Source organism: Aeromicrobium sp. HA (assembly GCF_027171405.1).
GTDB lineage: Bacteria > Actinomycetota > Actinomycetes > Propionibacteriales > Nocardioidaceae > Aeromicrobium > Aeromicrobium tamlense.
On sequence record NZ_CP114372.1, the window covers coordinates 57,672 to 115,342 of the forward strand.

The 57,671-nt window shown below is 72.1% G+C and carries 48 protein-coding genes (2 of these 48 cut by a window edge); 32 read left to right on the forward strand and 16 right to left on the reverse strand.

Going from position 1 to position 57,671, the window contains the following annotated elements; all coding sequences use genetic code 11:
• Positions 1 to 1,113: the 3' portion of a lipopolysaccharide biosynthesis protein gene (locus O3S82_RS00235; protein WP_269304597.1), read on the forward strand. The gene continues 75 nt to the left of window position 1, outside the view; the window shows 1,113 of its 1,188 coding nt (coding positions 76-1,188); its start codon lies off the left edge, out of view; it ends in the stop codon at positions 1,111 to 1,113.
• 1 nt (position 1,114) lies between these two features.
• On the opposite strand, the gene O3S82_RS00240 is transcribed toward O3S82_RS00235, so the two are convergent.
• The 5 genes from O3S82_RS00240 to O3S82_RS00260 all read right to left on the reverse strand — a co-directional run bounded on the left by O3S82_RS00240 (position 1,115) and on the right by O3S82_RS00260 (position 6,190).
• Positions 1,115 to 2,188: a glycosyltransferase gene (locus tag O3S82_RS00240; RefSeq protein ID WP_269304599.1), complete on the reverse strand. Its 1,074-nt coding sequence runs from the start codon at positions 2,186 to 2,188 to the stop codon at positions 1,115 to 1,117.
• Entirely contained in the window at positions 2,185 to 3,558 is a 1,374-nt protein-coding gene (locus O3S82_RS00245) for an O-antigen ligase family protein (RefSeq protein ID WP_269304602.1), read from the reverse strand. Before O3S82_RS00245 ends, O3S82_RS00240 begins: the two co-directional genes overlap by 4 nt.
• Before the next feature lie 2 nt (positions 3,559 to 3,560).
• Positions 3,561 to 4,388: a LicD family protein gene (locus O3S82_RS00250; RefSeq protein ID WP_269304604.1), complete on the reverse strand. Its 828-nt coding sequence runs from the start codon at positions 4,386 to 4,388 to the stop codon at positions 3,561 to 3,563.
• Positions 4,385 to 5,392 carry a polysaccharide pyruvyl transferase family protein gene (locus O3S82_RS00255; protein WP_269304606.1) on the reverse strand — a complete coding sequence of 336 codons (1,008 nt, stop codon included), beginning with the start codon at positions 5,390 to 5,392 and terminating at the stop codon, positions 4,385 to 4,387. The genes O3S82_RS00250 and O3S82_RS00255 overlap by 4 nt, the downstream gene beginning before the upstream one ends.
• 84 nt (positions 5,393 to 5,476) lie before the next feature.
• Positions 5,477 to 6,190: a MerR family transcriptional regulator gene (locus O3S82_RS00260; RefSeq protein ID WP_269304608.1), complete on the reverse strand. Its 714-nt coding sequence runs from the start codon at positions 6,188 to 6,190 to the stop codon at positions 5,477 to 5,479.
• Positions 6,191 to 6,240: 50 nt separating this feature from the next.
• Between O3S82_RS00260 and O3S82_RS00265 the strand changes: the two genes are divergently transcribed.
• The 3 genes from O3S82_RS00265 (at position 6,241) to O3S82_RS00275 (ending at position 10,311) form a co-directional block, all read left to right on the forward strand.
• Positions 6,241 to 6,753, forward strand: a complete 513-nt coding sequence (locus O3S82_RS00265) for a VanZ family protein (RefSeq protein ID WP_269304610.1) — start codon at positions 6,241 to 6,243, stop codon at positions 6,751 to 6,753.
• Between the two features lie 118 nt (positions 6,754 to 6,871).
• Positions 6,872 to 8,086: an acetyl-CoA C-acetyltransferase gene (locus O3S82_RS00270; protein ID WP_179427161.1), complete on the forward strand. Its 1,215-nt coding sequence runs from the start codon at positions 6,872 to 6,874 to the stop codon at positions 8,084 to 8,086.
• 32 nt (positions 8,087 to 8,118) lie between these two features.
• Entirely contained in the window at positions 8,119 to 10,311 is a 2,193-nt protein-coding gene (locus O3S82_RS00275) for a 3-hydroxyacyl-CoA dehydrogenase NAD-binding domain-containing protein (protein WP_269304613.1), read from the forward strand.
• Between the two features lie 60 nt (positions 10,312 to 10,371).
• Here the strand turns inward: O3S82_RS00275 and O3S82_RS00280 are convergent, their stop codons facing one another.
• Entirely contained in the window at positions 10,372 to 11,844 is a 1,473-nt protein-coding gene (locus O3S82_RS00280; protein WP_269304614.1) for a sugar transferase, read from the reverse strand.
• Between the two features lie 205 nt (positions 11,845 to 12,049).
• Here O3S82_RS00280 and O3S82_RS00285 point away from each other — a divergent pair, with 205 nt between their 5' ends.
• Positions 12,050 to 12,640: an LPXTG cell wall anchor domain-containing protein gene (locus tag O3S82_RS00285; RefSeq protein WP_269304616.1), complete on the forward strand. Its 591-nt coding sequence runs from the start codon at positions 12,050 to 12,052 to the stop codon at positions 12,638 to 12,640.
• Between the two features lie 58 nt (positions 12,641 to 12,698).
• Complete coding sequence (locus O3S82_RS00290) at positions 12,699 to 14,486, forward strand: DUF4012 domain-containing protein (RefSeq protein WP_269304618.1); 1,788 nt, start codon at positions 12,699 to 12,701, stop codon at positions 14,484 to 14,486.
• On the opposite strand, the gene O3S82_RS00295 is transcribed toward O3S82_RS00290, so the two are convergent.
• On the reverse strand, positions 14,483 to 15,007 hold the full coding sequence (locus tag O3S82_RS00295; RefSeq protein WP_269304620.1) for an arsenate reductase/protein-tyrosine-phosphatase family protein: 525 nt from the start codon (positions 15,005 to 15,007) through the stop codon (positions 14,483 to 14,485). The genes O3S82_RS00290 and O3S82_RS00295 overlap by 4 nt on opposite strands.
• Before the next feature lie 44 nt (positions 15,008 to 15,051).
• On the opposite strand from O3S82_RS00295, the gene O3S82_RS00300 reads away from it, so the two are divergent.
• Together O3S82_RS00300 and O3S82_RS00305 are read left to right on the forward strand one after the other, a co-directional pair.
• Positions 15,052 to 16,491 carry a polysaccharide biosynthesis tyrosine autokinase gene (locus O3S82_RS00300; RefSeq protein ID WP_269304622.1) on the forward strand — a complete coding sequence of 480 codons (1,440 nt, stop codon included), beginning with the start codon at positions 15,052 to 15,054 and terminating at the stop codon, positions 16,489 to 16,491.
• 68 nt (positions 16,492 to 16,559) lie between these two features.
• Positions 16,560 to 17,423 carry an aldose 1-epimerase family protein gene (locus O3S82_RS00305; RefSeq protein WP_269304624.1) on the forward strand — a complete coding sequence of 288 codons (864 nt, stop codon included), beginning with the start codon at positions 16,560 to 16,562 and terminating at the stop codon, positions 17,421 to 17,423.
• A gap of 4 nt (positions 17,424 to 17,427) precedes the next feature.
• Here the strand turns inward: O3S82_RS00305 and O3S82_RS00310 are convergent, their stop codons facing one another.
• Positions 17,428 to 18,891 carry an amino acid permease gene (locus O3S82_RS00310; protein ID WP_179427126.1) on the reverse strand — a complete coding sequence of 488 codons (1,464 nt, stop codon included), beginning with the start codon at positions 18,889 to 18,891 and terminating at the stop codon, positions 17,428 to 17,430.
• A gap of 103 nt (positions 18,892 to 18,994) precedes the next feature.
• Positions 18,995 to 20,416, reverse strand: a complete 1,422-nt coding sequence (locus tag O3S82_RS00315; RefSeq protein WP_269304627.1) for an FAD-binding oxidoreductase — start codon at positions 20,414 to 20,416, stop codon at positions 18,995 to 18,997.
• Positions 20,417 to 20,565: 149 nt separating this feature from the next.
• Here O3S82_RS00315 and O3S82_RS00320 point away from each other — a divergent pair, with 149 nt between their 5' ends.
• The gene (locus O3S82_RS00320) at positions 20,566 to 23,838 is read left to right on the forward strand and encodes a BTAD domain-containing putative transcriptional regulator (RefSeq protein WP_269304629.1); all 3,273 of its coding nucleotides are present in this window, start codon (positions 20,566 to 20,568) and stop codon (positions 23,836 to 23,838) included.
• Positions 23,839 to 23,842: 4 nt separating this feature from the next.
• On the opposite strand, the gene O3S82_RS00325 is transcribed toward O3S82_RS00320, so the two are convergent.
• The 3 genes from O3S82_RS00325 to O3S82_RS00335 form a co-directional block, all read right to left on the reverse strand.
• On the reverse strand, positions 23,843 to 25,942 hold the full coding sequence (locus O3S82_RS00325; RefSeq protein ID WP_269304630.1) for an MMPL family transporter: 2,100 nt from the start codon (positions 25,940 to 25,942) through the stop codon (positions 23,843 to 23,845).
• Between the two features lie 168 nt (positions 25,943 to 26,110).
• A complete protein-coding gene (locus O3S82_RS00330; protein WP_269304632.1) occupies positions 26,111 to 27,571 on the reverse strand; it encodes an SDR family oxidoreductase in 1,461 nt (486 codons plus the stop codon).
• A 152-nt stretch (positions 27,572 to 27,723) separates the two neighbouring features.
• Positions 27,724 to 29,373: a phosphoenolpyruvate--protein phosphotransferase gene (locus tag O3S82_RS00335; RefSeq protein WP_269304634.1), complete on the reverse strand. Its 1,650-nt coding sequence runs from the start codon at positions 29,371 to 29,373 to the stop codon at positions 27,724 to 27,726.
• Positions 29,374 to 29,537: 164 nt separating this feature from the next.
• Between O3S82_RS00335 and O3S82_RS00340 the strand changes: the two genes are divergently transcribed.
• The 7 genes from O3S82_RS00340 (at position 29,538) to O3S82_RS00370 (ending at position 35,843) form a co-directional block, all read left to right on the forward strand.
• Positions 29,538 to 30,479, forward strand: coding sequence for a 1-phosphofructokinase family hexose kinase (locus tag O3S82_RS00340; protein WP_269304637.1), 942 nt, complete (start codon positions 29,538 to 29,540; stop codon positions 30,477 to 30,479).
• 11 nt (positions 30,480 to 30,490) lie between these two features.
• On the forward strand, positions 30,491 to 32,563 hold the full coding sequence (locus O3S82_RS00345) for a PTS fructose transporter subunit IIABC (protein ID WP_269304639.1): 2,073 nt from the start codon (positions 30,491 to 30,493) through the stop codon (positions 32,561 to 32,563).
• Between the two features lie 11 nt (positions 32,564 to 32,574).
• Positions 32,575 to 32,832: an HPr family phosphocarrier protein gene (locus tag O3S82_RS00350; RefSeq protein WP_179427112.1), complete on the forward strand. Its 258-nt coding sequence runs from the start codon at positions 32,575 to 32,577 to the stop codon at positions 32,830 to 32,832.
• A gap of 95 nt (positions 32,833 to 32,927) precedes the next feature.
• Positions 32,928 to 33,371, forward strand: coding sequence for an OsmC family protein (locus O3S82_RS00355; RefSeq protein ID WP_179427110.1), 444 nt, complete (start codon positions 32,928 to 32,930; stop codon positions 33,369 to 33,371).
• A gap of 191 nt (positions 33,372 to 33,562) precedes the next feature.
• Positions 33,563 to 34,234: a nitroreductase gene (locus tag O3S82_RS00360; protein ID WP_179427108.1), complete on the forward strand. Its 672-nt coding sequence runs from the start codon at positions 33,563 to 33,565 to the stop codon at positions 34,232 to 34,234.
• On the forward strand, positions 34,231 to 35,097 hold the full coding sequence (locus O3S82_RS00365; protein WP_269304643.1) for an alpha/beta fold hydrolase: 867 nt from the start codon (positions 34,231 to 34,233) through the stop codon (positions 35,095 to 35,097). The genes O3S82_RS00360 and O3S82_RS00365 overlap by 4 nt, the downstream gene beginning before the upstream one ends.
• Complete coding sequence (locus O3S82_RS00370) at positions 35,094 to 35,843, forward strand: enoyl-CoA hydratase-related protein (RefSeq protein WP_179427104.1); 750 nt, start codon at positions 35,094 to 35,096, stop codon at positions 35,841 to 35,843. The genes O3S82_RS00365 and O3S82_RS00370 overlap by 4 nt, the downstream gene beginning before the upstream one ends.
• Here O3S82_RS00370 and O3S82_RS00375 read toward each other — a convergent pair.
• Entirely contained in the window at positions 35,830 to 37,644 is a 1,815-nt protein-coding gene (locus O3S82_RS00375) for an endonuclease/exonuclease/phosphatase family protein (RefSeq protein ID WP_269304645.1), read from the reverse strand. The genes O3S82_RS00370 and O3S82_RS00375 overlap by 14 nt on opposite strands.
• A gap of 89 nt (positions 37,645 to 37,733) precedes the next feature.
• Entirely contained in the window at positions 37,734 to 39,134 is a 1,401-nt protein-coding gene (locus O3S82_RS00380; protein ID WP_269304647.1) for a hypothetical protein, read from the reverse strand.
• A gap of 70 nt (positions 39,135 to 39,204) precedes the next feature.
• Between O3S82_RS00380 and O3S82_RS00385 the strand changes: the two genes are divergently transcribed.
• From O3S82_RS00385 to O3S82_RS00450, 14 genes are all read left to right on the forward strand, one after another.
• The gene (locus tag O3S82_RS00385) at positions 39,205 to 40,176 is read left to right on the forward strand and encodes an NADPH:quinone oxidoreductase family protein (RefSeq protein ID WP_179427098.1); all 972 of its coding nucleotides are present in this window, start codon (positions 39,205 to 39,207) and stop codon (positions 40,174 to 40,176) included.
• 4 nt (positions 40,177 to 40,180) lie between these two features.
• Positions 40,181 to 40,849 (forward strand): histidine phosphatase family protein, encoded by a 669-nt coding sequence (locus tag O3S82_RS00390; protein WP_269304649.1) that lies wholly within the window; start codon positions 40,181 to 40,183, stop codon positions 40,847 to 40,849.
• Between the two features lie 16 nt (positions 40,850 to 40,865).
• Entirely contained in the window at positions 40,866 to 41,624 is a 759-nt protein-coding gene (locus tag O3S82_RS00395) for an SDR family oxidoreductase (protein WP_179427094.1), read from the forward strand.
• Between the two features lie 169 nt (positions 41,625 to 41,793).
• A complete protein-coding gene (locus O3S82_RS00400) occupies positions 41,794 to 42,768 on the forward strand; it encodes a sugar ABC transporter substrate-binding protein (RefSeq protein WP_269304652.1) in 975 nt (324 codons plus the stop codon).
• Between the two features lie 229 nt (positions 42,769 to 42,997).
• Complete coding sequence (locus O3S82_RS00405) at positions 42,998 to 44,506, forward strand: AMP-binding protein (protein ID WP_179427090.1); 1,509 nt, start codon at positions 42,998 to 43,000, stop codon at positions 44,504 to 44,506.
• A complete protein-coding gene (locus O3S82_RS00410; protein WP_269304654.1) occupies positions 44,503 to 45,312 on the forward strand; it encodes an SDR family oxidoreductase in 810 nt (269 codons plus the stop codon). Before O3S82_RS00405 ends, O3S82_RS00410 begins: the two co-directional genes overlap by 4 nt.
• 184 nt (positions 45,313 to 45,496) lie before the next feature.
• The gene (locus O3S82_RS00415) at positions 45,497 to 46,462 is read left to right on the forward strand and encodes a sugar ABC transporter substrate-binding protein (protein WP_179427086.1); all 966 of its coding nucleotides are present in this window, start codon (positions 45,497 to 45,499) and stop codon (positions 46,460 to 46,462) included.
• A 13-nt stretch (positions 46,463 to 46,475) separates the two neighbouring features.
• Positions 46,476 to 48,116 (forward strand): sugar ABC transporter ATP-binding protein, encoded by a 1,641-nt coding sequence (locus tag O3S82_RS00420; protein WP_179427084.1) that lies wholly within the window; start codon positions 46,476 to 46,478, stop codon positions 48,114 to 48,116.
• Positions 48,113 to 49,111 carry an ABC transporter permease gene (locus O3S82_RS00425; protein WP_179427082.1) on the forward strand — a complete coding sequence of 333 codons (999 nt, stop codon included), beginning with the start codon at positions 48,113 to 48,115 and terminating at the stop codon, positions 49,109 to 49,111. Before O3S82_RS00420 ends, O3S82_RS00425 begins: the two co-directional genes overlap by 4 nt.
• 78 nt (positions 49,112 to 49,189) lie before the next feature.
• Positions 49,190 to 50,419: an acyl-CoA dehydrogenase family protein gene (locus O3S82_RS00430; protein WP_269304659.1), complete on the forward strand. Its 1,230-nt coding sequence runs from the start codon at positions 49,190 to 49,192 to the stop codon at positions 50,417 to 50,419.
• A complete protein-coding gene (locus tag O3S82_RS00435) occupies positions 50,419 to 51,168 on the forward strand; it encodes an SDR family oxidoreductase (protein ID WP_218845948.1) in 750 nt (249 codons plus the stop codon). Before O3S82_RS00430 ends, O3S82_RS00435 begins: the two co-directional genes overlap by 1 nt.
• Positions 51,165 to 52,223, forward strand: coding sequence for a phosphotransferase family protein (locus O3S82_RS00440; RefSeq protein WP_269304662.1), 1,059 nt, complete (start codon positions 51,165 to 51,167; stop codon positions 52,221 to 52,223). The genes O3S82_RS00435 and O3S82_RS00440 overlap by 4 nt, the downstream gene beginning before the upstream one ends.
• Positions 52,220 to 53,200 (forward strand): cyclase family protein, encoded by a 981-nt coding sequence (locus O3S82_RS00445; RefSeq protein ID WP_179427078.1) that lies wholly within the window; start codon positions 52,220 to 52,222, stop codon positions 53,198 to 53,200. Before O3S82_RS00440 ends, O3S82_RS00445 begins: the two co-directional genes overlap by 4 nt.
• A gap of 43 nt (positions 53,201 to 53,243) precedes the next feature.
• Positions 53,244 to 53,933 (forward strand): TetR/AcrR family transcriptional regulator, encoded by a 690-nt coding sequence (locus tag O3S82_RS00450; protein ID WP_179427076.1) that lies wholly within the window; start codon positions 53,244 to 53,246, stop codon positions 53,931 to 53,933.
• A 20-nt stretch (positions 53,934 to 53,953) separates the two neighbouring features.
• On the opposite strand, the gene O3S82_RS00455 is transcribed toward O3S82_RS00450, so the two are convergent.
• Positions 53,954 to 54,706, reverse strand: a complete 753-nt coding sequence (locus O3S82_RS00455; protein ID WP_269304665.1) for a nitroreductase — start codon at positions 54,704 to 54,706, stop codon at positions 53,954 to 53,956.
• A 75-nt stretch (positions 54,707 to 54,781) separates the two neighbouring features.
• On the opposite strand from O3S82_RS00455, the gene O3S82_RS00460 reads away from it, so the two are divergent.
• A complete protein-coding gene (locus O3S82_RS00460; protein WP_179427074.1) occupies positions 54,782 to 55,591 on the forward strand; it encodes an alpha/beta fold hydrolase in 810 nt (269 codons plus the stop codon).
• 53 nt (positions 55,592 to 55,644) lie between these two features.
• On the opposite strand, the gene O3S82_RS00465 is transcribed toward O3S82_RS00460, so the two are convergent.
• Positions 55,645 to 56,646, reverse strand: a complete 1,002-nt coding sequence (locus O3S82_RS00465; RefSeq protein WP_269304667.1) for an NADP-dependent oxidoreductase — start codon at positions 56,644 to 56,646, stop codon at positions 55,645 to 55,647.
• A gap of 101 nt (positions 56,647 to 56,747) precedes the next feature.
• Here O3S82_RS00465 and O3S82_RS00470 point away from each other — a divergent pair, with 101 nt between their 5' ends.
• Positions 56,748 to 57,671, forward strand: partial view of a phosphotriesterase family protein gene (locus tag O3S82_RS00470; protein ID WP_179427072.1) — the 5' portion only. The gene runs 36 nt beyond the window's last position; the window shows 924 of its 960 coding nt (coding positions 1-924); it begins with the start codon at positions 56,748 to 56,750; its stop codon lies off the right edge, out of view.

Genomic DNA, 57,671 nt, shown 5'->3' on the forward strand with positions numbered 1-57,671 from the left:
GCGCGGCTCAGCGGCGCCGAGGGCGCGGGCGAGTTCGCCTACGCGATGGCCGTCACCTTCCCCGTCTTCATCCTGGCCGAGCTGGGCCTGCGCAACGTCCTGCAGACCCTGCGCGGCGGGCCGCCGTTCCGGGCCTACCTGGCGCTGCGGATCGCCGCGGTCGCGCTGGCCGTCGCGGGCATCGGCCTCGCGGCCCTGTGGATCGACTCGTTCCCGCCCGCCGCCGTGCTGGTGCCGCTGCTCGGCCTGCGAGCCGCCGACTCGCTGCTCGACATCTGCCACGGCTGCCTCCAGGCCGCCGGGCGCATCGGCGCCGTCGCGCGCTGGATGTGGACGAACACGCTGCTCACGGTCGTCGCGGTGGCCGTGCCGCTGGCGTTCGAGCTTCCGGCCGAGGCCGCGATCTGGGGGTCGTTCGTGGCCTCCGTCGTCGTGCTCGTGCCGGTGGCCACGTGGTGCCTGCGGACGATCGACCCGGCTCCGTGGCGGGCGAACCGCGCGGACGTGCGACGCATCCTCGGTGCCGGGACGAGCCTCGGGGTGTCGCAGGGGCTCGCCTCGGCGATGACCTACCTGCCCACGATCTACCTGGCGGCGTCGGCCTCCGCGGCCGTCGTCGGCGTCTTCGCGGTCACCCAGTACGTGGTCACGTTCGCGAACCTCTTCCTCAGCTCGATCCAGCAGACGCAGCTGCGCGCGCTGCGGGCGGGCCTCGAGTCCGGCGGGGTCGCGCGGCTGCGGGCGCTCTCCCTGGGCGTGGGCCTGCGGCAGGTCGGCGTGGGGCTCGGCGTCGCGCTGCTGGCGCTGCTCGCGTTCCCGCCAGTGCTGCCGCTCGTGTTCGGCGAGGAGTTCACGCTCACGCGCTGGGAGTTCCTGCCGATCGCGCTGGCCGTCGTGGCGCTCAGCGTCGACTACGCGACCACCGCGCCGCAGCTCGTCCTCAACCGCTACCGCTCGCGCGTGGGCGTCGCGGTCGTCGGCCTCGCGGCGGCCCTCGTGCTCGCCGCCCTCACGTACGGGGACGCGACCCTGCTCTCGGCCGGGTACGTCGTGCTGGCCGGCGTCGCCGCGCGGGCCGTCGCCGGGGCGGTCCTGCTGCGGCGCGCGCTCTGAGTCAGGACCAGAGGGCGCGGTACTGCTCGGCCATCCGCTCGCGGCCGTAGCGCTCCTCGGCGCGGGTGCGGGCCCGACACCCCAGCTCGACCCGGCGCTCCGGCGACGCGAGCAGGTCGCGCATCGCCTTCGCGAGCGTCTCGACGAACGCGTCCTCCTCGGTGAGCGGGACGACCACGCCGGCGTCGGCCAGCGCGTCCACCCCGGCGGCCGAGCTGGCCACGACCGGAGCGCCGCACGCCATCGCCTCCAGCAGGACGAGCGGCAGGCCCTCCCAGCGAGACGGGACGACCACGAGGTCGGCCTCCTGCAGGTGACGGACGGGGTCGTCCGCGCCGACGAGCTCCACCCGCTCGGCGATGCCGAGCTCGCGGGCGAGGGTCTCGAGGCCTTCGCGCTCCGCGGGATCGCCCGGGCCGACCAGCCGCACCGAGACGTCGAGGCCGCCCTGCGCGACGGCGCGGACCAGCAGGTCCTGACCCTTCTGCCGGGTGAGCCGCCCGACGCACACGACGGTGCGCCCGTCGGTGGGCCGCGGGACCTCCGGCGGGCGGAAGCGCTCGAGGTCGACGGAGTTCTCGATCACCTCCAGGGCGGGACGTCGGCCGAGGACCTGGCGTCCCTCCGCGAGCTCGTCGCGGCCCACCACCACGGTGACGTGGGCACGCCGGGCCAGCAGCCGCTCGACCGTGCGGTAGGCCCCGGCGAGCCGGCCGCCGACGAGCCACGACCAGCCGTGCGGCACGAACACGAGGCGGGTCCCGCGCGGCCGCACCAGCCGGGCCAGGGCCCCGGTCTTGCTGGAGTGCGCGAACACCGCGTCGGCGTGGCGCATCGCCGCGCGGGTGCGGCGCAGGGCGGCCACGTCGGACGGCCCGGGCGCGCGCCGGAGCTCGATCGGGAGCCATTCGGCGCCGAGGGCCCTGGCCCGCTCGGCGAGGTAGCCGTCGGCCGGACAGCCGACCACGACGCGGCGGCCGTCGGCCACGCCGATCTCGACCAGCTGCAGGACGACCTCGGCGACCCCACCCGTGGTGGGCTGGGCGAGATGCACGATGGGGCGCTCGACCGTCATCGCCCGGCCTCGGCGCGAGCGTCGTCGGGCACGGTATCGCGCGTCACCGCGGCGGCCACGGCGAAGGCGAGGAACGCCCAGACGTAGCGCAGGTTCTGCAGGTTCAGGGTCAGCATCATCACCACGATCACGACGACGCCGAGCAGCAGCGCGGCCCGCTGCATCCGGGTGAGAGGGGCCGCCCGGCGCACCTGCAGCGCGGTCGCGCCGATCACCGCGCACAGGGTGAGCAGGCCAAGGACCCCGCCCTCGGCCGCGAAGCTGAGGAAGGTGTTGTGGGCGACCTGGCCCTCGGTCCAGTTCCGGAACGGCGTCAGGCCGGCGGAGTACTCGGGGTACTGGCCGATGCCGACTCCGAGCAGCGGGTGGTCGGTCCACAGCTCCCACGCCCGGTTCCACAGCCGCCAGCGAGGGTCGGTGTCGGCGGCCTCCGACGACGTCAGCAGCCGCTCGACGCCGGGCAGCAGCGAGCGCGACAGGATGTCGGGCACGAACAGCAGCACGGCGAGGCCCGCCACGCCGCCGGCCATGAGCAGGGTGCCGATCCGGCTGGACAGCAGCGCGACGACCGCGAGCCCGAGCAGCGCGGCCATCGCGACCAGTCCTCCGCGCGAGCCCGTCGCCAGCACGCCGGCCAGCAGGATCAGCAGGAGCACCGGCCAGGCCGCGAGCCGGTCGCGGGCCACGAGGTAGAACGCCACCGCGACCGAGGTCAGCAGGTACCCGGCGTAGAGGTTCGGGTCCTGGAACCAGCCGAGCGCGCGGGTGCCGTCGGACGGCGCGAGTCCCGCGAGCGAGGCCGCCGCCTGGGCCACGGCGCACCAGACCCACAGCCGCGCGACCCGCAGCAGCCGTCGCTCGGACAGCATCAGGAACGCCGCGAGAAGCGTCAGGAAGTACACGAGGACGACGACGAGCTTCATCGTGTCGAGCACGGCGTCGCGCGCGTCGAAGACCGGCAGCGTCAGCGCGGCCACCAGGCCCGAGAGGACCATGACGAACAGCAGGACGGCGGAGAGCCCGGTGAACCGGCGCAGGACGCCGTGACGGAACGGGTCGAGCGCGTCGCGCACGCGGGGCCACGTGACGACCACGAGCACCGGCATCAGGAAGTCCGCCACCGACACGTTCAGCAGGAAGCCGATCGGCGGGAAGAACATGAACGGCATCGTGACGACGACGAGCTCGACGGTGCTGAGCCGCAGCAGCCGCACCGCGAGGAGCGCCGCCAGCGCGAGGGCGAGCGCGAGGCCGAGCCGGGGGAGCGCCGCCGCCAGCACCCCGCAGCCGATCGCGCCGGCCACGGCGGTGGCGACGAGGCCGGGCGGCGGGCCGGAGCGCGGCGGTCGGAGCTGGGTGAGGGTGGGCACGGCTACCGGTCCAGGACCCCGGCGGTGCGCAGCGGCTTTACGTAGTGCTCGCGGGCGAACGCGACCTCGTGCGCGATCCGGTCGTCGGGCGGCGGGGTGAGGAAGTCGCCGTAGACGTGCCGCAGGTACTCGTCGACCGGACTGGGCGCCGGCAGGGCGAGGCCGCCGAGGTCGAGCGCGGTCCCGCCCACGAACCAGCGGGCCGGCACGTACTCCCGCGCGCCGTACGAACCGCAGGAGTTCACCCACAGCGCGCCGCTGCCGAGCCGGCCTGCCCTCGCGACGAGACCGCGATGGGCGCCGGCGATCGCACGGGCCGGCACGAGCGAGAGCACCGCGCGCGCCAGCCGCGCGACCGTCGCCTTGCGCCGGTCGTAGTGCCGCCGCTCGGCCAGGTCCATGACCCGGAGCATGTGCAGCTGCGCCGTGAGCTTGAGCAGCGGTGTCAGCACCCGGCGCGCGCCCGAGGAGTCGGGCGCGACGTCGAGCGGGAACAGGTCGACCCGGATCAGCGTGTGGTGCACCCCGCGCAGCACGACGCGGGGGAAGAGGTACTCGTAGCCCGGGTCGCCGGGCGCCTCCACCGCGAAGTCCGTGCCGGCCAGGCCCGACCGCAGCGCCTCGACCGCGCGTGGCTGGTCCGCTGACGGGACGTAGAGGTCGGCGTCGACGTCCCACGGGACGAGGTCGCCGTGCCGCCGGGCGCCGAGGGCCGTGCCGTAGGCGAGGAAGTACCGGCAGCCCGACGGCGCCAGCACGCGGTCGACCTCGGCCAGCGCCCGTCGCAGCAGCACCTGGATCTGCGCGATGCCCGGATCGGAGACGGTCATGCGGGGATGCGCTCCAGGAAGGGGCAGGCGTCCAGCAGGGCGGCGTGGTCGAAGGCGATCGGCTCGTCCGCGAAGGCCAGCCGGTCGAGCAGCCACCCGGCCTCGATCGGCTCGTCGCCCAGCGTGAGCGACTGCGCGTGGCGCAGCTTGTCCACCGACGCCATGTAGTCGTAGAACTTGAACTCCCCGCCGGCCGGGCGGCTGCCGCCGGCACCGTCGTCGGAGTCCAGCCACGCGTTCGGGATGCCGTACGCGTCGGCCAGGATCAGGCCGTGCAGCGAGGACGACACGATGCGCCGGCACGAGACGAGGTCCCGCAGGGTGCCGGTCACGTCGCTGCTGCCGAGGTCGATGATCCGCACGCCCTCGCCGGCCCGCGCCCGCGCCCACTGGCTCTCGGACCAGCGCACGACGATGCCGACCTCGGTGTCCGGCTCGACGTCGGGCCAGTGGACGAGAGGGCTGAGCAGCGCCGGGTCGCCGTAGACACGCGGCACGGGCAGGCCGATGTTGCGCAGCCGGCTGCGGGTGAGCGGACCGCGCACGGCGCGGTACTCCGCGGCGGGCGTGATGCCCCACTTGCCCTCGGAGCCGAACGCGCCCGAGCCCCACACGACCGAGTCCTTGCGGGCCTCGCCGACGATCGAGCCGACCGCGAGGTACGAGGGCCCGTCCGCCGGGGCGTACGTCACGGGGTGCGAGGTCAGCAGCCCCGCGAGCCAGGGCGAGAGCAGGTCGCCGAAGTTGGGGGTGTGGCTCCACCACACGAGCGGCACGTGGCCGTCGACGAGGGGAGCCTCCGCGGCGAGCCGGTACCGCTGCGCCAGCTCGCGCAGCTCGGCCGGACCGGCGTGGGGCACGCGCGCCCGGGGGTCGGTGCTGAGGGAGGTGCCCAGCGCGCGGACCGCGGCGACGCGCTCGCGGCGAGCGGGATCGGTGTAGAGGTCCCAGCGCCGGCGGACGGCCCGGCGGACGGCCTGTCCCTTGGTGAACGACGCTGACACGGTCCCCCCGACCTGAGCTGTGGGCTGGCGGCCAGCATAGTGCGAGTCACTCCCGCCCCATAAGCCCCGCCCGCCACGCGTGGATCAGCTCCGGCGACGCACCGTCTCGCGCTTCTGCTCGTCCACGGCCTGCTCGTACGCCGTGACCAGCGCCTGGATCGTGAGCGGCTTGAAGCGCTCGATCATCGAGGTGATGATCTCGGGCGGCTGGCCCGACGAGGTGAGGTGCGGCCACACCTGCGTGCGGAACAGGGCGGTCAGCTCGTCGGCCAGGGCGGTGCCGTGGGCGAGGATCAGCTTGCGCGCCGCGTGCGCCGCCTCGATCGGCAGCTGGGCCTCGAGGAACCCGATGCCGACGGCCAGGTGCGCGGGCGCCAGCTTGAAGACGTCCTCGTCGGGGGTGGGCTCGATGACGCCGAGGGCGATGAGCAGCTCGAGCGCGTCGTCGGTCAGCTCGCGACCGGCCCGGCGCTCCAGCTCGGCCCGCTGGAGGGTCTCGGGCAGCTCGGGCATCCACGGCGCGAGCAGCGTGCGGTGCAGCGCCACCTGGCCGGGCGTCGCGTCGCCCGGGATCTTGTCGAGGTAGCCCTCGATGGCCTGCAGGGTGAAGCCGTGGGCCTGCAGCTCGCGGACGAGCTCGAGGCGGACGATGTGGTCGGCGCCGTAGTAGCCGTTGCGGCCCTCGCGGCGCGGCGGCGGGATCAGGCCGCGGCCGGCGTAGAAGCGCACGGTGCGCACGGACATGCCGACGCGCTCGGCCAGCTGCTCGATGCCGATCGACTCGGGGGCGTCGTTCACGTGGTCGAGAGTAGTCCCGCTCGCCCTCGCGCTGCCCTACGCTCGGGCAGGTGCAGCAGCGCCGCAGGCCGACGCGCGCCGTGATCGTGCTCGCGGCGCTCTACGTCCTGCTGCTGGCGGCCATCGGGCTGTGGCCGCGCCACGTCGACTCCGGGCTCGCCGTCCAGGACTGGCGAGTGACCTCCGCGATCGCCGACGCCCTCTCGATCTCGACCGACCGGGTCGTCGACGCGGCCGAGGTGCTGGCCAACGTCGTGTTCTTCGTTCCGGTGGGCGTCCTGGTCGCGTGGGCGCTCCCGCGCGCCTCGATCCTGGTGGCCGCCCTGCTCGGTGGCGCGGTCGCCCTCGTCATCGAGATCGCGCAATGGCAGGGACCGATCGACCGCACCGCCTCGGTGCTCGACGTGGCCGCCGACGTGGTGGGCGCGGTGCTCGGCTTCGCCGCGATGCGCGCGGCCGCGGGCGGCTCGCGACTGGCCCGGACGGGCTCCTGGGCGCTCGCGGTGGTCACCGTGGGGGTCCTCGCGGTGCTCCTGACCGGGCTCGTCGTGTCCGGATCCTGACCGGCAAGTCAGGCATGGATCGATCTTCGCCCGGGTGGAATACTGGGGGTATGTGGCGACTCTGACAGTAATGGTGTCAGAATCATCGCCAACGCTTCCACCGGCTGTGAGGACATCCATGACCGAGGCATTCATCTACGACGCCATCCGTACCCCGCGCGGGCGCGGCAAGAAGAACGGGTCGCTCCACGAGGTCAAGCCGATCTCGCTGGTCACCGGCCTGCTCGACGAGATCAAGGTGCGCAACCCCGACCTCGACCCGAACCAGGTCGACGACGTCGTCCTCGGCGTCGTGTCGCCCGTCGGCGACCAGGGTGCCGACATCGCCCGCACCGCCGTGCTGGCCGCCGGCTTCGGCCAGCAGGTCGCCGGCGTGCAGCTCAACCGCTTCTGCGCCTCGGGCCTGGAGTCGGTCAACCAGGCCGCCTCGCGCGTCAAGTCCGGCTGGGAGGACCTCATCATCGCCGGCGGCGTCGAGTCGATGAGCCGCGTGCCCATGGGCTCCGACGGCGGCGCCTGGGCGATGGACCCCAAGACCTCGCTCGACACCGGCTTCGCGCCCCAGGGCATCGGCGCCGACCTGATCGCCACCATCGAGGGCTACAGCCGCGAGGACGTCGACACGTTCGCCGCCGAGTCGCAGGCGCGTGCCGCGAAGGCGATCGCCAACGGGTACTTCGACAAGTCGATCGTGCCGGTCCGCGACCTCAACGGCCTGACCGTCCTCGACCACGACGAGTTCGTCCGCGAGGGCACCACCGTCGAGTCGCTCTCGGGCCTCAAGCCCTCGTTCGCCGACATCGGCGACCTGGGCGGCTTCGACGCCGTCGCGCTTCAGCGCTACGTCGACGTCGACCAGATCAACCACGTCCACCACGCCGGCAACAGCTCGGGCATCGTCGACGGCGCCTCGCTGGTCCTGATCGGCAACGAGAACGCCGGCGCCCGCCACGGCCTCACGCCGCGCGCCCGCATCGTCTCGACCGCCGTCATCGGCTCCGAGCCCACGATCATGCTGACGGGCCCCGGCCCCGCCTGCCGCAAGGCGCTGGACAAGGCCGGCCTGTCGATCGAGGACATCGACCTGCTCGAGATCAACGAGGCGTTCGCCGCCGTCGCGCTCAAGCTCATGCGCGACCTCGACGACTTCCCGCACGACCGCACCAACGTCAACGGCGGCTCGATCGCGATGGGCCACCCGCTGGGTGCCACCGGCGCGATGATCCTGGGCACCCTCGTCGACGAGCTCGAGCGTCGCGAGAAGCGCTACGGCCTGGCCACGCTGTGCATCGGCGGCGGCATGGGCATCGCGACCATCGTCGAGCGCATCTGACCTCCCGACCCGAGACCCGAGAAGGAATACGTATGACTGCAACCGACGCGGTGCGCTACGAGGTCGAGAACGGCATCGTCACCCTGACGATCGACGACCCGAGCCAGAGCGCCAACACGATGAACGAGACCTACCGCGCTTCCATGGAGGCCGCGGTGAACCGTCTCGCCGACGAGATCGCCCAGGACGCCGACGCCATCAAGGGCGTCGTCGTCACCAGCGCGAAGAAGACCTTCTTCGCCGGCGGCGACCTCAAGCTGATGACCCAGGCCACCCCGGCCGACGCGCAGGCGCTGTTCGACAACGTCGAGTCGATCAAGGCCACGCTGCGCAAGCTCGAGACGCTGGGCAAGCCGGTCGTCGCGGCGATCAACGGCGCTGCCCTCGGCGGCGGCCTGGAGATCGCCCTGGCCTGCCACCACCGCATCGCGGCCGAGGGCCGCTACGAGATCGGCCTGCCCGAGGTCACCCTCGGCCTGCTGCCCGGCGGTGGCGGCGTCACCCGCACCACCCGGATGTTCGGCATCCAGGACGCGCTCATGAACGTCCTGCTGCAGGGCCAGCGCAACAAGCCCGAGAAGGCGCTCAAGATCGGCCTGATCGACGAGATCGTGCCGGCCGACGAGCTGATCTCGAAGGCCCGCGCCTGGGTCGAGGCGAACGCCGGCGACGAGGACGCGGCCAAGCAGCCGTGGGACCGCCCCGGTCACAAGATCCCCGGCGGCACGCCCAGCAACCCGAAGCTGGCGGCCTTCCTGCCCAGCTTCCCGGCGAACCTGAAGAAGCAGCTCAAGGGTGCGCCGTACATCGCGCCGCGCCACATCATGAGCGCCGTCGTCGAGGGCGCCCAGGTCGACTTCGACACGGCCAGCCGGATCGAGTCGCGTTACCTGGTCAACCTGCTCATCGGCCAGCAGTTCAAGAACATGACGCAGGCATTCTTCTTCGACCTCGGCGCCATCAACGCCGGTGGCTCGCGCCCCGACGGCATCGCCGAGCGCAAGGCCGAGAAGCTGGCCATCCTGGGCGCCGGCATGATGGGCGCGGGCATCGCCTACGAGGCGGCGCGCGCGGGCATCGAGGTCGTCCTGAAGGACGTCAGCGTCGAGGCCGCCGAGAAGGGCAAGGGCTACTCCGAGGGCCTGCTGGCCAAGCAGGTCCAGCGCGGTCGCCTCACCGAGGAGAAGAAGGCCGAGATCCTCGGCCGGATCCACCCGACCGCCGACTACGCCGATCTCGCCGGCTGCGACTTCGTCGTCGAGGCCGTCTTCGAGTCGGTCGAGCTCAAGCACAGCGTGTTCGGCGAGCTCGAGCCGATCGTCAACGGCGACGCGCTCCTGGGCTCGAACACCTCCACGCTGCCCATCACGACCCTCGCCGAGGGCGTGCAGCGGCCGGAGGACTTCATCGGCATCCACTTCTTCAGCCCCGTGGACAAGATGCAGCTCGTCGAGATCATCGTGGGCGAGAAGACCTCCGACGAGGCCCTCGCACGCGCGATCGACTTCACGAAGCAGATCCGCAAGATCCCGATCGTCGTCAACGACAGTCGCGGCTTCTTCACCTCGCGCGTGTTCGGCACGCTCGTGATGGAGGGCGTCGAGATGCTGGCCGAGGGCGTCGACCCGGTCGTCATCGAGCGTGCCGCGCAGCTCGCGGGCTTCCCGGGCCAGCCGCTCGCGATGTCCGACGAGGTCTCGCTCACGCTGCAGCAGAAGATCGAGGGCGAGGCCCGCAAGGCCGCCGCGGCCGAGGGCAAGGAGCTGCCCGTCACGCCCGCGTCCGAGGTCGTCAACCAGCTCGTCGAGCTCGGTCGCCCGGGCAAGGCCGGCGGTGCCGGCTTCTACGAGTACCCGGAGGGCGGCAAGAAGTACCTGTGGCCCGAGCTGTGGAACCTGTTCGTCAAGGACGACGTCGACGTGCCGCTCGAGGACATCGAGGAGCGCCTGACGTTCATCATGGCGATCGAGACGGTCCGCTGCTTCGAGGAGGGCGTCATCCGCCAGGTGGCCGACGCCAACATCGGCTCCATCTTCGGGATCGGCTTCCCGCCGGTCCACGGTGGCGCGCTGCAGTACGTCAACGGCTACGTGGCCGCGAACGGTGAGATCGGCATCAAGGCCTTCACCGAGCGCGCGCAGGAGCTGGCCGAGAAGTACGGCGAGCGCTTCAGCCCGCCGGCCCTGCTGCTGGAGAAGGCCGAGAAGGGCGAGAAGTTCGCCTGATCGACGCTTCTGCCGCACGACGCCCCGGTCCGCTCGGACCGGGGCGTCGTCGCGGAGGGGTCAGACCGCGCCGTCCTTGGCCAGCACCGCGCGGACGGTGCGGGTGAGGATCTGCAGGTCGCCCATGAGGGTCCAGTTCTCGACGTAGTGCATGTCCAGCGCGATGGCCTCGTCCCACGAGAGGTTCGAGCGGCCCGAGACCTGCCACAGTCCGGTCATGCCGGGGCGCACGCGCAGGCGGCGCAGGGCGGCACGGTCGTAGAGGGCCACCTCGCCCTCGCGCTGGGGCCGCGGGCCCACGAGGCTCATGTCGCCGCGGATCACGTTGAGCAGCTGGGGCAGCTCGTCGATGGAGTAGCGACGGATGAAGCGCCCGACCCGGGTGGTCCGGGGATCGTCCTCGACCTTGAACAGCGGCCGGTCGGCGGTGCCCTGCTCCTCGAGCAGCCGGGCCAGCTCGGCGTCGGCGCCCACCCGCATCGAGCGGAACTTGATCATCTGGAAGGGCGCGCCGTCGCGGCCCACGCGCTCCTGGCGGTAGAAGACGGGTCCGGGGCTCGACAGCCTGATCGCCAGCGCGGTCACCACGAAGAGCGGTGAGGTCGCGATCAGCAGTGCCGCCGCGCCGCACCAGTCGAAGACGAGCTTGGGCCAGTTGCCGGCCTCGGCGTACTGCGGCTCCTTCACGGCGACGAGTGGCATCCCCGCCACCTCGCGCATGCTGATGCGCGAGCCGGCCACGGCCAGCAGGTTGGGGGACAGCAGCATCTCGATGCCTGCGGCCTCGAGGTCCCACGTGAGGTCGCGGAGGCCGTGGTGCCCGAGCTCGTCGGTGGCCGACACGATCACCGCGTCGGCGCCGGACAGGTGGACGGCCGACTGCAGTGAGCGCGCCCGTCCCATGACCGGGATGAACTGTTGGCCCACGCGCAGCCACTGGCTCTCGGTGGCGTCGGCGGGTCGCCACACGCCGGTCACCCGCAGGCCCTCGGCGGGGTGCTGCGAGAACCAGCCGGCGATCTCGCGGGCGTTGTCGGGCAGTCCGACCACGAGGACGTTCTCGACGAAGCGGCCGCGCAGCACCTGGCGGCGGCGCCAGCGCCGCCACGCCCGCCGCGTGAGCAGCAGTCCCAGCAGGCCGCAGGGGAACGCGAGCGCGAGGTAGCCGCGCGAGAGGTTGAACTCGAGCAGCACGGCGACGATCGCGATGACGCCGAAGACGGTGACGGTGGCGTGCACGATGCGCTGGTACTCCGCGGCGGAGCCCATGACGTTCCGCTCCCGGGTGCCGGCGAGCCGCAGCGCGAGCCACCAGCCGAGCGCGAGGAGGATGCCGAACTTCGTGTAGCCCAGACCGAACTGCGCGTCGATCTGGTCGGCCTGGCGACCGAGCCAGGCGTACTCGGAGGAGAAGATCACCACGAGCAGGACGAGCAGGTCGGTGGCGGCCACGCGACGGACGTACTGGCGGCGCGTCGCACTGAGTCCCTCGGGTCGCAGGAGGCGCTGGATCGCGTCCTCCGCACGGGCCACGGGAGCGAGTCCGGAACGTCGCCGGAAAGTCACTCCTGTCACACCAGAACCATCAGTCGTCACGCCGCGAAGCACCCCCTCGTCCCGATCCGAGGACGACTCCCCGGGTACACCTGCCAAGAAAACCATTCGACAGACCTGTAAGTAAACACTTACATTTGGTGTGCGTCACCATTCCGCTGGCCGCTTCGAGGGGAAACACGACATGGCTGCCCGACTGATTCGCCCACTCTCGTACCTGCTCGGCCTCGGGGCGCTCGCCCTGCTGGCCCTCGCCGGCCCCGCCTCCTCGGAGGGCTACGGCGATCCCGTGATCGTGCCCGACGGAGGTGACTCCACGGTCGAGGTCGTCCCCGGCGAGGACTTCACCGTGTCGTTCTCCTCCAACGTCGAGTGCGCCTGGTCGGCCCGCTTCAACGGCACGACGGCGCCCGGCTCGGTCGACTTCGACTACTCCGCCACCTTCTCGGCGCCCACCGAGCCCGGCACGTACACCGGCCGCGTCGTGTGCCGCTACTCGACGGAGGGCCCGTTCCGGCCAGTCTCCTTCAGCGAGGACGCCACGTGGGCCGCCACGCGCGACCAGACCACGACGCAGACCTTCACGGTCGTCGTGGCGGGCGACGCCGGTGACGCGGGCGACGACGCCGCCGACGAGACCCCGGCCAGCGCCGACAACGGCGCCCTGGCCGACACGGGCGGCTCGAACTGGCAGCTGCTCGCGCTCGGTGGCGCCCTGGTCGTGATCGGCGGCGGCGTCGCCGTCGTCGCGGCCCGACGCCGCACGTCCGCCTGACCGCGGTGAGAGGGACGGCGGGCCGGACGCGACGGCGCGCCGACCTCGCGGTGCGGCCATGAGGCGCACCTCGCGGAGGTCGGCCGTCGTCTGGCTGTCCGTCGGCTTCGGCCTGGCGGTCGCCGGACTCGCGGTGGTGCCGCTGGCCCTGGAGGCCAAGGACGTGGCGTCGAGCCTGCTGCGCGCCCAGGACCAGGCGGTCGCCCTCAAGGACCAGATGGCCTCCGGCGAGGCCGAGGCGGCCGCAGCGACCCTCGAGCGGCTGCAGGCCAGCGCGTCGCACGCGCACCGTACGAGCAGCGGCGGCCGGTGGGACGCGGCGGCGAAGGTGCCGTGGCTGGGCCGCAACGTCGAGGCGGTGCAGGTCACGTCCGCCTCGATCGACGACATCGCCACGCGCGGGCTGCCCCCGCTCGTGGAGGCCGGCTCGACGCTGTCCGTGCAGAGCTTCAAGCCGCGCGACGGGCAGGTCGACGTGGAGGCGCTGGCCACCCTCGCTCCTGCCGTCACCGAGGCGAGCCGGGTGCTGGCCGAGAACGCCGACGACATCCGCGCGATCGACGCCGAGGGCCTGCTGGGCCCGCTCGTCCGGCCGGTGCTCGACCTCCAGCGCCAGGTCGACGACGCCGACCGTGCCGCCGACGCGGCCGGCCGCGTCATGCGCCTGGCGCCCGCCGCGCTGGGCGCGACCGGGGAGCAGCACCTGCTGCTGGTGTTCCAGACCAACGCCGAGATCCGCTCGACCGGTGGCCTCGCGGGCGTCTTCGTCCTGCTCACCACGAAGGACGGCAGGATCACCCTGTCGGCGCAGGCGGCCTCGGGCGAGCTCAACCTCGCGGCCGACGGCACCCGGCAGGCCGACGCGCGGCTGACCCGCGAGGAGCGCGCGGCGTTCGGCACGATCATGGGGCACGACGTGCGCTCGACGAACATCTCGCCCGACTTCCCGCGCGTGGCCCGGATCTGGGCCGACCGCGCCGAGCGGGCCTTCGGCGAGGACGTCGACGGTGTCGTCAGCCTCGACGCCGTGGCGATGTCCTACGTCCTGCGGGGCGTCGGCACGGTCAAGGTCGAGGGTGGACCCTCCCTCACGGCCGACAACGCCGTCCAGCGCCTGCTGCACGGTGTCTACGTCGACTTCGAGGACCCGTCCGCGCAGGACGCCTACTTCGAGTCCGCCACCGGACGCACCTTCGAGGCCGTCATGAACGGGCGCGGCGACTGGACGCGCATCGTCTCGGCCCTGTCCGAGGCCGCCTCCGAGCGTCGCCTGCAGGTGTGGTTCCGCGAGGACGACAGCCAGCAGGTCATCGCCGACACCGCCGTGGCCGGCCGGGTCGCGCAGGACGACGACACGCCGCACATCGGCCTCTACGTCACCGACGCGGCGCAGTCGAAGATGCAGTGGTTCCTGCGCTACGACACCCGCGCGAAGGCCACCACGTGCCGCGCCGACCGCAGCCAGGTCGTGCTGGTCACCACGTCGTTCCGCAACCAGTTCAGCGGCGATCCCGAGGAGTCGCCCTGGTACGTCACCGGGCGCGGCACCCGCACCGCCAAGGGCAACCAGCTGCTGACCTACCGGCTCCTCGCGCCGCGTGGCGGCCGGGTCGTGGGCTTCACGATCGACGGGCAGGAGCGTCCGCTGGCCTCGAGCGACGTCACGTACGAGGGTCGCGCGGTCCAGTACGGCACCCTCACGATCCCGCCGGGCGACGAGATCTCGGTGACCTGGCGCGTGCAGACCGCAGCGGGCGCCGACGGCGACGCCCGCTACTTCGAGACGCCGGGGATCGACACCTCGAGCAACGACGTCAGGGTGCCGAGCGCATGTCGCCGGTCCTAGGAACGGACGCGCTGGAGCGCGGACGCGATCGACGCCACCGCGGCCTCGATCCGCGTGGCGACCTCGGCGTGCACCTGCTCGGAGCGGCCGATCGGGTCGACGAGGTCCACGTCGACGGGGCCCTGCGACCGGCGTGCGGCGGCGTCCGCCACGAGCTCGGCGACGCTGTCGGCCTCCGCGTCCTCGACCAGTCCCGCCAGCTCGAGCGCCGTGAAGGTGCGGCGCAGCGCCCGCGGGTCGAGGTCGAGCACCTCGGCGCGGTGCGCCCGCGTGGCGGTGAGCACGAGGTCGGACTCCGCGACGAGCTCACGCGTGAGCTGCCGCGCGGCGTGCTGCGGCACGTCGAGGCCGCGGCGGCGCAGCTGTTCGGCCGAGTCGGGGTCGATCGGACGGCCCACGGGCGCGCGCACCCCGGCGCTCGTCACCTCGAAGCCGGGCCCGAGCCGCTGGCCCAGCATCGCCTCGATCACCGGCGAGCGGCACACGTTCGCCGTGCACACGACCAGGATCCGGGGGCTCACGCGCAGGAGCCTACTGCCGATCGTCTTCCCACTCGGAGGCCCACATGGAGTTGAAGGACTACCTGCGCATCGCGCGGGAGCGGTGGCTGCTGATCACCGTCGTGGCCGTCCTGACGGTCGCGGCGGCAGGCTTCTACACGGTCTCGGTGACGCCGCAGTACCAGTCGACGGCGCGCCTGTTCGTCAAGACGCCCCAGAGCGCCGACGGCGGCGAGCTGCAGCAGGGCGGTCAGTTCAGCCAGCAGCGCGTGAAGTCGTACGCGACCCTCATCAAGGGCGAGGAGGTCGCCAGCCGCGTCGTCGAGAAGCTCGGCCTGGACGAGACGCCGCAGGACCTCATGGAGCGGATCGACACGAGCATCGAGCTCGACACGGTCGTGCTGTCGGTCTCGGTCACGGACCCGTCGCCCGAGCGCGCCCAGGAGCTGACCCAGACGGTCGCGGAGGCGTTCGCCGGGTACGTCCGCGAGCTGGAGACGCCCGACGGTCAGCAGGAGGCTCCCGTCAAGGCCTCGATCGTCGACCGGGCCACGGTGTCGGGCTCGCCCGTGTCGCCGCAGCCCGCGCGCAACCTCGGCATCGCGCTGCTGCTGGGCCTGCTGCTCGGGTACGGCCTCGCCGTCCTGCGCGAGCTGATGGACAACCGCATCACGTCGCAGGAGGACATCACCGCGGTGTCGGGTCGCGAGGTGCCGGTCCTCGGCGACATCCACTTCGACCGCGACGCCGTGAAGCAGCCGCTCGTGCGCGGACGGTCGGGACACGATCCGCGCGTCGAGGCGTTCCGCGTGCTGCGGACGAACCTGCAGTTCATCGACGCCGGCGCCGCCAACCGGTGCTACGTCGTCACCAGCGCCGTGCCGTCGGAGGGCAAGTCGACCACGGCGGCCAACCTCGCCCAGGTCATCGCCGACAACGGCCAGCGCGTGCTGCTGGTCGAGGCCGACCTGCGCCGCCCGAAGCTCGCCGAGTACCTCAAGCTGGAGGGCAGCGTCGGCGTCACGACGATCCTGCTCGGCCGCGTCGAGCCCGAGGACGCGATCCAGAAGGTCGGCGGCACGCTCGACCTGCTCCCCTCGGGACGGATCCCCCCGAATCCCGCCGAGCTGCTCGGCTCGGCCGCGATGCTGAAGCTGCTCGACCGGCTGCGGCTGGACTACGACGTGGTCCTCGTCGATGCGCCGCCGCTGCTGCCCGTCACCGACGCGGCGCCGCTCGCCGCCGCCACCGACGGCGCGATCATGGTGATCAGGCACGGCTCGACGACGACCGACCAGTACGCCTCCGCCCTGGACCGGCTCGCCAGCGTCGACGCCCGGCTGTGCGGTGCGGTGGTGACGATGTCGCCGAAGCCGCGCAAGCGCCGGCGGGGCTACGGATACGGATACGGCTATGGCTACGGGTACGGCTACGAGCCCGAGACCACCCGGCGCGCGCGCAAGCGGTCGCTGCTGGGGAGCCGCGGTTCCAGCGCGGACCGATGATGTGACGTTCGCGATGTCAGGCGCGTTCGGCATGCGCGAGGAGGGGTCGGGTGTCTACCGTCGGTGACATGGCCTCCCTCGTCCTGCGCGACCGCGAGATCAGCGTCGCCGTCGCGCTCCACGGGGCGGAGCCCGTCTCGATCCGCGACGAGGACGACCACGAGTACCTGTGGTCGGGCGAGGATCCGTGGCGGCGCCACGCCCCCGTGCTGTTCCCCGTGATCTGCCGGGTGCCGGACGACCGTGTCCGCGTGGGCGACCGCACCTACCCGATGCCGCAGCACGGCTTCGCCCGCGACCGCGAGTGGTCGGTCGTCGACAGCGGCCACGACCGGGCCTCGCTCGTGCTCGTCGCCGACGACGAGACCCGCGAGCACTACCCGTACGACTTCGCCCTCGCGGTGACCTACGTGGTCGAGGGGCGCAGCCTCTCGGTGCACTACACGGTCGAGAACCGGGGCGACGTGCCGATGCCGTTCGACCTCGGCTCGCACCCCGCGTTCGTGTGGCCGATCGAGGACGACCAGCCGCGGTCGATGCATCAGGTGCGGTTCGACGAGCCCGAGACCGCGCCCGCGCGCCGCGTCGTGGACAACCTGCTCACCGACGAGCGCTTCGACAACCCCGCGTGGGACCGCGTCGTCACGCTCAACGACTCGTGGTTCACCGAGGGCGCCGTGATCCTGCCCGAGGTCGCCAGCCGCGGCCTCGTCTACTCCTCGGGCGCCGGCCGCCAGGTCCGCCTCACGTGGACGGGCTTCACCGGCATCACCCTGTGGTCGGTGCCGGGCGCCCGCTTCGTCTGCATCGAGCCGTGGCGCGGCCGTCCGGCCCCGGCCGACTACGTGGGCGAGCTCGCCGGCAAGCCGGGCGTCGCCGTCGTGGCCCCCGGCGGCCGCGAGGAGCTCTCCTACGCGATCGAGCTGCTCTGACCCCTCAGCGGGCGTCGTCCGTGGCGGTCTGCCCGAGCCGGGCGTGGCGGCGGCCGTAGACGACGTAGATGACCACGCCGAGCGCCATCCAGATGAGGAAGCGCTCCCACGTCAGCAGCGACAGGTTCAGCATCAGCCAGATGCACGTCAGGATCGACGCGCCGGCGACGAGCGGCGCGAAGGGCACCTTGAACGCGCGCTCCAGGTCGGGCCGCGTGCGACGCAGGATCAGCACGCCCGCCGAGACCAGCGCGAACGCGAACAGCGTGCCGATGCTGACCAGGTGGCTCAGCTCGGCCAGCGGCACGAAGCCGGCGAGGATCGCCACGAACGCCGTGGTGATGATCGTGATCCGGTAGGGCGTCCCGAAGGTGGGGTGCACCTTCGCCAGTCCGCGCGGCAGCAGCCCGTCGCGGCACATCGCGAAGAGGATGCGTGACTGGCCCAGCAGCAGCACGAGGATCGTCGTGGTCATGCCGGCGACGGCGCCCAGCGAGATGAGGTTGGCGGCCCAGTCGATGCCGTTGGCCGAGAAGGCCTCGGCCAACGGGGCGCCGGTGTTCATGCGGTCGTCGGTGTAGGGCAGCATCCCGGTGATCACGAACGACACGGCCATGTAGAGCACGGTGCAGATCAGCAGCGAGCCGAGGATGCCGCGCGGCACGTCGCGCTGCGGGTTCTTGGTCTCCTCGGCCGTCGTGGCCACCACGTCGAAGCCGATGTAGCTGAAGAACACCACCGACGCTGCGGCGATGATGCCCATGACGCCGAACGCGGTGGGCGCCATGCCGAAGACCGCCTGGATGAGCGGCTGGTCGGCGCCCTTCTCCAGCTCCTGCTTCTGGGCGTCGGGGATGAAGGGCGTGTAGTTCGCGGCCTTGATGAAGAACAGGCCTGCGACGACGACGAACAGCACGACCGAGACCTTGATGAGCACGAAGACGCTCGTGACCGAGCTGGACAGCTTGGTGCCCGCGATGACGAGGAACGACAGCAGCACGACGATGCCGATCGCGGCGACGTCGACCACGGCCTCGTCGCCAGCGATCTGCGTGGGCAGCTCGAGCAGCTCCTGCAGGTAGCCCGACCAGCCGCGCGCCACGACGGCAGCGCCGAGGGCCAGCTCCAGCAGCAGGTCCCAGCCGATGATCCACGCGATGAACTCGCCGAGGGTGGCGTAGCTGAACGTGTACGCGCTGCCCGCCACGGGGACGGTCGCCGCGAACTCGGCGTAGCAGAGGGCGGCGAGGGCGCACACCGCTCCCGCGATGAGGAAGCTGATGACGATCGCGGGACCCGCGTGGTTATGGGCCTCCTGGCCGGTCAGCACGAAGATGCCGGTGCCGATGATGACGCCGACGCCGAAGACCATGAGGTCCTTGGCGCTGAGGTCCCGGCGGAGCTGGTGCTCCGGCTCGTCGGTCTCCGCGATCGACTGCTCGATGCTCTTCGTCCGGAACAGGCTCATGGCCCTGACTCTGGACCCGCGCGGGCTGCCCGGCAAGTGGGGCCTCGACGAACGAGCCCGCCGAGACCGCGGGGGTCTCGGCGGGCTCGGCCCGGGGGACGGCTCAGCGGGTCGGCACGCCGTCCTCGTAGAGGCGCGGGATCGCGTGGTTCGCGACGAACACGCCCTCGGGGTCGACCGCCGAGCGGATCGCGGCCAGCCGGAGCCACGCGTCGTCGGCGTAGCCCGTGCGGGCGTCGGTCGGCTCCTCGGCGAAGTTGAGGTACGACCGTCCGTTCGTCCACGGCCCGAGGGCCGCCACCGCCTGCTCGCCGAGCGCGGCCACCATCGCGGCCAGCTCGGGCGTGGGCGCGATGCCGCCGCAGATGAAGGCGAACTCGCCCTCGAGGTGCGTCAGCACGCCGCCGCCCTCGTGAGGACGTCCCACGGCACCGCCGAGCTGGCGCAGCTCGGCCACCATGAGCGGCGTCTCGACGCCGGGGCCGAAGAGCGCCAGGAACGCGTCGGCCCCTGCGTCGTCGAGCTCACGCAGCATCGTCGAGCGCATGACGCCCGGAGCGGGCTCCTCCGGGTCCATGTGCAGGTGCACGAGGGTCTCGGTGGGCACCCGGCCGAACGTGTCGAGCTCGGGCTCCAGCGCCCGCAGGGGCGCGAGGACGTCGGCGGCGCGCTCGTCATCGGCCATGACGGCGCCGTCGATCACGACGATCGTGCGGCCGCGGACGAAGTCGGGCATCTCGGGGATCGGGGGGATCCTCATGATGCGGAACGACGTCGTCACCTCGTCGGGGGCCACGGGGGCCCAGGCACGCCACATGTCCAGCACGCGCGGCGCCATCTCGACGTCCCACATCATCATCCCGGCGTACGCGGTGCTGAAGTCGTACGCGCGGAACTCCAGTGCCGTGACGATGCCGAAGTTGCCGCCGCCGCCGCGGACGGCCCAGAACAGCTCGGTGTTCGTCTGCTCGTCGGCGCGCACGAGGTCGCCGTTCGCCAGCACGATCTCGACGGCCGTGAGGCTGTTCGTCGCCAGGCCCAGCCGGCGGGCGTACCAGCCCATGCCGCCGCCGAGGCTGTAGCCGGCGATGCCGACGTCGACGGACGAGCCGTGCAGGACGGTGAGGCCGTGCTCGGCGGCCGCCTTCACGGCCGGCAGCCAGACGGTGCCGCCGCCGACGCGGACGAGGCGTCGCTCGGGATCGACGCTCACGTCGCACAGCTCGCTCGTGCGGACGATGACGACGTCGTCGAGGCCACCGGCCACGAGGGGCCCGGCGTTGTGGCCCGTGCTCTGCGGTGCGACCCGCAGGCCGGCGGCGTGGGCGGCGCGGACGATCCGGGCGACCTCGTCGGCGTCGCGAGGGAGGGCGACGGCGGCGGGACGCTGGTCGACGGCGAGGTTCCAGGCGGATCGTGCCGCGTCGTACCCGGGGTCGCCGGGGAGGTGGACGGCTCCGCCGATCAGCCCGCGCAGGCGGTCGGCCGGGCGGTCGAGCTGGTCGAGGGTCTCGTGGATGGACACGGTGGTGCTCCTAGTTTCTGTCGGTGTTTCCGGTCCCCGAGAGCATCGGCCGGAGCGCTTGATACCGACTGGGGCCTGACTTGGAGTCGCTCGCGGAGGGCCGCACCGAACCCCTGTCGGCGGCCCGGGCGCGTCCCTATGCTTCGACTGTGGAGCTGAGGGTGCTGGGGCCCGTGGCGGTCTCGGCGGAGGGTGTCGAGCTCGATCTCGGCACGCCCAAGCAGCGCACCCTCGTCGCCGCCCTCGCGCTGTCCGGCGGCCGGCCCGTCGGCGTCGACACGATCGTCGACCTGCTGTGGGGCGACGCCCCGCCGCCCGGCGTCGTGACGACGCTGCAGGCCTACGTCTCGGGGCTGCGCAAGGTGCTCGAGCCGGGCCGCGCCCGACGGGCGCCCGCGGAGGTGCTCGTCACGGTCGGCGCCGGCTACGCCCTGCGCGTGCCGGCCGAGGACGTCGACGCGCACGCCTTCGAGCTGGCGGTCGCCGACGGCCACCGCCGGCTGGAGGCGCCCAGCCCGACCCGGGCCGAGCTCGAGTCGGTCGACGCGCTGCTCGGCGCCGCGTTGGCACGCTGGCGCGGCACGCCCTACGCGGAGCTCGGCGACGCCCCCGCGGCGGTGGCCGAGCGGGCCCGGCTGGAGGAGCTGCGGGTCGTCGCGCTCGAGGATCGTGCGGTCGCGGCGCTCGCCCTCGGTCGTCACGCGACGGCCGCCGCCGAGCTCGAGGCGCTGACCGCGTCCCACCCGCTGCGCGAGCGGCTCTGGGGGCTGCGCGCCCTCGCGCTCGCGCGGTCCGGACGGCAGGCGGAGGCGCTGGAGGTGATCCGGCGCGTCCGCGAGGTGCTCGACGACGAGCTCGGGATCGAGCCGGGTCCCGAGCTGCGCCGCCTGCAGACCGCGCTGCTGCGTCAGGACGCCGAGCTGGACTGGACCCCGCCCCCCGAGGACCCGGTCGAGACCGCGGTGGCCGTCGCGACGCCGTGGCCGATGGTGGGTCGCGACCAGCAGCTCGCCGCGCTCGCCCGCGGACTCGACGCGGCGCTCGCCGGGACCACCTCGTTCGCCGCCGTCACGGGGGAGCCGGGCATCGGGAAGAGCCGGCTCGCCGCCGAGCTGGGACGGCGGGCGGTCGCCGCGGGCGCGCGGGTCGCCGTGGGGCGGTGCTCCAGCGACGAGGGCGCGCCGCCGCTGTGGCCGTGGCGCTCGGTCCTGGAGTCCCTCGGGCTCGACTTCCCCGACGTGACCGACGCGGCCGACGGCTTCCGGGTGCGCGAGGCGATCCTCGCCGCGCTGCGCTCGCAGGCACGGGAGGAGCCTGTCGTCGTGGTCCTCGAGGACCTGCACTGGGCCGATCCGGCGAGTCTGCGCGGCCTCATGCTGCTGGCCGAGTCCGTCACCGACGCCCGCCTGCTGGTTCTGGCGACGTGGCGCGACCACCCCGAGCCCGCGGGGCTGCTGGCCGACGCGGCCGAGGCGCTGGCCCGTCGGCACGCGCTCCGCCTGCACCTCACGGGGCTCGGTCCGGACGAGGTCGCGGAGGTCGTCGGAGGGGTCACCGAGGCGGCGCCGTCGCCCGCCGAGGTGGCGGCCCTGCACGAGCGCACGGACGGCAACCCGTTCTTCCTCGTCGAGTACGCCCGGCTGGCGGGCGAGCGCGGCGACCTCGCCACCCTGCTGGCCGAGGACGACACGCCCCGCGCCGTGCACGACGTGCTCGCGCGTCGCCTCGCGCGGCTGCCCGAGGAGACCCGCGCCGCGCTGGCGACGGCGGCCGTGGTGGGTCGCCAGTTCGACGGTCCGACGCTGGCGGCCGTCCTCGGCACGGACGAGGACGGCGCGCTCGACCTGCTGGAGCCGGCGGTCGGGGCGGGCCTCGTCGTCGAGGAGGGCATCGACCGGTACGCGTTCGCCCACGCGCTCGTGCGCGACAGCCTCTACGCGGGACTCTCCGCCTCCCGGCGGGCCCGCCGGCACGCGGCGGTGGCGGCGGCGATCGCCGACACCGACCGGGCGTCGGAGGAGGCGCGCCACTGGCTGGCGGCGGGCCCGGCCCACGCGGCCACGGCGTGGCGCGCGGCGGAGCGCGCGGCCGAGGACGCCCGCGCGCTGCACGCCCACGAGGACCGGGCCGAGCTGCTGACCGCGGCCCTCGAGGCGATGTCCGACGACCCCGCCGCCACCGCCCGCGACCGCTTCGACGCCCGGATGGAGCTGGCCGACGCGCATCGCTGGTCGGCGCGCTGGACCGAGCTGGCCGCCGGCGTCGCGGCCGCCATCGGCGAGGCCCGGGCGATCGGCGACCCCGAGCTGCTCGCCGCGGCCGCCCTCGCCACCACGCAGGGCGCGCTGTGGCAGGCCACCAACCACGGCGAGGTCAACGACGTCGTGGTCACGGCGCTGCGGGACGCCCTCGACGACCTGCCGCCCGAGCCGTCGGCGCTGCGCTGCCGCGCGCTGGTCGCCCTCGCCAGCGAGCAGTACTACACCTCGCCCTTCGACGAGCGCGCCGAGCTGGTCGCGAAGGCGCGCGCGATGGCCGAGGAGCTCGGCGACCCCGGCCTGATGGTCGACGTCGCACAGGTCGGCGTGGCCGCGCTGTGGAAGGCCGACACGGCCGTCGAGCGGGCCGAGTGGGCGCACGAGTCCGTGCGCCTGGCCCGCGAGCTGGGCCGCGACCGCGACGTGGTGATCTCGGCGACCCTGCAGGCCGTCGCGCTGGGCGAGGCCGGGCGTCCGCTGGAGATGCGCGAGGTCATCGCCCGCGCGCGCGCCGAGGCCGACCGCCTGCGGCTCGCGTACGCGCAGCTCGTCCTCGACGGCCTCGAGATCCCGTGGCTCGCGATGGCCGGCCGCTTCGAGGAGTGCGCGGCGATGCTCGACCGGATGCGCCGCGTCGAGCGCACCGTGACGCTGCCGCAGTCCGACGTCGCGATCCTCGGCGCCGAGCTCGTGCTGACCGTGTGGAGCGGCCACGCGGGCGAGGTCGTCGACGTGCTCGTCGCGATGGAGGAGACCGACCCGCTGCCGCTGACGTCGGTCACCGCCGCGCTGCTGTGCCGCGCCGGCCGGGTCGACGACGCCCGCGAGCACCTGCGCCGGTACGCCGTGGACCTCGACCACGACGACTGGTTCTCGATGCTGGCGTGGTGCAACGCGGCCGAGGCGGCGATGTACGTCGGCGACCGCGCGCTGGCAGCCGCGGCGCTGGAGCGGATCGCACCGTTCCTCGGCTCCAGCTGCTCGGCCGGGTCGGGCAACGCCTCGGGGCCGGTCGACCACTACGTCGCCTGCGCCCACGCGGCCCTCGGCGACCTCGACGCAGCGAGGGAACACGCCGACCGCGCCGAGGAGCTGTGCGAGCAGTGGGAGATCCCGCTGGCCGCGCAGCGACTGCGCGACCAGCGGGACCAGTTCGGCTTCTAGCCGTTCAGTGGGTGGGCTCGAGCGCGCGCTCGTCGCCCTCGACGTCGACCTGCGGCAGGGCCCGGTCCAGCCAGCCCGGCAGCCACCAGTTCCACTTCCCGAGCAGCGTCATCGTGGCGGGGACCAGGATCATCCGCACGATCGTCGCGTCGAGGAACACGGCGGTCGCCATGCCCAGCCCCAGCATCTTGACCACGAGGTCGCCCTCGGTCGCGAAGCCGAGGAACACGACCACCATGATCGCCGCGGCCGCGGTGATGACCTTGCCCGAGGCGGACAGGCCGTGCACCACGCTCCCGGTGGCGTCGCCCGTGTCGAGCCACTTCTCGCGGATGCGGCTCAGCAGGAACACCTCGTAGTCCATCGAGAGGCCGAACAGGATCGCGAAGATCAGGATCGGCACCCAGCTGGACACGGGCGCGGCGTGATCGATGCCGAGCAGACCCGCGCCCCAGCCCCACTGGAACACCGCGGTCATGACGCCGTAGGCGGCACCGATCGACAGCAGGTTCATGACGGCCGCCTTCAGCGGGATCACGATCGAGCGGAACACGAGCATCAGCAGCAGCACCGAGACCGCCACGACGAACGCGATGACCACCCACAGGCGGTGCGACAGCATCTCGGCGATGTCGGCGAACAGCGGCGTCTGGCCGGTGACCTCGACGCCCGCCGGCAGGTCGGCGCGCAGGTCCTCGACGAGCCCGGAGGTGCGCTCGTCGGCGGGTCCGAACGCCGGCTCGGCCGTCAGCACGCTGACCGCTCCGTCGGGCGAGGTCGTCGCGGGCGAGACGGCGACCAGGTCGTCGTTGGACGCGAGGGCGGCACGGACGTCGGCCACCTCGCCCGCGGGCACCTTCGCGTGGTCGACGACGACCGTGATCGGGCCGGTGGCGCCGGGCCCGAACGCGTCGGCCGTGAGGTCGTACGCGCGCCGGGTGGTCGCCTCGGTCGTCTGGTTGCCGTCGTCCTGCGGCCACGTGCGCATGTCGAGCACCGGAGCCGCGAGGGCGATCATGATCGTCGTGCCGGCGAGCGCCCACAGCAGCGGACGCCGCGTGACGCGCTCGGCCCAGCGGGCGGTGAGCGGACGCTCGGTGCGCACCGCGCCGCGGCGCAGGCCGCGCGCCAGCACCTTGCGGCCGGCGAACCGACACAGCACGGGCACCAGCGTCATCGCGGTGAGCATGACGGCCACGACGGAGATCGCGGTCGCCCAGCCGAACGTCGAGAACGTGGGCAGCCCCGCCAGGCCCAGGCCCAGCAGCGAGATCAGCACGGTGAGCGAGGCGAACACGACCGACTTGCCGGCGGTCGCGAGGCTGCGCCCGGCGGCCTCCTCGACGGGATGGCCCTGCGCGAGGAACTCGGCGTGCCGGCTCACCAGCAGCAGGGCGTAGTCGATGCCGACGCCCAGGCCGACCATCGTGGCCACCATCGGTGCCGACGTGGAGACGTCCATCGTGGCGGCCAGCAGGGTGACGCCGGCCGAGCCGACCGCGAGGCCGGACACCGCCACCAGCACGGGCAGGCCCGCGACGACGGCCGAGCCGAACGCGATCAGCAGGATCAGCAGGGCGGCGCCGACGCCGATGAGCTCGCCGTAGCCCTCGATCGGGGCGGAGGCGGTCGACGGCTGGTCGCCGCCGAGCTCGACCTGGTAGCCCGCGTCGCGCGTGGACTCGACGGCCTCGTCGAGCGGGTCGACGTCGCCCATGAGGTCGGGGTGCGTGACCTCGGTGTCGTAGGCGAGGTGCAGCACCGCGGTGCGGCCGTCCTCGCTGATCCGGGGCGGGCTCACGCTGGAGGCGTGCGCGACGTCCTGCAGGCGCTCGCCGAGCGAGGCCAGGATGCTCGCGGGGATCGCCGTGTCGTCGTGGACGACGATGTTCGCCGAGGCGTTGCCGGCGTCGGGAAGGTGGTCGCGCAGCAGGTCGATGCCGCGCTGGGACTCCGCGCCGGGCACGTTCCAGTCGTCCTGGGTGGTGCCCCCGAACGCGGAGCTGGCGGCGAACACGCAGACGGCGACGATCAGCCAGCCGACCAGCGTGCGCCAGGGGTGCAGGGCCGTGGTGCGGCCGAAGCGGTACAAGAGGGAGGACATGTGTCTCGGTTCCTTCGGTGGGAGGGTCGTTCCGTGCCACCGACTGTCGGTCCGAGACCTTGCGCCCGACTTGGGGGTGACTTGGAGCCCTGTCGGGCACGCCATCCCATGACCCCGGCGCCGCGGTTCTGATACACCGCGGGTGCGAGGTCCTGCTCCCGGCTGCGCTCAGGCGCGCGCCTCGGCCGCCTTCGCCACGTTGCGCTGCATGCCGCCGAAGACGATGCCGTGGAACGGCCACACGGCCCACCAGTAGAGGTGTCCCAGCAGACCGCGCGGGTGGAACAGCGCGCGCTGGTGGAACGAGGTGGTGCCCGCGTCGTCCGAGCCGACGCGCAGCTCGAGCCACGCCAGGCCCGGGACCTTCATCTCGGCGCGCAGCCGCAGGAACGAGCCCTCGTCCTCCTCCTCGACGCGCCAGAAGTCCACGGCGTCGCCGACGACGAGCTTGCTGTGGTCCCGTCGGCCGCGCCGGAGGCCGGGTCCGCCGAACGCCCGGTCGATGAGGCCGCGGACCTCCCACGCCAGCGGCCACGAGTACCAGCCGTGGTCGCCGCCGATGCCCTCGATGACGGCCCACAGGTCCTCGGGCGTCGCGGCGACCTCGCGCGTGCGCTCGTCGGTGTAGAGCGAGCCGCCCGCCCAGTCGGGGTCCTCGGGCAGCGGCTCCGACGGGGCGCCGCGCGTGGCGGCGGAGGTCCACCGCGTGGGCACGTCGAGGTCGCGGATCTTGGTGAGCGCCAGCTCGACCGCGCGCTCGAAGCCGGTGAGGCCGCCGGGCGGGCGCTCGACGTACCGCCAGATGTCGTCCTCCTGCGCGACCACGGTGTTGCGCAGGCTCTCGACGAGCGGGCGCGCGAGGTTCGCCGGCACGGGGGTGATGAGGCCGACCCAGTGGCTCGAGAGGCTCGGCGACAGGACCGGGACGCGCAGGATCCGTCGCCGCGGCAGCTCCGCGACCTTCGCGTAGCCCTGCATCATCTCGAGGTACGTCAGGACGTCGGGGCCGCCGATGTCGAAGCGGCGGTTCACGTCGGACGGCAGCTCGGCGCAGCCGACCAACAGGTGGAGGACGTCGCGGATCGCGATGGGCTGGGTGCGCGAGTCGACCCAGCGCGGCGTGACCATCGCGGGCAGCCGCTCGGTCAGGTAGCGCAGCATCTCGAAGGAGGCGGAGCCCGAGCCGATGATGATGCCCGCCTGGAGCACCGCCGTGGGCACGCCCGAGTCGAGCAGCACGCGGGCCACCTCGTCGCGCGACCGCAGGTGCTCGGACAGCTCCTCGTCCTGCGGCACCATGCCTGAGAGGTAGACGAAGCGGCCGACCCCGGCCTCCTGCGCGGCCTCGGCGATCGTCGAGGCCATCTCGTGCTCGGTGCGCACGAGGTCGCCGGACGAGCCGATGGAGTGCAGCAGGTAGTAGAAGACGTCGACGTCCTCGCACGCGCGGCGGACGTCGTCCCGGCTGGTCGCGTCGCCGACGACGATCTCGACGTCCTCGGCCCACGGGTGCGCCCGCGCCTTGCGCTCGTCGCGCACCAGCACGCGGACCTCGTGGCCGGCCTCGAGCAGCTGCGGGACGAGCCGTCCCCCGACGTAGCCGGTGGACCCGGTGACCAGACAGCGCATGCCCACAGTCAACGGCCCACCGCGGCCCCTCGCGACTTTTGGCGGTTCGGGGGTGACAGTTTCCCCGGTTAACCGGGGAAACTGTCACTTCGCGAGGTTTGCGAACCTCGTGAAGTGACAGGAAACCTCGTGAAGTGGCCCGAGCGGATCGGTCAGGCGAGGATCTCGGCGGCGGCCTGGGCGGCGCGGCTGGCGTCGAAGGCGGCGAGGGCGGCATCGGCGGCCTCCTCACACTGGGCCAGCGTGACCTGCGCGAGCTTCGCGCCGACGGGGCGCACGGCGGTGGCCGCGCACGACAGCGAGGTCACGCCGAGGCCGGTCAGCACGCACGCGAGCAGCGGGTGCGCAGCGGCCTCGCCGCACACGCCCACCGGCTTGCCCGCCCGGCGGCCCGCGTCGGCGACGAGCTTGATCGAGGCCAGCAGGGCGGGCTGCCACGGGTCGGTGAGATCGCTCAGCGTGGGCGCCATGCGGTCCGCCGCGAACGTGTACTGCGACAGGTCGTTCGTGCCGATCGAGACGAAGTCGAGGTGGCGGAACAGGCGGTCGGCCAGCAGCACCGTGGACGGCGTCTCGATCATGATGCCGGCCTGCAGGCCGCGGGCGCGGACGCGCTCGGCGAACCACTGCGCCTCCGACTCGGTGGTGACCATCGGCGCCATGACACGCACGTCGGCGCCGGTGCGCCCCGCGGCGGCGGCGATGCCGTCGAGCTGGCGGTCCAGCATCTCGGGGGTCGCCAGGCCGATCCGCAGGCCGCGCACCCCGAGCGCCGGGTTGGGCTCGTCGGGCTGGTTCGCGAACGCGAGCGGCTTGTCCGAGCCGGCGTCGAGCGTGCGCACGATGACCTTCTTGTCGCCCATCGCCTCGAAGACCTCGGCGTAGATCGCGGCCTGCTCGTCGACGCTGGGCTCGGTGGCGCGGTCGAGGAACGACAGCTCGGTGCGGAACAGGCCGACGCCCTCGATCGGCTGCTCGGCGGCGACGCGCGCGCCGGCGCCGTCCTGAACGTTCGCGAGGATCTGCACGGCGTGTCCGTCGGAGGTGCGGCCCGGGCCGGTCCAGCCGGCGGCGGCCTCGCGCGTGCGGCGGTCGGCCTCGATCAGCTCGGCGACCTGCGCCTCGTCGGGGTCGACGGTGACGGTGCCGGTGGTGCCGTCGACGGCGACCCGGGCGCCCGCCTCAACGGCGGCCAGGTCGGTGACGGCGACGACGCAGGGGATGCCCAGCTGGCGCGCGATGATCGCGGTGTGGCTGGTCGAGCCGCCCAGCTTGGTGGCGATCGCGACGATCCGCGACGGGTCGAGGCCCGCGGTGTCGGCGGGGGCGAGGTCGTCGGCCAGCAGCACCGAGGGCTCGTCGGGCACGGGGATGCCGGGCTCGGGCAGCTCGAGCAGCTCGGCGACGATGCGGTCGCGGACGTCGTAGAGGTCGGTCACGCGCTCGGCCATGAGGCCGCCGGCCGCGGTGAACATCGCGGCGAGCTCCTCGATCGCGGCCGTCGTGGCGGTGGCGGGGCCGGCGCCCTGGGCCGCGTGCTTCGCGACGAAGGTGGCCAGTCCGCGGTCCTCGGCGAGGCCGGCGGTGGCGGCGAGCACCTCGGAGGCGGCGCCGCTGGCCGACTGCGACCGCGCGCGCAGGCGCCGTGCGACCTCGGCCGCGGCGGCTCCGAAGGCGACGGTGGTGACCGACGCGTCGGCGGAGTCCTCGTGCTCCGGAGCGGTCGGGCGGGGGGCCGGTCGGACGACCGGGCCGACGCCGATTCCTGGGACGACAGCGGTTCCGGAGTACACGGTGCTCACCTCTCGACGGTAACGCCCACGTGATCCAGGAGACACTGGGGTCTTGACAAGGTCCCACGATGTGACATAAATCAATACAAGACAACATTGAAAGCCACAAGAATCCACAGCGCACGCGAACCCCGGACGTGTGACGCTGGTTACCAGGACCGGAAGGAGCCGTCGTGATCGTCACCGTCACCGCGAATCCTGCGATCGACCGCCTCGTCGGCCTGCTCGAGCCGCTCGAGCGCGGCGGCGTCGTGCGCAGCGAGGCGGCCCACGACGATCCCGGCGGCAAGGGCATCAACGTCGCCCGCGTGCTGCACGCCGCCGGTGTGCCCGTCACCGCCGTCCTCCCGGCCGCCGCGGACGAGCCGCTGCTCTCCGCCCTCGACGGGCTCGGCCTCGACTACCGCGCCGTCCCCGTCGGCGGTCGCCTGCGCGTGAACCTCACCCTTGCCGAGCCCGAGGGCACCACGACCAAGGTCAACTCGCCCGGACCGCGCCTCGACGAGTCCGAGCTGACGGCCCTGACCGACGCCCTCGTCGGCGCCGTCTCGGCCGGCGACTGGGCCGTGCTGAGCGGCTCGCTGCCGCCCGGCGTGCCCTTCGACTGGTACGCCACCACGACGCGCCGGCTCCAGGAGGCGGGCGCGCGCGTCGCCGTCGACACCTCGGGCGCCGCGCTCGGCCTCACCGTCGAGCAGTCCTCTCCCGACCTCATGAAGCCGAACTCCGACGAGCTGGCCGAGCTGCTCGACTGCGACCCCGACGAGATCGAGCGCGACCCGCGCCACGCCGCCGCCCGCGCCCACGAGCTGCGCGACAAGCACGGCGTCGGCGCCGTCCTGCTGACCCTCGGGGGAGCGGGCGCCGTCCTCGCGACCGACGAGGGCTCGTGGTTCTGCCCACCCGCCCCGATCTCGGTGCGCAGCACCGTGGGCGCGGGCGACTCCTCGCTCGCCGGCTACCTCGTCGCGCACGCCGCCGGCGCCTCGCCCGCCGAGTGCCTGGCCAGCGCCGCCGTCCACGGTGCTGCCGCCGCGGCCCTGCCCGGATCGGCGCTGCCGACCCCCACCGACCTACCCGCAGCACCCCACGTCGAAGCCGTGGATCCCGCCTGATGGAGGACAACATGGAACAGCTCATCACTCCCGAGCTGGTGTCGCTCGACGTCGATCTCGGCACCGAGGCCGGGGGCGTCATCGAGGCCCTCGCGGCCCAGGTGGTGGCCGCCGGACGCGCCGGCTCGGCCGTGGACCTCGCGGCCGCCGCCAAGGAGCGCGAGGCGCTCGCGGGCACGGGCGTGCCCGGCGGCATCGCGATCCCGCACTGCCGGACCGCCACGGTCACGGCGCCGACGCTGGCGTTCGCGCGGCTGTCGAACCGCGCCGACTTCGGTGCGCCGGACGGCCCGGCCGACATCGTCTTCATGATCGCGGCACCCGAGGGCGCCGGGAACGCGCACCTCAAGCTGCTCTCGTCGCTGGCGCGGGCGCTCGTGCGCTCGGACTTCACGCAGGCGCTGCGCGACGCGCAGTCGGCCGACGACGTGATCGCGCTCGTCGAGGAGGCCACCTCCGGCGTCGACGTGAAGCAGCCCGCGCCCCCCGCCCCGGCCGCCGCCGAGGCGCCCGCCGGGAGCACGGCCGAGACGGCGGCGCGGCAGCGCGTCGTGGCGGTCACCGCCTGTACCACGGGCATCGCGCACACCTACATGGCCGCCGACGCGCTCGCGCAGGCCGCGACCGACGCGGGCGTCGACTTCGCCGTCGAGCCGCAGGGCTCCTCGGGCAGCACGCCCCTGACCCCCGAGCAGATCGCGAGCGCCGACGCGGTGATCTTCGCGACCGACGTGGGCGTCAAGGACCAGGCCCGCTTCGCCGGCAAGCCCGTCGTGCGCAGCGGCGTGAAGCGCGCCATCAACGAGCCGCGCGCGATGATCGACGCGGCCCTCGCCGCGGCGGCCGACCCGTCGGCGCAGCGCGTCGAGGGCGACGCCGACGCCACCACCGCCGATGCGGCCGGCGACGACGAGCACATCGGCAAGAAGCTCCAGCGCTGGCTGCTCACCGGCGTCAGCTACATGATCCCGTTCGTCGCGGCCGGCGGCCTGATGATCGCCCTGGGCTTCCTGCTCGCGGGCTACGACGTCACGGACACGGCCGGAGACATCCTCGCGAACAACTCGCTGACGAACCTGCCCGAGGCCGGCGACCACGCCCTGTTCGGCAGCGCCTTCCTGTACTACGTCGGCGCGCTCGTCTTCCTGCTCGGATCGTGGGCGTTCAGCTTCCTCGTCCCGGCGCTCGCGGGCTACATCGCCTACGCGATCGCCGACCGTCCGGGCATCGCGCCCGGCTTCGTGATGGGCTACGCCGCCGGCCAGATCGGCGTCACCGAGACCAACCCGAACGGCGCCGGCTTCATCGGCGGCATCGTCGGCGGCCTCCTGGCGGGCCTCGTCGCCGCGTGGTTCGCGCACCGCGGCGTCCCGCGCTGGCTGGCCGGCCTGATGCCGGTCGTGGTCATCCCGCTGGTCTCCACGCTGGTGGTCGGCATGGCGATGATCCTCGTGCTGGCCAAGCCGCTCGCCTGGCTCAACGAGGCCCTCGTCGACGGGCTGAACAGCATGACCGGCAGCTCGGCGATCGTGCTGGGCGCGGTGCTCGGACTGATGATGTGCTTCGACCTCGGCGGCCCGGTCAACAAGGCGGCCTACGTCTTCGCCGTCACGGGCCTGTCCACCGCGGGCGCGCTCGACGCCGGCTCGTCGCAGTCCAAGATCATGGCCGCGGTCATGCTCGCCGGCATGGTGCCGCCGCTCGCGATGGCGCTGTCCACGGCGCTGCGGCCGAAGCTCTACGCGCCGGCCGAGCGCGAGAACGGCAAGGCCGCCTGGCTGCTCGGCGCCTCGTTCATCTCCGAGGGCGCGATCCCGTTCGCCGCGGCCGACCCGTTCCGGGTGCTGCCCGCGATGATGGCCGGTGGTGTCGTCACCGGTGCGCTCTCGATGGCCATGGGCGTCACCTGCGTGGCCCCGCACGGCGGCATCTTCGTGTTCTTCGCCGTCGACAACGTCCTGTGGTTCTTCGTCTCCCTGATCATCGGGACACTGGTGGCAGGATTCCTGGTGACCGTCCTCAAGCAGGTCGGTCATGACAAGAAGCAGGCGGCGCTCGCCGCCGACGACCCCGTCACCGTCTGAGAGGACAGCAGATGCCCAGCAAGACCGTCACCGTCGGATCGGCCGTCGGCCTCCACGCCCGCCCGGCCGCCACGATCGCCGCGGCCGTCACCGAGGCCGGGGTGCCCGTCACCCTCGCCGTCGCCGGCGGCGAGCCCGTCGACGCCGGGTCCGCCCTGATGATCATGACCCTCGGCGCCGGCCAGGGGGCCGAGGTCACCGTCGAGAGCGACGATGCCGCCGTCCTGGAGAAGATCTCCGCGCTCGTCGAGGCCGACCTCGACGCCTGACCCGCCGGGTCGCATGACCGGTCGCCGGAATCCACGTCTCCGGCGGCCGGTCGTGCTGTCCGGCGGGTCGTCCCGTCGCGGCCTAGGGTCGTGGCATGAGCGATGAGTCCACCACCCTGCGCAGCGTCCACCTCGTCCGCACCGGACAGATGGAGTACCGGGCCGAGAACGGCCGCGGCGGCGTCATCTCGATCGGCGAGGGCCAGAACACCGACTTCACCCCCGTCGAGCTGCTGCTGGTCGCGCTCGGGGGCTGCACCGGCGTCACGGTCGAGGCGCTGACCAAGCGCGCCGAGCCGAAGCGCTTCGACATCTCGGTCGAGGGCCACAAGGTCAAGGACGCCTCGGGCGGCAACATCATGGAGGACCTCGTCGTCACGGTGGACATCTCGTTCGACCACGACGAGATGGGTCAGAAGATGGCCGACCGCGTGCCCGACGCCATCGAGCGCACCCACAAGCAGTTGTGCACCGTCAGCCGCACGGTCGAGGCGCCCACGCCCATCCGCGTCGTGCAGGTCCGCACGTCCGAGACCTGAGCCCGCGGAGAGCGGTGAGCCCTCAACCCTTCCCCATGAGGCGCGGTGACCAGTCAACCGAATGACCCTCCCGAACGGTTGACCACTCACCGCCCGTGAGCGGGAGGGGTTGAGGACTCACCGCCTCACCAGCCACACCGCGAACAAACCGTCACGGTTGACGGGAAGTTCGCTGCGGGTACGGTGTCCCCATGGTCGACGAGTCGGACGCCGAGGTCCTGGAGCGGCTGCTGGCCTCGCGCTTCAGCTGCCGCGGCTTCACCGACGAGCCCGTCGCCGAGGCCGAGATCGAGGCGATCGTGGCCTCCGCGTCGCGCACCCCGTCGTGGTGCAACGTCCAGCCGTGGCACGTCGACATCGTGTCCGGCGAGGCGCTCGTCCGGCTCCGCCACGACCTCATGGCCGACGCCTCGCTCGGCTCGGACTACCCCTTCCCGCCCGGCTACGAGGGCGTGCACGCCGAGCGACGCCGCGAGGTCGGCTGGCAGCTCTACCAGGCCGTCGGCGTCGCGAAGGGCGACCGCGAGGGCTCGGCCCGCGAGATGCTGCGGAACTTCGAGTTCTTCGGCGCCCCGCACGTCGCGGTGGTCTCGGCGCCCGCCCCGCTCGGTGTCTACGCCGCGATCGACTGCGGCCTGTTCGTGCAGTCGTTCCTGCTGGCCGCGCAGGCCCGCGGCGTCGCCACCGTCGCCCAGGCCGCCCTGGCGCAGAAGTCGCAGTTCCTGCGCGAGTGGCTCGGCCTGCCCGAGGACCGCCTGATCGTCTGCGGCATCTCCTTCGGCCACGCCGACCCCGACCATCCGGCCAACTCGTTCCGGGCCGGCCGGGCCCCCCTGCACGAAGTGACGAGGTTCCATCGGTGACCGTTCCCGAGTGGTTCACGTGGGCTCTCGACCAGAAGCCCCAGCACCTCGAGATCGAGGTCGACGACGTCCCGATCGCGTACCGCGCGTGGGGCGAGCCCGGCGCACCGGTGGTGGTCCTCGTGCACGGTGGCGCCGCGCATTCCGGCTGGTGGGATCACGTCGGCCCGCACCTCGCGGTCGACCACCGCGTCCTCGCGCTCGACCTGAGCGGCCACGGCGACAGCGGCCGCCGCGACGCGTACACGCTCGAGGCCTGGGCCCGCGAGGTCATGGCGGTGGCCACCTCCGAGACCAGCGCCAAGCCCGTGGTCTTCGGCCACAGCATGGGCGGCTTCGTCGCCCTCACCGCCGCGCGCGAGCACGGCGCCGACATGCTGGGCGCGGCCGCGATCGACTCGCCGGTCAAGGAGGTCTCGGCGGAGGCGCGCTCGTGGCGCAACGACCGCGCCGACCTCTCGATGCCGCTCTACCCCGACGCCCGCACGATGGTCGCACGCTTCCGCACGCTGCCCGAGGACCCCTCGTGCCTGCCGTACATCCGCGACCACATCGCCCGCGGCTCGATCCACCACGTCGTCCGGGCGGACGGCTCGGGCTGGACCTGGAAGTTCGACCCGCGCGTCTTCCTGCGCTCGAGCATGGAGCCCGCCGACGTGGCCCGCAGCGCGTGCGAGGTGGCGCTGTTGCGCGGCGAGCGCGGCATGGCCACCACCGACATCACCGAGGAGATCCGCTCGCGGCTCGGCGGCAACGTGCCCGTCACCGTGATCCCCGACTCGGGACACCACATCATGCTGGACCAGCCCACCGCGCTCATCGCGGTGCTGCAGACCCTGCTCGGACAATGGAGGAATCGATGACCGACCTACTGGTCGACCGCACGGACGGCGTGCTGACGCTGACCCTGAACGCCCCGCAGCGGCTCAACTCGGTCACGACCGAGATGTTCGAGCAGATGAGCGACGCGCTCGAGGACGCCGAGGGCGTCCGCGTCGCCGTCCTCACGGGCGAGGGCCGCGCGTTCTGCTCGGGTGCCGTGATGGCGCCGGGTGCGACGAACACCGGCATCCTCGAGGCCGCCGACCGCCTCATCCACGCGCTCACCGGCGCGCCGTTCCCCGTGGTCGCGGCGCTCAACGGCCTCGCGGCGGGCATCGGCTCGTCGCTCGCGCTCGCCTCGGACTTCCAGGTGGCCAAGGAGGACGACTACTTCCTGCAGGCGTTCGTCAACGTGGGCCTGATGGGCGACGGCGCCGCGCACGAGCTGATCGCCGCCTCCATCGGCCGCGCCCGTGCCACCCGCATGCTCATGCTGGGCGAGCGGCTGCCGAACCCCGAGGCGTACGCCGCCGGCCTCATCACGCACTGCGTGCCCGCGGGAGAGTGGCAGGCCACGGTGGACGGCCTCGTCGAGAAGCTGGCGTCGGGCCCCACGATGGCGTACGCGCGGATCAAGTCCGCGATCAACGCCGCGGCCCTGCTGCACCTCGACGAGACGCTCGCCACCGAGACGGTCGAGCAGGGCGTCCTAGGCGCCTCGCACGACTTCGCCGAGGGCGTCGCCGCGTTCAGCGAGAAGCGTCAGGCCAAGTTCACCGGGGCCTGAGCGTCGCGACCACCGGCAAGTGGTCCGACGCCCGCAGGCCGGGCACGTCGACGTCCACGGCCACCAGGTCGGCCGTCGAGAACACGTAGTCGATCCGCTTCACGGGGTCGTCGGCCTCGCTCGTGCTCGCGCCGCCCGGAGCGGCGTCGACGAGGCCGATGCCCGTGACGTGGCGATGGGCCTCGCTGCCCTCCTGCATGTTGAAGTCGCCGCCCACGACCATCGGGCCGCCGAGCCCACGCAGCCAGACGGCGAGGTCGGCCGACTGCGCGGTCACGCCCTCGTCGTCGCCCACCGGCTGCAGGTGGGTGGAGACGAGCCAGCGGGCGTCCCATGGCGCCTTCGGGCGCACCGCGATCGCCTGCGCTCCGGTCACGGCGCCGTGCGAGGGCAGCGCGATGCGCTCGACGTCGGCTGCCTCGGCGTCGAGGAGGACCGCGTCACCCCAGACCGGGTCGGCCGCGGCGCCGAACCACGCCGTCCGGCCGGTGAGCCGCTCGAGGATCGCGAGCTGGTCCTGGCCGCCGTTCAGCAGCCACCCCCGGTCGATCTCGCTGATCAGTCCCACGTCGGCGGACACGAGGATCGCGGCCACGGCCTCGGGCCGGAAGTCGCCGTCCATCCCGTAGCCCATGCGCAGGTTGTAGGCGGCCACCCGGAGCTCGCCGTCGCGTGGGCCGTCGGTGTGGAAGGTCCGGATCGTCAGCGCTGGCGCGAAGGCCGCGACGAGGGCCGCCGTGATGGCAGCGGCCCCGATCCCGCCGAGGATCCTCGGACTCGCCGCGGACTCGTTCCGTGCGGGTGCGGAGGCGGCGACGACGCCGATCACCGCGGCGAGGACGACGAGCAGCCAGTCCGCGCGATAGCCCAGGTCGTAGCCGGCGTAGTAGGCGAAGAGCAGTGCGCCCCACAGGACGCCGCCGAGCGCGACGAGGACTGGCGTGCCCCGATCGCCCTGATCGGCGGCGCACCAGAGGTGGGCGAGGGCGGGCATGCCGACGGCGAACGCGACGACCGTCCAGCTCGGCAGCAGCCCGTCCGCGTCGGTGACGACGGCCGAGGCGGCGACCGCCGCGACGAGGACGACCGCCGCCAGGATCGACGACCACCGGGTGACCCGGACGAGGGTCAGGGCGATCGCCGCCGTCGCCCCGAACGCCACGGCGGCGAGTCCGGCCTCGTCGAGGGTGGCCGACGCGCGACCGGCGTTGGCCACGATCACGCCGGCGAGGAACAGGCCGGGCAGGAGGGTCCACGCGAGGCGGCGACCGATCCGCGTTCCGTCGCCCTCGACCCGCGCGGTGGCGAGGCAGACCGCGACCTGGACGACCACGAGCGCCCACGCCCAGGCATCGTCGCGCCACACCGCGCCCCAGGTGCCGAGGGCGGCATGGGTGGTGACCGACAGCGCGAGTCCCGTGACGACACCGGTGACGGCGGCGTCTCGGACGCGGGGGAGTGCGAGCGCGAGCCACGTCATCGCCGCCACCGTGCCGATCGACGCGACGGTCAGGTGCGGCCGGCCGCCCTCGGTGAGCTGGAGCGCGACCCGGCAGGTCAGCGCGACCACGAGCGCCACCGTCGCGACGACGAACGCGTGGCGGGTGCGCGCTGCGATCGCGACGACGACCACCGGCACCAGCAGGCAGCCCAGCGCGAACGCGCCGATCAGCTCGGGCGGCGTCGAGGCCGCCTGGCCGAAGATCGTGATGAGGGTCGGGGTCCACGCGCGCCACAGGTCGACCAGCAGCCACGTGCCGGCGGCGAGGTGGACGACGGGCAGGACCGCAGGTCGACTCATGCCCACCGTTCTACCGGTCCGACGGCCTCACGTCCCGGCTCTCCGGCTCCTCGGCCCCTGCGAGTGCCACTCGCGGAGAGCGGGCGGAGTCAGGCGCGCGAGCCGGCGAAGCCGAGGACCGCGGCGAGGCCGAGGGCCGAGCGCGGGTGGTAGGCCGCAGTCCACAGTCCGCCGTGGGCGGCGGCGTAGGCCTCCTCGCGCCACGGCTCGTCCGAGGGCGCGTGGCCGCTGCGCAGGTCGTGAACCAGCAGCGCCGCCATCAGCACGTTGCTGGTGGCGGGCTCGAACACCTCGACCCCGAACCGGTGCGCGCCGGCGTAGGCCGCGGCCAGGGCGCGGTTCTTCACGACCGAGGCCGTCCGGGTGGCCGGGGCGACGTTGAGCGAGACCGTCGCACCGTCGTGGCGGGCGGCCGCGGCGCGCCACCGCTGCACGCGCTTCGCCAGCGCGTAGTTCGGTCCCTGCTGCGGCACGAGCGAGTCGCACACGCCGATCTCCACGTCCGGCGGGTAGTTCCGCTGCAGCAGCCGTCCGCCGCTGAGCATCCGGAACGGCGCGCGCACGAGGCTGCGACCGCTCGCGTAGTTCTCGTTCGAGGTCGTCACGGCGCCGGCCGGCACGGCGAACACGTCGGTCGGCGTGGCCAGGTAGGCCAGCGCGGTGTCGGGCCGCTGCGAGAGCAGCCGCGCCGCCAGCGCGTCGGCGGCCATCGACACGCGCACGTGCGTGGCGCCGTCGGCGTAGCAGTACGTGCCGAGGACGAGGCGGCCGTCGAGCCCTTCGATCCAGCGGCCGAGCTCGGGCAGCGAGTGCAGCAGGTCGGCGCCGGTCTCCTTGCCGCCCACCGGCACCCTCACGCGTCCCGCGCCCTCACGGGCGTGGTCGCGGATCCGCTTCTGGATGTCGGCGCGCGGGAGGTCGACCGCGACGACGTCGGCGCCCCAGCGCAGCAGTGAGCGGTACGGGCCCATCTCCGCGCCCGCGCCCAGCACGACGACCGTGTCGCCCTCGAGCCGCAGCCACTCGGGGTGCGCGGCGACCTCGCGGATCGCGTCGGAGAACGTCGGCTCGACGACGCCGCGCGCCACCCAGTCGTCGAGCTGCGCGTCCAGCTCGGCTCCGGTCAGCCGGCGCCCGTGGTACGGCACGCTGAGCTCGGTCTCGGCCTCGCCCTCGCCGGCGATCTCGACGGTGGTCCAGGGCTCGCCCTCGGCCGGTGCGACCAGCGCGTCCGCCAGGCTCGCGTCGCCGCAGCGCATCTGCTCGGAGATGCTGCGCAGACCCTCGGTCGCGATCGTCACCGCGTCGGTCGGTTCGCCCAGTCCCGCCTCGACGAGACGCGAGAAGTGGGTGAGGTAGCCACGGCGCCAGTTGGTCTCGTGCTCCGCGGCGCGGGCGCCCACCGGATCGACCTTCCGGAGCGCGTCGGCGACGACCTGTCGGGCGGTGGCGGTGGAACTGTCGGTGGGGAAGCGGACTCCGGTGGCCATAACGTGAGGATATCCTCAGATTGTGGACGAGGGGCTAAGCAAGCGCTTAGATATCCGCTACGCTCGCTCCATGCGAGCGATCCAGATCACGTCCCTCGACGGTCCCGAGGCTGTCGAACTCCTCGAGGTCGAGGCCCCGAAGCGCGGCGAGGACCAGGTCCTCATCGACGTCAAGGCGGCCGGCGTCTCCTTCCCCGAGCTGCTGCAGAGCCGCGGCATGTACCAGCTGAAGCCGCCGCTGCCGTTCACGCCGGGCTCCGAGGTGGCGGGCGTCGTGGTCGAGGCCCCGGCCGACTCCGGCTTCGCCCCGGGCGATCGCGTGGCCGCGCTGCCGATGCTGGGTGGCTTCTCCGAGCAGGTCGTCGCCGACGTGCTGCTGACCTTCCCGCTGCCCGACTCGGTCTCGTTCGCCGAGGGTGCCTCGTTCATCTTCAACTACGGCACCGTCTACTTCGCCCTGGTCAACCGCGGCGGTCTCGCCGAGGGCGAGCGCGTGCTGGTGCACGGTGCCTCGGGCGGCATCGGCACGGCGGCGATCCAGGTGGCGAAGGCGTTCGGCGCCGGCCACGTGATCGCCGTGACCTCCACCGACGCGAAGGGCGAGATCGCCGTGGCCGCGGGCGCCGACGAGTACGTGCTGTCCGAGGGCTTCAAGGACGCGGTCAAGGCGTCCGGCGGCGTGGACATCGTCGTCGACCCCGTGGGCAACCCGGCGGGCGGCGACCGGTTCACCGACTCGCTGCGCTGCCTCGTCGACGACGGCCGCATCCTGATCATCGGCTTCACCGCCGGCGAGATCCCCAAGATCGCCGCGAACCGCCTGCTGCTGAACAACCTGTCGGCGGTCGGCGTCGGCTGGGGCGCCTACGCGATGAAGCGCCCGGGCCTGATCAAGCAGCAGTGGGAGGCCATGGCCGAGCACCTCGCGTCGGGAGCGCTCAAGCCGGTCGTCGGTCAGTCGTTCCCCCTCGAGAACGCCTCCGAGGCCCTGCTGACGCTCGACCGCGCGCAGGCCACGGGCAAGCTCGTGCTGGAGGTCTGAGCACGTGGGAACCCTGCACCTGGTGCGTCATGGTCAGGCGTCCTTCGGCACCGACGACTACGACCGCCTCAGCGAGCTGGGCACGCGCCAGTCGGCCGCGCTCGGCTCGGCCTGGGAGGCCGGGGGAGTCGTGTTCACCGACGCCATCGCCGGGGGCATGCTGCGGCACGCCCAGACCGCGATCGCCGCGATCGACGCCAGTGGCCTCGGCGAGGAGGACGCCGACCCGGGCCTGTCGGGGTACGAGATCGACCCGCGCTGGAACGAGTACGACCACCTCGCCGTCGCCACGGCCTTCGACCCGGGTGCGCTGACCAAGAACTCCAAGGAGTTCCAGGCCGCGCTGAACGAGGCGATCGACGTGTGGCGTCGCGGCGAGGGCGACTTCGCCGAGCCCTACAAGCTGTTCCGTGAGCGGGTCCTGGCCGGCTTCGAGGAGGCCGTCCGGCTCGCCTCGGGCAAGGGCCGCCGCGTGCTGGTGTTCACCTCCGGCGGACCCATCGCGATGGTCGCCTCGCAGCTCATCACCGGCGACGACTCGGCGTTCCAGAAGCTGAACGACGTCGTGGTGAACAGCAGTGTCACTACGCTCATGGTGGGCGCGACCGGCCCGCGGGTGCTGACGTTCAACGACCACGGGCACCTGCCCGCGGCCGACGTCACCTTCCGCTGACACCACGAGGAGCGACATGCGACGGAACACGCTGATCACGGGCGCCAGCTCGGGCCTGGGCGAGGGCATGGCCCGGCACCTGGCCGCGTCGGGACACCACCTGGCCATCACCGCCCGGCGGGTCGAGCGGCTGGAGGCGCTGCGCGACGAGCTCGTCGCCACGCACCCCGGGATCGAGGTCTCGGTGCACGCGCTCGACGTCAACGACCACGACGCCGTGTTCCGCGTCTTCGGCGAGGCGGCCGACGCCCTCGGCGGACTCGACCGCGTGGTCGTCAACGCGGGCCTGGGCAAGGGCGGCCGGATCGGCACCGGGAAGTTCGAGGCCAACCGGCAGACCGCGATGACCAACTTCGTCGCCGCGCTCGCGCAGTCCGAGGCCGCGATGCAGCACTTCTACGAGCGGAACGCCGGCCACCTCGTGCTGATCTCGTCGATGTCGGCGATGCGCGGCATGCCCTCGTCGATGACCACCTATGCCGCGACCAAGGCGGGCGTGGCCCACCTCGCGGAGGGCATCCGCTCCGACCTCATCGGCCGCAAGGGTCACGACATCAAGGTCACGACGCTCTACCCCGGCTACATCGCCAGCGAGATGAACGAGCAGGTGGCGCAGGAGCAGCGGCTGATGGTCGACACCGAGACGGGCACCGCCGCGATGGTGAAGTACATCGAGAAGGAGGTCGTCGACGCCGCCGTCCCCGCCTGGCCCTGGGCGCCGATCGGCCAGGTCATGAAGCACGCTCCGCTGTCGGTCGTGCGCAAGCTCGTCTGAGCGCTCCCCGACGGAAGGGGCGACGGGATGACTCGTCGGCACTATTGAAGTTGAGTTTGACTTCACCTAGGTTCAGCGTGACCTACTTCACATCGGGCTCGTCCGAGACGCCGGGGAGGAGGTCATGAGTCCGCCCATCGGTGAGCGGACTCGAGCTTGAGGAGGCTCGATGAACGTTCGACGCATGGCTCTCGGGGCGACGATGGTCGCGGCGCTGGCGACAGCCGCCGCGTGCGGGAACTCGACAGGCGACGGTGACGGTGGCGGGGGAGACGACTCCTACGACATCGGCATCGTCCAGTTCTCGGCCACCGACGAGACCGCCGAGAAGGCGATCAACTCCTACATCGACTACGCCGACGAGCAGGACTGGAACGTCACGAAGGTCGACCCGCAGGGCTCGGTGGACAAGGCGATCAGCGCCGTCAACGACTTCGTCCAGAAGGGCGTCGACCTCATCATCGTCACGGTCTTCCCGACCGACCAGATCACCGGCGGCGTCCGTGCCGCCACCGAGGCCGGCATCCCGATCATCTCGTTCAGCGGCGGCTCCGGCGAGGGCGTGCCGCTCAACGCCGACTCCGGCGCGCTGGTCTCCACCGACCTGTCGAAGCAGCTCGTGGAGGACATGGGCGGCGAGGGCGAGCTGCTGCTCCTGGGCTACAAGAGCGGTCTGCCGTGCATCGGTCGCGAGGAGGCGCTGAACGATGCGCTCGAGGGCAGCGACATCACCGTCACGCGCCAGGAGGTGGCCATCCCCGGCCAGGTCGAGAGCGGCACTAAGTTCACCCAGGCGTGGCTGGCCAAGAATCCGAAGGACAGCGGCAACCTCGCGATCTGGGCGTGCTTCGACGACCCGGCGCTCGGCGCGGTCAGCGCCCTGCGGTCGGCCGACCGGACCGACGTCAAGGTCTACGGCATCAACGGCACGCCGGCCGCGGTGACGGCGGTCCAGTCCGGCGCCATGCGTGCGACGGCGTTCATCGACGTCGCCGGCGCGGGCCGCGAGCTGGCCGAGCGCACGCCCGAGGTGATCGAGGGCGGCGTCGACGCCGAGCCGGAGGACATCCCGATCCCCACGTTCGTGGTCACGAAGGAGTCCTACGACGAGTTCGCGCAGAAGTACCCGGACGAGGTGAAGTGACGGCTCACCGTCCTTCCACCCGTCCGTGAGCACGCCGGAGCGCCCGGCACCGCCCTGCGGTGCCGGGCCTTTCCGCGTGTCCCGGCTGTCCGACGCGGCTTGGAGGGTCGCTGTCCATGGCCCGAAAAGATTTCTGAAATTGAGTTCAGATTCCTATTGAACCTGTGATCGGTTTCACATACGTTGCTCGGTGACATAGGTCACACGCAGCGTCGAAAGGTCCCCCCGCATGGTCAACATCGCCGCCGATGTCTGGGCTCACGCCGAGTCCGATGCCGATCGCGTCGCGATCCGCTCGCCCCGCACCATCACCTTCGGCCAGCTGCGCCGGACGAACGAGCAGGTCGCCGGAGCCGTCCGCGCCGCGGGCGCCGCGCCGCTCGACCGGGTGCTGTTCATCGCCCCGAGCATCCCGGAGTTCCCCGAGATCTACTACGGCCTGCACGCCGCCGGCGTCACGGTCATCACGATGAACACGATGTCGACCGAGCCGGAGATCGGCTACGTGCTCGACGACTCGGGCGCCTCGCTCGTCATCGCCTGGCACGAGTGCGCCGACAACGCGCGCGCCGCCGCCGCCGACAGGGGCCTGGACTTCTGGCAGATCGACGCCGGCTTCTCGTTCGACGCCGAGCCGCTCACCGAGCCGCACCAGCACGCGGCCCAGGACACCGCGCTGATCCTCTACACGTCGGGCACGACGGGCCGCCCGAAGGGCGCCGAGCTCACCGCCGCGAACCTCGTCGACACGGTGACGTCGTTCCAGCCGGTGCTCAACATCGATCCCGACGACCGCTTCGGCACCGGGCTCCCGCTCTTCCACGTCTACGGACAGGCCGTCTGCATGAACACGACGCTGTCGACCGGGGCCTCGTTCTCGCTGGTGCACCCCTTCGACCCGAAGGTCATGCTCGACGTGATGGTGGCCGACGAGCTCACCACGCTGGCCGGCGTGCCGACGATGTGGAACGCGATGCTGCACGTCGGGGGCGACTACACGGCCGATGACTTCACCGCGCTGCGACTGGCCACGTCGGGCGGCGCGAGCCTCCCGGTCGAGGTCATCCGGGCGTTCAAGGACCGCTTCGGCTGCGCGATCCTCGAGGGCTACGGGCTGACCGAGTCCACGGGCGCCGCGACCTTCAACGACATCAACCGCGAGCAGAAGACCGGAACGGTCGGACCCGCGCTGCCCGGCTCGACCATCGAGGTCCGCGACCCCGAGGGCAACGTCCTCGGCGCCGACCAGCCCGGCGAGGTCTACATCCAGGGCCCGACGATCATGAAGGGCTACTGGAACCGGCCCGACGCGACCGCCGCCGACCTGCGCGACGGCTGGCTCAAGACCGGCGACATCGGCACGCTCGACGCCGACGGCTACCTCAGCATCGTCGACCGCGTGAAGGACCTCATCATCCGCGGTGGCTACAACGTCTACCCGCGCGAGGTCGAGGAGGTGCTGTACGAGCACCCCGACATCGTCGAGGTCGCGGTGGTGGGCGTGCCGGACGAGCACTACGGCGAGGAGATCGCCGCGGTCACCGTGCTGACCGAGGGCTCCGAGGCCACGACCGAGAGCATCCGCGCCTGGGCCAAGGAGCGGCTCTCGGCCTACAAGGTGCCGCACCTGTTCGCGTTCGTGGACGCCCTCCCGAAGGGCGCCACCGGCAAGATCCTCAAGCGGGCGATCGACCGCGACGAGCTGCGCTCGGTGGCCGCGCAGGGGAACCGCGCATGAGGCTCGACGGCAGCGTCGCGATCGTCACGGGCGCCGGTGGCGGCATCGGCGCGGCGCTGTGCCGCCGGTTCGTGGAGCACGGTGCGCGCGTCGTCGCCACCGACCTCGACGAGGGCCGCCTCAAGGAGGAGGTCGACGCGATCGCCGCCGACCACCCCGGCACGATCGAAGCGCTCGCGGGCGACTGCTCGGATGTCGAGCACATCAAGGCCACGATCGCACTCGCCGAGTCGGCGTTCGGCCCCGTGGACCTCTACGCCGCCAACGCGGGCGTGGGCCTGGGCGAGAACCTCGACGCGACGCCGTCGGACTGGCAGACCTCGATCGACGTCAACGTCATGGCGCACGTCCGGGCGGCCGAGCTGCTCGTCCCGGGCTGGCTCGAGCGCGGCAGCGGCCACTTCCTGTCCACGGCGTCGGCCGCCGGCCTGCTGACCCAGATCGGCTCGGCGACCTACTCGGTCACGAAGCACGCCGCGGTCGCCTTCGCGGAGTGGCTGTCGGTCACCTACGGGTCGCGCGGCATCGGCGTCAGCTGCCTGTGCCCCATGGGCGTCAACACGGCGATGCTCAACAGCGGCGCCGACTCCGACAGCGCGGCGGCGCGCCAGGGCGCGAAGGCGGTCACGCAGGCGGGACTCGTCCTGGAGGCACTCGAGGTGGCGGACATCGTCGTCGAGTCGCTGGGCACGGACGAGTTCCTGATCCTGCCGCACCCCGACGTCCTGGAGTTCTACCGCCGCAAGGGGTCGGACTACGACCGCTGGCTGCGCGGCATGCGCCGCTATCAGGACTCCCTCGCGTGACGAGGGATCTCAGACATCGCCGCGACCTCGCGTCGCGGCATGCGTGGAGCCGCCCGCTCGGACGACTGCACGACGGCGACCGCACGCGCGGCCGTCGGGCGTCGACCGGATGCACCGCATCCGGCCTCGCCACAGGGGGACCGGTGAACCACCCCGTAGGTGGTCAAGAGCTTGAGGAGGCTCGATGAAGTTCCGACGCATCGCACTGGGAGCGACCATGGCTCTCGCCCTGGGCACCGCTGCCGCCTGTGGAGGCTCGTCCTCCGGATCCGACGGCGGAGACGACAGCTACTCCGTCGGCATCGTTCGCTTCGCGCCGAGCGAGGTCACGACCGAGGCCGTCATCAACAAGTACACGAAGCTCGCCGAGGACGAGGGCTGGGAGGTCACGACGGCCAACCCCGACGGTGCCGTCGACAAGGCCATCGGCGCGATGCAGGACTTCGTGCAGAAGGACGTGGACCTGATCATCGTCTCGGTCATCGAGTCGAAGTCGCTGACGGCGGGCCTGAAGTCCGCCAAGGCCGCGGGCATCCCCGTCGCGTCGATCGCGGGCGGCGGCGCCGACGGCGTCACGTTCGACCTGGTCGTCTCGCCGGGCACCGAGGTCCCCGAGGCCATGGTGAAGAACATGGGCGGCAAGGGCCGCGTGCTCGCGCTGGGCTACAAGCCGGGCCTGCCGTGCCAGCTGCGCGAGGATGCCTTCAACAAGACCGTCGAGGGCACCGACATCACCGTCGACCGCCAGGAGGTCCTGATTCCGGGCCAGTTGGAGTCGGGCCAGAAGTTCGCCACGACGTGGCTGGCCAAGAACCCGAAGGGCTCCGAGCCGCTCTCCATCTGGGCCTGCTTCGACGACCCGGCGATGGGCGCGATCGTGGCGGCCAAGCAGGCCGGTCGTGACGACGTGAAGATCTACGGCTACGACGGCACCCCGCCCGCGCTGAAGGCGCTCAAGGAGGGCCAGCTCGCGGCCACCGCGGCTCCGGACACGGCGGGCTCGGCCCAGATGCTGTTCGACGCGACGCCCGACGTGATCAAGGGCGGCGTGGACGCCGAGCCGAAGACCGAGGAGATCCCCTTCCCGATCATCACGCCGGAGACGCTCGACCAGTATCTGAAGGACAACCCCGGCGCGGACGCGTCCTGAAGGGCTGGTTGACATGACGATCCGTCCAGAGCTCGACGTGCCCGCGCAGGGCGACGAGGGGGAGAAGATGACCGGAGCCACTGACAGCGTCCGGCCCGGACCGGAACCGACGACGACGGGGCTGCTCCAGATGCGTGGCATCTCCAAGTCGTTCGGCGGCAGTCGGGCTCTGGACGGCGTCTCGATCGAGGTCGAGCCCGGCTCGGTCCACGCCCTGTGCGGGGCCAACGGCGCCGGGAAGTCGACCTTGGTCAAGATCCTCGCCGGCCTCGAGCGGGCCGACGAGGGTGAGATCCTCCTCGACGGCCGGCGCGTCGAGGTCGCCAATCCGCGCGATGCGGCCGACCTCGGCCTGAGCTTCATCCACCAGGAGCTGAACCTGGTGCCGAAGTTCTCGGTGCTGCGGAACATGGCGATGGGATCGGGTCATCCCGGACGATTCGGGATCCTCGACCTGCGTCGCCTGCGCCGCGAGGCCAAGGCCGTGCAGGAGCGGCTCGGGTTCGACATCCCGCTGGACGTCGAGGTCGAGCAGCTGTCGGTCTCGGACCGGTGGATGGTCTCGCTGGGACGCTCGCTCATGCGCGATGCCCGGTTCATCGCGATGGACGAGCCGACGGCCTCGTTCACCGACGAGGAGGCCAGCCGACTGATGGCGGTGATCGAGGAGCTGACGTCCGACGGCGTGGGCATCCTCTACATCTCCCACCGTCTCGACGAGGTGCTCGAGGTCTCCGACACGATCACGGTGTTCCGCAACGGGCAGAAGGTCGCCACGCTGGACTCGGCGCAGACCGACCGCCAGGAGCTGACCACCCAGATCGTCGGCCGCGAGGTCGAGAAGCTGGTGTCGCGACTCGAGGCCGAGGCCGACGAGACCGTCGCCGAGACCCGGCCGGTGCGGCTGTCGGTGCGGAACCTGAGCCGTGCGCCGCGGGTGATCGGTGCCTCGTTCGACGTCCACGAGGGCGAGATCGTGGGCATCGCCGGCCTGGTCGGCGCGGGCCGCACCGAGCTGGCGCGGCTGCTCATCGGCGCCGACCGGGCCACCGGCGGCACGATGACGCTGAACGACGCGCCGTACGCGCCGAAGTCGCCGCACGAGGCACTGCGCGCGGGCATCGCGCTGGTGCCCGAGGAGCGGCGCAGTCAGGGGCTGGTCCTGACCGACACGGTCGAGAACAACCTCGCGATGGCCGAGCACGGCTCGTCGCCGAGCATGCGCTCGCGGTTCCGGCCGAAGTCGTCCCGGGCCACCGGGCAGGCCCTCATGGAGCGCTTCTCCGTGAAGGCCCGCTCGATCCGCGACACCGCCCACCACCTCAGTGGTGGCAACCAGCAGAAGGTCGTCGTCGGCAAGTACGTGCGGACCAGTCCCGGTCTGCTCGTGCTGGACGAGCCGACCGTGGGGGTGGACGTCGGCGCTCGCGCCGAGATCTACCGGATCATCACCGGACTGGCCTCCGAGGGCACCTCGGTCCTGGTCATCTCCAGTGACTTCGAGGAGCTCGCGATCTGCGACCGCGTCCTCGTGATGCGTGGGGGACAGCTGGTCGCCGAGGTCCCGGCCAGCGAATTCGACGAGGACCACCTCACCGCACTGTGCTTCGGAAGCCACGAGAGCTCCGGCACCACCGAAACGGAGGAAGCATGACCACGCTCATGGAGAACGAGCCGACCGCGGAGGCGCCGGCCTCGAAGTCCCACTACTTCGAGTGGTTCGGCCGCTACGGCGCGCTGCTCGTGCTGGCGGCGCTCATCATCGTCACGTCGATCCTGGCGCCGAACACCTTCCCCACGGTCGACAACGCGATCAACATCCTGAACCAGAGCGCGCTCTCGGCCATCATCGCGATGGGTCTGACGTTCGTGCTGGTGACGGGCGAGTTCGACCTCAGCATCGGCAACACGGCGAGCCTCGCCGGCGTGGCCGCGTGCTGGCTCATGGTGAACCAGGACTTCTCGATCCCGCTCGCGCTGGTGGCCATCCTGGTCGTCGGCGGCATCGTGGGCCTGATCAACGGGTTCGTCGTCACCTTCATGAACGTCTCGGCCCTGGTGGCGACCCTGGGCGTCGGCACGATCGTCATCGGCGTGAACTACATGATCTCCGACGGCGCCCCGGTCGCCCTCGGCGATCCGGACGCGTTCCTGGAGATCACGTTCGGCCGCTTCCTGGGCATCCCCTACCCCGTCTACATCATGCTCGTCATCGCGGCGCTGCTGTGGTGGCTGCTCAACCGCACGGTGCTGGGCCAGTCGATGCAGGCCGTCGGCGGCAACCGCGTGGCGGCCGAGCTGTCGGGCATCCGGGTCGACCGCGTGCGCGTCATCGCGTTCGTCGTCTGCTCGATGTGCGCGGCGGTCACCGGCTTCCTGCTGGCGTCCCGCACGGGCAGCGCGGCGGTCTCGGCCGGCGACACCTACCTGCTGAGCGCGTTCGCCGCGTCGTTCTTCGGCTCGGCCGTCCTGCGCGACGGGCAGTTCCACATCCTGGGCACGCTCGTCGGCGTCATCACCGTCTCGGTCGGCTTCAACTCGATCGCCCTGATCGGACTCGAGACCTACTGGCAGTACTTCTTCCAGGGATTGCTGCTGATCCTCGGCGTCGGCGTCGGAACGCTGGCCCGCCGGCGCGCGGCTGCCTAGCGTCGCCACTTCACGAAACCCTTCCCGCGGGGCGCCGGACGCCGGCGCCCCGCACCCCCACCCTGAGGAGACAGATCGATGGACTTCGAGCCCGATGCGATGACGCGTGAGTACCAGGACAAGCTCAACGCCTTCATGGACGAGCACGTGTACCCGGCCGAGGCGGTGTACCACCAGCAGATGGCGGAGTCGGGCAACCCGAACTTCCACCCGCCGGTCCTGGAGGACCTCAAGAAGACCGCCCGCTCGCTGGGCCTGTGGAACCTGTTCCACCCCCACAAGAACGAGGAGTGGGGCTCGCCCGGCCTGACGAACCTGCAGTACGCGCCGTTGGCCGAGATCACCGGCCGCAGCCCCTACCTGGCGCCCGAGGCGATCAACTGCAACGCCCCCGACACCGGCAACATGGAGGTCCTCCAGCTCTTCGGCACCGACGAGCACAAGGAGAAGTACCTCAAGCCGCTGCTGGCGGGCGAGATGGCGTCGGCGTTCTGCATGACCGAGCCGGCCGTGGCCAGCTCGGACGCGACGAACGTCGAGCTGCGCATGGTGGCCGACGGCGACGAGTACGTGCTGAACGGTCGCAAGTGGTTCGCGTCCAACGCGCTGCACGCGAACTGCCGCGTGCTGATCGTCATGGGCAAGACGAACGTCGAGGCCGAGACGCACCGTCAGCAGTCGATGATGGTCGTTCCGATCGACACCCCCGGCGTCACCGTGGTGCGCGGTCTGCCCGTGTTCGGCTACATGGACCGTGAGGGCCACGCCGAGATCCTGTTCGAGGACGTGCGGGTCCCCAAGACCGCGCTCCTGGCGGGCGAGGGCGACGGCTTCATGATCAGCCAGGCCCGCCTCGGCCCCGGCCGCATCCACCACTGCATGCGCTCCATCGGCATGGCCGAGCGCGCGCTGGACCTCATGATCGACCGGGCGCAGGCGCGCACCACGTTCGGCGAGCCCGTCGCGAACCGCTCCAACATCCAGGACTGGATCGCCGAGGCCCGCATCGAGATCGAGGCCACCCGCCTGCTCGTGCTCAAGACCGCGTGGCTGATGGACACGGTCGGCAACCAGAAGGCCCGCACCGAGATCGCCGCGATCAAGGTCAAGGCGCCCGAGATCGCGCTCAAGATCATCGACCGCGCCATCCAGGTGCACGGCGGCGGCGGCGTGACGGACGACTTCCCGCTCGCCAGCTTCTACGCCCACCAGCGCACCCTGCGCATCGCCGACGGACCGGACGAGGTGCACAAGCGCACCCTGGCCCGGGTCGAGCTGCGCCGCCGCGCCTCGGAGCGTGACGCCTGATGGATCTCGGACTCGCCGGCAAGACCGCCGTGGTGACGGGCGCATCGCGGGGCATCGGCCTCGCGATCGCCCGGGCCCTGCACGACGAGGGCGCGAACGTCGTCCTCACCGCGCGGAAGGAGGAGGACGCCGAGTCCGCCGCTCGCGAGGTGGGTGAGCGTGCCATCGGCATCGGCGCCCACGTCGTCGACGAGGCCGCGTCCCGCACGTGCCTCGAGCGCACGCTGGAGCGGTTCGGCAGCATCGACGTCCTGGTCAACAACGCGGGCACGAACCCGGCCTTCGGCTCGCTCGTGCAGCAGGAGCACTCGCGCTTCGCCAAGACGCTCGACGTGAACCTGTGGGGTCCCACGCTGTGGACGCAGCTGGCGCACGAGCTCTGGATGGGCGAGCACGGCGGCTCGGTGGTGCACACCGCGTCGCTCGGCGCGTTCGCCGTGGGCCCGAACCTGGCGGTCTACCACGCCTCGAAGGCGGCGCTGGTGCACCTGACGCGCCACCAGGCGCAGGAGCTGGGCCCGGGCATCCGGGTCAACGCCGTGGCTCCCGGCGTGGTGCGCACGCGCCTGGCCGAGGAGCTGTGGAAGGAGCACGAGGAGGCCGTCGCGGCGAACACCCCGCTGCGCCGGATCGGCGAGCCCGAGGACATCGGGTCCGCCGTCGCCTTCCTCGCCGGCACGACCGCGAGCTGGATCACGGGGGAGACCCTCGTGATCGACGGCGGCCAGCGCTGGGGGAGCGGACGGTGACCGTCGCCCTGGAGCTGGACGCCCTCGCGGGCTGGATGCGTGGCCGCGGCATCGACGTGGGCGGGACGATCTCCGCGACCCGCGTCGGCCGCGGCCAGTCCAACCTGACCTACCGGCTCCGGGACGAGGAGGGCCGGCAGTGGATCGCGCGCCGGCCCCCGCTGGGCGAGCTGCTCGCCTCGGCCCACGACGTGGTGCGGGAGCACCGCATCCTGTCGGCCCTGCAGGACACGCCGGTCCCGGTGCCGAGGATGGTGGGGGTCTGCGAGGACCCCGCCGTCTCCGACGTGCCGGTCGTGGTGATGGAGCACGTCGACGGCATCGTGCTGGACACCATGGAGATCGCGGAGTCCCTCGACCCGTCCGTCCGGCGTGAGGTGGGCCTGGGCATCGCGCGCACCCTCGCGGCGATCCACGCCGTCGACGTCGACGCCGTCGGCCTGGGCGACCTCGCGTCGCGGTCGCCCTACGCGGAGCGCCAGCTCAAGCGCTGGACCCGTCAGTTCGAGGCCAGCCGCACCGCCGACCGCCCCGACCTCGACGAGCTGACCGCCCTGCTGCAGGCCCACGTGCCGCCGCCGGGCGACCTCTCGCTCGTCCACGGCGACTTCCACATCCGCAACGTCATCGTCGACGGCGACACCGGCGCCCTGCGCACGGTGCTGGACTGGGAGCTGTCCACGCTCGGCGACCCGATGGCCGACATCGGCAGCACCCTGGCCTACTGGCCCGAGACCGGCGAGACCGCGAGCGGTCTCTTCGAGGCCTCGACCCTGCCCGGGTTCCCCACCCGCGCCGAGCTGGCCCAGGCCTACCTCGACGCCTCCGGGCGCGATGGCGACACGCTCGCCTTCTGGCACGTCCTGGGCGTGTGGAAGGTCGCGATCATCTGCGAGGGCGTCTACCGGCGCACCCTCGACAACCCGGCCAACACGGCCGAGGGCGGAGCGCCCACCCCCGAACGCATCCAGGCGATCATCGACCACGCCTGGCACGTCGCCGAGACGACCGGACTGGCCGGCCGTCGGCTCACCACCCCGAGAGGACGACCATGACCGAGAACGCCACCACCGAGACCACCGCGCCCGACACCGAGGCCGTGCTGGCCGAGTCGCCCACCAACTGGGGCAAGTGGGGCCCGGACGACGAGGTCGGCTCGCTGAACTACCTCGGTCCCGAGGAGGCCGTCCGCGGCGCCGCGGCGATCGTCTCGGGCGAGACCTTCACGCTCCAGGTGCCGATGGGCTCGCCCGGCCACGGCGACCCGGTGTGGCCCGGCCGCGAGCAGATCCAGCGCGAGAACGTCATGGACGAGGGCTTCTTCCAGCGCGGCGAGGGCGACGAGACCCCCGGTGGCGCGCACTACGCCGACGACAAGGCGACGATCTACCTGCAGGCGTCCACGCAGTACGACGCCCTCGGCCACGTCTGGTACGGCGGCAAGATCTGGAACGGGTTCGACGCCACCGAGACGGTCGGCCACATGCGCAAGGCCTCGGTCCTGCCCATCGCGCAGAAGGGCATCGTCGGCCGCGGCATCCTCATCGACATGGCCCGCCACCGCGGCAAGGACCACCTCGACAAGGGCGAGACGTTCACCCACGTCGACCTCGTCGAGGCGGCGAAGGCGCAGGGTCAGGAGATCCAGCCCCGCGACGTCCTCCTCATCCGCACCGGCTTCATCGGCCACTGGTACGAGACGACGCCCGAGGACTTCTACGCCGACTTCTGCGAGCCCGGCCTGACCTACTCGCCCGAGCTCGTCTCGTGGTTCCAGCGGATGGAGATCCCGAACCTCGTCACCGACACCATCGCCAACGAGGTCACGATGGACCCGAACCACGGCGTCGTGCTGCCGCTGCACAGCGCGCTCATGCGCAACCTCGGCGTCACGTTCACCGAGATCGCCTGGCTCGACGACCTGGCGGCCGCCTGTGCCGCCGACGGGCGGTGGACGTTCCTCTACACGGCGGCCCCGCTGAAGGTCGTCGGCGGCACCGGAGCGCCCGTCAATCCCGTGGTGATCCGGTGAGTCCGGGCGACAAACAGTTACCGGACAGTAGGATCGACGTGTCATGAGCGAAGCAGAAGCAGAGGACGTCGTCCGCGAGCTGCCGACCCTGGTCGACACCTCCCGGGTCCGCGAGATGCCCACCACCGCGCGCGGCGTGCGCACGCGCGCCGCGCTGGTGGCCACCGCCCGCCAGGTGTTCGAGCGCGACGGGTTCATCAACTCGCGGCTCGCCGACATCACGGCCGGGGCGAACTGCTCGATCGGCACCTTCTACACCTACTTCGACAGCAAGGAGGAGATCTTCACCGCTGTCATGCAGGCGGCCGCCGACGACATGCTGCACCCGGGCCTGTCCCGCGTCGACGACGACCTGAGCAACGTGGCGGGCATCCTCGAGGCGAGCAACCGCGCCTACGTCGAGGCGTACAAGCGCAACGCGAAGCTCAACCTGCTGCTCGAGCAGGTGGCCACGATCGACCCGGACTTCCGCAAGCTGCGCCTCGAGCGCGGCAAGGCGTTCGCCGAGCGCAACGCGCGGTGGATCAAGCGGCTCCAGGACGCCGGCTACGCCAATCCCGAGCTCGATCCGTACATGACGGCACGCGCGCTCTCGCCCATCCTGGGGCGCATGGCGTACCACGTGTTCGCCCTGGAGGAGCCGGGCATGAGCGAGGACGCGATCGTCCGCACGGCGACGCGGGTCTGGATGGACGCGCTCGGCGTCCCGCTGGACGGCTCCAAGCGCGCCTGAGGCCTACTCGAATCCCACGCTCAGTCGAATCCCACGAAGCGAGCGACCTCGTCGACCGACTCGCGTGCCGAGCGCACGTGGTTGGCGGCGAAGTCCTCGTCGGGATAGCCCATCGCGACGGCGGTGAAGATGACGTGGTCGTCGGGGATGCCCGCCTCCCGGCGCACCGCGGCGCCCTGCATGATGCCCTGGCTGTTGATCACGGTGCCGAGCCCGCGTGACCACGCGGACAGGACGAGCGCGTGCACGACGGCGCCGAGGTCGAAGTGCGCGATCGGGCTCACGGCCTCGAGGCTGCGGTCGTGCGCGATGACGATCGACACCGGCGCGTCGAACTGGCGGAAGCCGCGCATCGTCCAGTCCAGCCGCGCGTCCTGGTCCTCGCGGGCGATCCCCATCGCGCCGAACAGGCGCTTGGCGATGTCGACCTGCCGGTCGCGGTGCACGCCCTCGTAGCGCTCGGAGACGGTCACGTCGCGCTGGATCGGGGCGCCCGCCAGCATGAGCCGCGTGTTCTCCTCGCGGATGCGGTCGAGGACCTCGCCCGAGAGGACGTGGAACTTCCACGGCTGGGTGTTCATCGACGACGGCGCGAGGATCGCGTCGGCGAGGACGTCGCGGATGACGTCGGCCGGGACGGGATCGGGCCGGTAGCCGCGGACGCTGCGCCGGCCACGGAGGAGGTCGGCGAGCGGCGCCTCCGGTCCGGCGCCGAGGGCCTGCTGCTCCAGCGAGCCGGGGCGGACGGGGGACAGGGCGCTCTCGGAACTCATAGTCGAAATCATATTCGGTTTCAGGTTAGTGTGACGCAAGACCGTGACACAGGTCACACGAGAGGATCCCCCCAGATGACGACCATCCACGCAGCAGGCAGCACGTTCCACGTCGAGGACACGGGGGAGGACGACCTCCCCACGGTGGTGTGCCTCCACTCCCTGTTCCTCGACCACCGCATGTTCGACGGCCTCGTCGAGGCGGGCCGTGGCCGGTTCCGCTTCGTCCGTCCCGAGTTCCGCGGGCAGGGCGCGAGCGCCCCCGCCGAGACCGACGAGGTGACGATGGAGCAGGCCGCCGGCGACACCGCGGCCGTGCTCGACGCGCTCGGGATCAGCGATGCGCTGGTCGTCGCCTCGTCCATGGGCGGCGACGTCGCCGCCCGCCTGGCCGCCTACCGTCCCGACCTCGTCCGTGCGCTGGCGTTCGTCGGCTCGTCCGTGCGCGCGGAGCCGCCGGAGAAGGTCGAGGAGTACGTCGCGTTCGCGACGAGCGCCGCGCAGGACGGCTTCGTGGGCGACACGCTGGAGTTCCTGAAGCAGGTCATGCTCGGGCAGTCGACCCTGGCCGACCCGCAGAAGAAGGACGTCGTCGACCTGTGGTCCGGGCGCATGAGCGAGCTGCCCGCCGAGCTCCTGCCCGCCATGGTCGGGGTCATGCGGCGCAAGGACGCCACGCCGCTGCTCCCGTCGATCGCCGTGCCCTCGCTCGTGGTCTCGGGCGAGGAGTGCCCCGTGCGGCCGCCGGACTGGGCCGCCGAGCTGGCCGACGGCCTGCCGGACTCCGAGCTCGTGATGGTGCCGAAGGTCGGCCACAGCCCGCTGCTCGAGGCTCCCGACACGGTCGAGCCGAAGGTGCTCGACTTCCTCGCCGCGCACGCCTGAGACGACGAACGGCGCCGGAGCGATCTCGCTCCGGCGCCGTTCTCGTGCGGGGGTCAGGCGACCTTCAGCACCAGCTTGCCGGTGTTGCGGCCCTCGAACAGGCCCAGCAGCGTCTGGCCGAAGTCCTCGACGCCGCCCTCGACCACGGTCTCGCGCGCGACGAGCCTGCCCGAGCCGATGAGGTCGGACATGTCGGCGATCGCCGCGGCGTCCTTCTCGGGGTAGTCGAAGACCAGGAAGCCCTGCATCTTGGCGCGGAAGACCAGCAGCGACATGTAGCGCTTCGGGCCCGGAGCCAGCTTCTCGTCGTTGTACGTCGAGACGGCGCCGCAGATGATGACGCGGGCGCCGTGGCGCAGGTTCGCCAGCGCGGCGTCGAGGATGTCACCGCCGACGTTGTCGAAGTAGATGTCGATGCCCTTCGGGGCGACCTCGCGCAGGCGCTTCAGGACGTTCTCGTTCTTGTAGTCGATCGCCTCGTCGAAGCCGATCTCCTTGAGCCAGGCGCACTTCTCGGCGCCACCGGCGATGCCGATGACCGTGCAGCCCTTGGCCTTGGCCAGCTGGCCCGCGACGCTGCCCACCGCCCCCGCGGCGGCGGAGATGACGACGATGTCGCCCTCCTTCATCTCACCGACCTCGTGCAGGCCGTGGTAGGCCGTGAGGCCCGGCATGCCGAGCGCGCCCAGCCACGTGGCCGGTCCGGCGACCGACGTGTCGATCTTCTGCAGGCCCTCGCCGTTCGAGATGGCGTACTCGGTCACGCCGAGCGTGCCGGTGACCGCATCGCCGACCGCGAAGTCGGGGTGGTTCGACTCGACGACCGTTCCGGTGCCGGCGGCGCGCATGACCTCGCCGATCTGCACGGGCGGCAGGTACGAGCGCACGTCGTTCAGCCAGCCGCGCATGGCGGGGTCGAGCGAGATGTGGTCGACCTTGACGAGGAGCTCGCCGTCGCCGGGCGCCGGCAGGTCGACCTCCTCGGCCGACCACGTGGAGTCGTCCGGCAGACCGGTCGGTCGCTGGGCCAGGGTGATGCGCTTCGTGTGGGTCACGAAAAATCCTCTCGAAAGGCAGTTGAATCCGATCTCAAATTCAGTACTGTGATCCTAAGGGTGTGACACAAGCCACATCAACTGAGCATCCAAGGAGTGCCATGGCCACCGTGCAGACCGTCAAGGGCCCGATCGACAGCAGCGAGCTGGGTCGAACCCTCGTCCACGAGCACGTCTTCGTCCTCGGCGAGGAGTTCCGCATCAACTACGACGGCGAGTGGGACGAGGACCAGAAGGTCGCCGACGCCGTCCGCGACCTCAACGACCTCAAGGCCGCGGGGATCGACACGATCTTCGACCCGACCGTCCTCGGGCTCGGCCGGTACATCCCCCGCATCCAGAAGGTCGCCGCGCAGACGGACCTCAACATCGTCGTGGCCACCGGCCTCTACACGTACAACGACCTGCCGCACCAGTTCGAGCACCGCGGCCCGGGCCTGCTGTTCGACCAGCCCGAGCCGCTCGTGGAGATGTTCGTCAAGGACATCACCGAGGGCATTCTCGACACCGGCGTGAAGGCCGCGTTCCTGAAGTGCGTCATCGAGGAGCCGGGCCTGACGCCGGGCGTCGAGCGCGTCATGCGTGCCGTCGGCCAGACCAGCTCGCAGACCGGTGCGCCCGTCACCGTGCACACCAACCCGCACACCCGCTCGGGCCTCGTGGCCCAGAAGGTCCTCGGCGAGGAGGGCGTCGCCCCGGAGAAGATCGTGCTCGGTCACTCCGGCGACTCCGACGACGTCGACTACCTGACCGAGCTGGCCGAGAACGGCTCGCTGCTGGGCATGGACCGCTTCGGCCTCGACGTCTACCTCAGCACCGAGAAGCGCGTCGACACGATCGTCGAGCTGGTGCGCCGTGGCTTCGTCGACAAGATCACGCTGGCGCACGACGCCTCGTGCTACATCGACTACTTCACGCCCGAGGACAAGGTCGCGATGCAGCCGAACTGGAACTTCCGTCACATCCCCGACGACGTGGTCCCGATGCTCCTGGAGAAGGGCGTCAGCGAGGACGACGTGGACACG

What these genes read in the sequence shown, in the direction of transcription:
- O3S82_RS00305 (WP_269304624.1), top strand. Translation starts at nt 16,560, where the DNA reads ATGGCCTCCCTCGTCCTGCGCGACCGCGAGATCAGCGTCGCCGTCGCG.
- O3S82_RS00425 (WP_179427082.1), top strand. Translation starts at nt 48,113, where the DNA reads ATGACCACGCTCATGGAGAACGAGCCGACCGCGGAGGCGCCGGCCTCG.
- O3S82_RS00450 (WP_179427076.1), top strand. Translation starts at nt 53,244, where the DNA reads ATGAGCGAAGCAGAAGCAGAGGACGTCGTCCGCGAGCTGCCGACCCTG.
- O3S82_RS00405 (WP_179427090.1), top strand. Translation starts at nt 42,998, where the DNA reads ATGGTCAACATCGCCGCCGATGTCTGGGCTCACGCCGAGTCCGATGCC.
- O3S82_RS00435 (WP_218845948.1), top strand. Translation starts at nt 50,419, where the DNA reads ATGGATCTCGGACTCGCCGGCAAGACCGCCGTGGTGACGGGCGCATCG.
- O3S82_RS00410 (WP_269304654.1), top strand. Translation starts at nt 44,503, where the DNA reads ATGAGGCTCGACGGCAGCGTCGCGATCGTCACGGGCGCCGGTGGCGGC.
- O3S82_RS00275 (WP_269304613.1), top strand. Translation starts at nt 8,119, where the DNA reads ATGACTGCAACCGACGCGGTGCGCTACGAGGTCGAGAACGGCATCGTC.
- O3S82_RS00455 (WP_269304665.1), bottom strand. Translation starts at nt 54,706, where the DNA reads ATGAGTTCCGAGAGCGCCCTGTCCCCCGTCCGCCCCGGCTCGCTGGAG.
- O3S82_RS00375 (WP_269304645.1), bottom strand. Translation starts at nt 37,644, where the DNA reads ATGAGTCGACCTGCGGTCCTGCCCGTCGTCCACCTCGCCGCCGGCACG.
- O3S82_RS00310 (WP_179427126.1), bottom strand. Translation starts at nt 18,891, where the DNA reads ATGAGCCTGTTCCGGACGAAGAGCATCGAGCAGTCGATCGCGGAGACC.
- O3S82_RS00445 (WP_179427078.1), top strand. Translation starts at nt 52,220, where the DNA reads ATGACCGAGAACGCCACCACCGAGACCACCGCGCCCGACACCGAGGCC.
- O3S82_RS00330 (WP_269304632.1), bottom strand. Translation starts at nt 27,571, where the DNA reads ATGCGCTGTCTGGTCACCGGGTCCACCGGCTACGTCGGGGGACGGCTC.
- O3S82_RS00395 (WP_179427094.1), top strand. Translation starts at nt 40,866, where the DNA reads ATGCGACGGAACACGCTGATCACGGGCGCCAGCTCGGGCCTGGGCGAG.
- O3S82_RS00430 (WP_269304659.1), top strand. Translation starts at nt 49,190, where the DNA reads ATGGACTTCGAGCCCGATGCGATGACGCGTGAGTACCAGGACAAGCTC.
- O3S82_RS00355 (WP_179427110.1), top strand. Translation starts at nt 32,928, where the DNA reads ATGAGCGATGAGTCCACCACCCTGCGCAGCGTCCACCTCGTCCGCACC.
- O3S82_RS00240 (WP_269304599.1), bottom strand. Translation starts at nt 2,188, where the DNA reads ATGACGGTCGAGCGCCCCATCGTGCATCTCGCCCAGCCCACCACGGGT.
- O3S82_RS00285 (WP_269304616.1), top strand. Translation starts at nt 12,050, where the DNA reads ATGGCTGCCCGACTGATTCGCCCACTCTCGTACCTGCTCGGCCTCGGG.
- O3S82_RS00325 (WP_269304630.1), bottom strand. Translation starts at nt 25,942, where the DNA reads ATGTCCTCCCTCTTGTACCGCTTCGGCCGCACCACGGCCCTGCACCCC.
- O3S82_RS00300 (WP_269304622.1), top strand. Translation starts at nt 15,052, where the DNA reads ATGGAGTTGAAGGACTACCTGCGCATCGCGCGGGAGCGGTGGCTGCTG.
- O3S82_RS00270 (WP_179427161.1), top strand. Translation starts at nt 6,872, where the DNA reads ATGACCGAGGCATTCATCTACGACGCCATCCGTACCCCGCGCGGGCGC.
- O3S82_RS00420 (WP_179427084.1), top strand. Translation starts at nt 46,476, where the DNA reads ATGACGATCCGTCCAGAGCTCGACGTGCCCGCGCAGGGCGACGAGGGG.
- O3S82_RS00380 (WP_269304647.1), bottom strand. Translation starts at nt 39,134, where the DNA reads ATGGCCACCGGAGTCCGCTTCCCCACCGACAGTTCCACCGCCACCGCC.
- O3S82_RS00360 (WP_179427108.1), top strand. Translation starts at nt 33,563, where the DNA reads ATGGTCGACGAGTCGGACGCCGAGGTCCTGGAGCGGCTGCTGGCCTCG.
- O3S82_RS00415 (WP_179427086.1), top strand. Translation starts at nt 45,497, where the DNA reads ATGAAGTTCCGACGCATCGCACTGGGAGCGACCATGGCTCTCGCCCTG.
- O3S82_RS00400 (WP_269304652.1), top strand. Translation starts at nt 41,794, where the DNA reads ATGAACGTTCGACGCATGGCTCTCGGGGCGACGATGGTCGCGGCGCTG.
- O3S82_RS00290 (WP_269304618.1), top strand. Translation starts at nt 12,699, where the DNA reads ATGAGGCGCACCTCGCGGAGGTCGGCCGTCGTCTGGCTGTCCGTCGGC.
- O3S82_RS00350 (WP_179427112.1), top strand. Translation starts at nt 32,575, where the DNA reads ATGCCCAGCAAGACCGTCACCGTCGGATCGGCCGTCGGCCTCCACGCC.
- O3S82_RS00460 (WP_179427074.1), top strand. Translation starts at nt 54,782, where the DNA reads ATGACGACCATCCACGCAGCAGGCAGCACGTTCCACGTCGAGGACACG.
- O3S82_RS00385 (WP_179427098.1), top strand. Translation starts at nt 39,205, where the DNA reads ATGCGAGCGATCCAGATCACGTCCCTCGACGGTCCCGAGGCTGTCGAA.
- O3S82_RS00250 (WP_269304604.1), bottom strand. Translation starts at nt 4,388, where the DNA reads ATGACCGTCTCCGATCCGGGCATCGCGCAGATCCAGGTGCTGCTGCGA.
- O3S82_RS00345 (WP_269304639.1), top strand. Translation starts at nt 30,491, where the DNA reads ATGGAACAGCTCATCACTCCCGAGCTGGTGTCGCTCGACGTCGATCTC.
- O3S82_RS00370 (WP_179427104.1), top strand. Translation starts at nt 35,094, where the DNA reads ATGACCGACCTACTGGTCGACCGCACGGACGGCGTGCTGACGCTGACC.